The 56,757-nt window shown below is 63.2% G+C and carries 51 protein-coding genes and 1 tRNA gene (2 of these 52 running past the window's edge); 25 read left to right on the top strand and 27 right to left on the bottom strand.

From position 1 onward, the window contains the following. Both KKP04_RS09365 and KKP04_RS09360 read left to right on the top strand, forming a co-directional pair. A protein-coding gene (locus KKP04_RS09365; RefSeq protein ID WP_215029881.1) for an MtrB/PioB family outer membrane beta-barrel protein crosses the window boundary here: on the top strand, nucleotides 1-1,729 show its 3' portion. The gene continues 782 nt to the left of window position 1, outside the view; 1,729 of the gene's 2,511 nt are visible here — the last part of the coding sequence; the start codon falls outside the window, past its left edge; the stop codon is at nucleotides 1,727-1,729. A 496-nt stretch (nucleotides 1,730-2,225) separates the two neighbouring features. After that, complete coding sequence (locus KKP04_RS09360; RefSeq protein WP_215029878.1) at nucleotides 2,226-2,507, top strand: high potential iron sulfur protein; 282 nt, start codon at nucleotides 2,226-2,228, stop codon at nucleotides 2,505-2,507. Nucleotides 2,508-2,696: 189 nt separating this feature from the next. On the opposite strand, the gene KKP04_RS09355 is transcribed toward KKP04_RS09360, so the two are convergent. The 11 genes from KKP04_RS09355 to aroA all read right to left on the bottom strand — a co-directional run bounded on the left by KKP04_RS09355 (nucleotide 2,697) and on the right by aroA (nucleotide 13,857). After that, a complete protein-coding gene (locus KKP04_RS09355) occupies nucleotides 2,697-4,058 on the bottom strand; it encodes a folylpolyglutamate synthase/dihydrofolate synthase family protein (RefSeq protein ID WP_215029876.1) in 1,362 nt (453 codons plus the stop codon). Further along, nucleotides 4,055-5,083 carry an acetyl-CoA carboxylase, carboxyltransferase subunit beta gene (gene accD, locus KKP04_RS09350; protein ID WP_215029873.1) on the bottom strand — a complete coding sequence of 343 codons (1,029 nt, stop codon included), beginning with the start codon at nucleotides 5,081-5,083 and terminating at the stop codon, nucleotides 4,055-4,057. The genes KKP04_RS09355 and accD overlap by 4 nt, the downstream gene beginning before the upstream one ends. Nucleotides 5,084-5,131: 48 nt before the next feature. After that, nucleotides 5,132-5,953 carry a tryptophan synthase subunit alpha gene (trpA, locus tag KKP04_RS09345; protein ID WP_371818746.1) on the bottom strand — a complete coding sequence of 274 codons (822 nt, stop codon included), beginning with the start codon at nucleotides 5,951-5,953 and terminating at the stop codon, nucleotides 5,132-5,134. A gap of 30 nt (nucleotides 5,954-5,983) precedes the next feature. Continuing rightward, on the bottom strand, nucleotides 5,984-7,219 hold the full coding sequence (gene trpB, locus KKP04_RS09340; RefSeq protein ID WP_215029868.1) for a tryptophan synthase subunit beta: 1,236 nt from the start codon (nucleotides 7,217-7,219) through the stop codon (nucleotides 5,984-5,986). Then, nucleotides 7,203-7,895, bottom strand: coding sequence for a phosphoribosylanthranilate isomerase (locus KKP04_RS09335; protein ID WP_215029866.1), 693 nt, complete (start codon nucleotides 7,893-7,895; stop codon nucleotides 7,203-7,205). The genes trpB and KKP04_RS09335 overlap by 17 nt, the downstream gene beginning before the upstream one ends. A gap of 230 nt (nucleotides 7,896-8,125) precedes the next feature. Continuing rightward, complete coding sequence (locus KKP04_RS09330) at nucleotides 8,126-8,491, bottom strand: LapA family protein (protein WP_215029864.1); 366 nt, start codon at nucleotides 8,489-8,491, stop codon at nucleotides 8,126-8,128. A 36-nt stretch (nucleotides 8,492-8,527) separates the two neighbouring features. Beyond that, a complete protein-coding gene (ihfB, locus tag KKP04_RS09325) occupies nucleotides 8,528-8,860 on the bottom strand; it encodes an integration host factor subunit beta (RefSeq protein ID WP_215029862.1) in 333 nt (110 codons plus the stop codon). A gap of 5 nt (nucleotides 8,861-8,865) precedes the next feature. Beyond that, nucleotides 8,866-9,852 carry a signal peptide peptidase SppA gene (gene sppA / locus KKP04_RS09320; RefSeq protein WP_215029860.1) on the bottom strand — a complete coding sequence of 329 codons (987 nt, stop codon included), beginning with the start codon at nucleotides 9,850-9,852 and terminating at the stop codon, nucleotides 8,866-8,868. A gap of 79 nt (nucleotides 9,853-9,931) precedes the next feature. Then, entirely contained in the window at nucleotides 9,932-11,662 is a 1,731-nt protein-coding gene (rpsA, locus tag KKP04_RS09315; protein WP_215029858.1) for a 30S ribosomal protein S1, read from the bottom strand. A 189-nt stretch (nucleotides 11,663-11,851) separates the two neighbouring features. Continuing rightward, on the bottom strand, nucleotides 11,852-12,481 hold the full coding sequence (cmk, locus tag KKP04_RS09310) for a (d)CMP kinase (protein ID WP_215029855.1): 630 nt from the start codon (nucleotides 12,479-12,481) through the stop codon (nucleotides 11,852-11,854). Beyond that, nucleotides 12,478-13,857 (bottom strand): 3-phosphoshikimate 1-carboxyvinyltransferase, encoded by a 1,380-nt coding sequence (aroA, locus tag KKP04_RS09305; RefSeq protein WP_215029852.1) that lies wholly within the window; start codon nucleotides 13,855-13,857, stop codon nucleotides 12,478-12,480. Before aroA ends, cmk begins: the two co-directional genes overlap by 4 nt. A 209-nt stretch (nucleotides 13,858-14,066) precedes the next feature. Here aroA and KKP04_RS09300 point away from each other — a divergent pair, with 209 nt between their 5' ends. From KKP04_RS09300 to KKP04_RS09270, 7 genes are all read left to right on the top strand, one after another. Continuing rightward, nucleotides 14,067-14,459: a TIGR02300 family protein gene (locus KKP04_RS09300; protein ID WP_215029849.1), complete on the top strand. Its 393-nt coding sequence runs from the start codon at nucleotides 14,067-14,069 to the stop codon at nucleotides 14,457-14,459. 296 nt (nucleotides 14,460-14,755) lie between these two features. Further along, nucleotides 14,756-14,831: transfer RNA gene (locus KKP04_RS09295), tRNA-Ala, on the top strand. A gap of 178 nt (nucleotides 14,832-15,009) precedes the next feature. Further along, the gene (locus KKP04_RS09290) at nucleotides 15,010-15,252 is read left to right on the top strand and encodes a DUF1150 domain-containing protein (RefSeq protein ID WP_013418597.1); all 243 of its coding nucleotides are present in this window, start codon (nucleotides 15,010-15,012) and stop codon (nucleotides 15,250-15,252) included. Between the two features lie 352 nt (nucleotides 15,253-15,604). Next, complete coding sequence (gene ccmI, locus KKP04_RS09285) at nucleotides 15,605-16,702, top strand: c-type cytochrome biogenesis protein CcmI (RefSeq protein ID WP_215029846.1); 1,098 nt, start codon at nucleotides 15,605-15,607, stop codon at nucleotides 16,700-16,702. An 8-nt stretch (nucleotides 16,703-16,710) separates the two neighbouring features. Continuing rightward, on the top strand, nucleotides 16,711-17,175 hold the full coding sequence (ccmE, locus tag KKP04_RS09280) for a cytochrome c maturation protein CcmE (protein ID WP_215029833.1): 465 nt from the start codon (nucleotides 16,711-16,713) through the stop codon (nucleotides 17,173-17,175). A gap of 337 nt (nucleotides 17,176-17,512) precedes the next feature. Beyond that, complete coding sequence (locus tag KKP04_RS09275) at nucleotides 17,513-19,513, top strand: heme lyase CcmF/NrfE family subunit (RefSeq protein ID WP_215029831.1); 2,001 nt, start codon at nucleotides 17,513-17,515, stop codon at nucleotides 19,511-19,513. A gap of 5 nt (nucleotides 19,514-19,518) precedes the next feature. Beyond that, nucleotides 19,519-19,989 (top strand): cytochrome c-type biogenesis protein, encoded by a 471-nt coding sequence (locus KKP04_RS09270; protein ID WP_215029828.1) that lies wholly within the window; start codon nucleotides 19,519-19,521, stop codon nucleotides 19,987-19,989. A gap of 125 nt (nucleotides 19,990-20,114) precedes the next feature. Here KKP04_RS09270 and KKP04_RS09265 read toward each other — a convergent pair whose 3' ends face one another. Continuing rightward, nucleotides 20,115-21,218: a glycosyltransferase gene (locus KKP04_RS09265; protein WP_215029825.1), complete on the bottom strand. Its 1,104-nt coding sequence runs from the start codon at nucleotides 21,216-21,218 to the stop codon at nucleotides 20,115-20,117. Nucleotides 21,219-21,492: 274 nt separating this feature from the next. Here KKP04_RS09265 and leuB point away from each other — a divergent pair, with 274 nt between their 5' ends. The 4 genes from leuB to KKP04_RS09245 all read left to right on the top strand — a co-directional run bounded on the left by leuB (nucleotide 21,493) and on the right by KKP04_RS09245 (nucleotide 24,215). After that, complete coding sequence (gene leuB, locus KKP04_RS09260) at nucleotides 21,493-22,602, top strand: 3-isopropylmalate dehydrogenase (protein ID WP_215029822.1); 1,110 nt, start codon at nucleotides 21,493-21,495, stop codon at nucleotides 22,600-22,602. Nucleotides 22,603-22,713: 111 nt separating this feature from the next. Then, nucleotides 22,714-23,508 (top strand): hypothetical protein, encoded by a 795-nt coding sequence (locus tag KKP04_RS09255; protein ID WP_215029819.1) that lies wholly within the window; start codon nucleotides 22,714-22,716, stop codon nucleotides 23,506-23,508. An 88-nt stretch (nucleotides 23,509-23,596) separates the two neighbouring features. Beyond that, entirely contained in the window at nucleotides 23,597-23,809 is a 213-nt protein-coding gene (locus tag KKP04_RS09250; protein ID WP_215029816.1) for a type II toxin-antitoxin system VapB family antitoxin, read from the top strand. Next, nucleotides 23,799-24,215, top strand: a complete 417-nt coding sequence (locus tag KKP04_RS09245; RefSeq protein WP_215029813.1) for a PIN domain nuclease — start codon at nucleotides 23,799-23,801, stop codon at nucleotides 24,213-24,215. The genes KKP04_RS09250 and KKP04_RS09245 overlap by 11 nt, the downstream gene beginning before the upstream one ends. A 104-nt stretch (nucleotides 24,216-24,319) precedes the next feature. Here the strand turns inward: KKP04_RS09245 and ilvC are convergent, their stop codons facing one another. The 4 genes from ilvC to miaA all read right to left on the bottom strand — a co-directional run bounded on the left by ilvC (nucleotide 24,320) and on the right by miaA (nucleotide 29,031). Then, complete coding sequence (ilvC, locus tag KKP04_RS09240) at nucleotides 24,320-25,339, bottom strand: ketol-acid reductoisomerase (protein ID WP_215029809.1); 1,020 nt, start codon at nucleotides 25,337-25,339, stop codon at nucleotides 24,320-24,322. Nucleotides 25,340-25,534: 195 nt separating this feature from the next. Beyond that, the gene (ilvN, locus tag KKP04_RS09235; RefSeq protein WP_215029806.1) at nucleotides 25,535-26,083 is read right to left on the bottom strand and encodes an acetolactate synthase small subunit; all 549 of its coding nucleotides are present in this window, start codon (nucleotides 26,081-26,083) and stop codon (nucleotides 25,535-25,537) included. Between the two features lie 71 nt (nucleotides 26,084-26,154). Continuing rightward, a complete protein-coding gene (locus tag KKP04_RS09230; protein WP_215029797.1) occupies nucleotides 26,155-27,918 on the bottom strand; it encodes an acetolactate synthase 3 large subunit in 1,764 nt (587 codons plus the stop codon). 177 nt (nucleotides 27,919-28,095) lie between these two features. Continuing rightward, nucleotides 28,096-29,031: a tRNA (adenosine(37)-N6)-dimethylallyltransferase MiaA gene (gene miaA, locus KKP04_RS09225; protein WP_215029795.1), complete on the bottom strand. Its 936-nt coding sequence runs from the start codon at nucleotides 29,029-29,031 to the stop codon at nucleotides 28,096-28,098. An 86-nt stretch (nucleotides 29,032-29,117) separates the two neighbouring features. Between miaA and KKP04_RS09220 the strand changes: the two genes are divergently transcribed. Next, nucleotides 29,118-31,130 (top strand): tetratricopeptide repeat protein, encoded by a 2,013-nt coding sequence (locus KKP04_RS09220; RefSeq protein ID WP_215029793.1) that lies wholly within the window; start codon nucleotides 29,118-29,120, stop codon nucleotides 31,128-31,130. A 104-nt stretch (nucleotides 31,131-31,234) separates the two neighbouring features. Beyond that, complete coding sequence (gene serB / locus KKP04_RS09215) at nucleotides 31,235-32,143, top strand: phosphoserine phosphatase SerB (RefSeq protein WP_215029791.1); 909 nt, start codon at nucleotides 31,235-31,237, stop codon at nucleotides 32,141-32,143. A 125-nt stretch (nucleotides 32,144-32,268) separates the two neighbouring features. Here serB and KKP04_RS09210 read toward each other — a convergent pair whose 3' ends face one another. After that, the gene (locus KKP04_RS09210; protein ID WP_215029788.1) at nucleotides 32,269-32,934 is read right to left on the bottom strand and encodes a glutathione S-transferase family protein; all 666 of its coding nucleotides are present in this window, start codon (nucleotides 32,932-32,934) and stop codon (nucleotides 32,269-32,271) included. A gap of 340 nt (nucleotides 32,935-33,274) precedes the next feature. On the opposite strand from KKP04_RS09210, the gene KKP04_RS09205 reads away from it, so the two are divergent. The 3 genes from KKP04_RS09205 (at nucleotide 33,275) to KKP04_RS09195 (ending at nucleotide 39,441) form a co-directional block, all read left to right on the top strand. Further along, nucleotides 33,275-35,449, top strand: a complete 2,175-nt coding sequence (locus KKP04_RS09205) for a trehalose-6-phosphate synthase (RefSeq protein WP_371818745.1) — start codon at nucleotides 33,275-33,277, stop codon at nucleotides 35,447-35,449. A gap of 240 nt (nucleotides 35,450-35,689) precedes the next feature. Continuing rightward, nucleotides 35,690-37,063: a UDP-glucose/GDP-mannose dehydrogenase family protein gene (locus KKP04_RS09200; protein WP_215029781.1), complete on the top strand. Its 1,374-nt coding sequence runs from the start codon at nucleotides 35,690-35,692 to the stop codon at nucleotides 37,061-37,063. Nucleotides 37,064-37,317: 254 nt separating this feature from the next. Then, entirely contained in the window at nucleotides 37,318-39,441 is a 2,124-nt protein-coding gene (locus KKP04_RS09195; RefSeq protein ID WP_215029778.1) for a PBP1A family penicillin-binding protein, read from the top strand. Between the two features lie 35 nt (nucleotides 39,442-39,476). On the opposite strand, the gene KKP04_RS09190 is transcribed toward KKP04_RS09195, so the two are convergent. Genes KKP04_RS09190 through meaB form a run of 4 tightly spaced genes read right to left on the bottom strand, consistent with a single transcriptional unit; the run spans nucleotide 39,477 to nucleotide 42,924 of the window. Next, nucleotides 39,477-40,421 (bottom strand): hypothetical protein, encoded by a 945-nt coding sequence (locus KKP04_RS09190; protein WP_215029775.1) that lies wholly within the window; start codon nucleotides 40,419-40,421, stop codon nucleotides 39,477-39,479. A gap of 5 nt (nucleotides 40,422-40,426) precedes the next feature. Next, complete coding sequence (locus KKP04_RS09185; RefSeq protein WP_215029772.1) at nucleotides 40,427-41,245, bottom strand: right-handed parallel beta-helix repeat-containing protein; 819 nt, start codon at nucleotides 41,243-41,245, stop codon at nucleotides 40,427-40,429. Then, nucleotides 41,181-41,909 (bottom strand): hypothetical protein, encoded by a 729-nt coding sequence (locus KKP04_RS09180; protein ID WP_215029769.1) that lies wholly within the window; start codon nucleotides 41,907-41,909, stop codon nucleotides 41,181-41,183. Before KKP04_RS09180 ends, KKP04_RS09185 begins: the two co-directional genes overlap by 65 nt. Before the next feature lie 4 nt (nucleotides 41,910-41,913). Continuing rightward, nucleotides 41,914-42,924, bottom strand: coding sequence for a methylmalonyl Co-A mutase-associated GTPase MeaB (gene meaB / locus KKP04_RS09175; protein WP_215029766.1), 1,011 nt, complete (start codon nucleotides 42,922-42,924; stop codon nucleotides 41,914-41,916). Between the two features lie 129 nt (nucleotides 42,925-43,053). Between meaB and KKP04_RS09170 the strand changes: the two genes are divergently transcribed. Beyond that, nucleotides 43,054-43,326 carry a hypothetical protein gene (locus tag KKP04_RS09170; RefSeq protein ID WP_215029763.1) on the top strand — a complete coding sequence of 91 codons (273 nt, stop codon included), beginning with the start codon at nucleotides 43,054-43,056 and terminating at the stop codon, nucleotides 43,324-43,326. A 43-nt stretch (nucleotides 43,327-43,369) separates the two neighbouring features. Here KKP04_RS09170 and KKP04_RS09165 read toward each other — a convergent pair whose 3' ends face one another. Beyond that, nucleotides 43,370-43,966, bottom strand: coding sequence for a general stress protein (locus KKP04_RS09165; protein ID WP_215029761.1), 597 nt, complete (start codon nucleotides 43,964-43,966; stop codon nucleotides 43,370-43,372). Between the two features lie 175 nt (nucleotides 43,967-44,141). On the opposite strand from KKP04_RS09165, the gene rpoZ reads away from it, so the two are divergent. The 6 genes from rpoZ to acpS all read left to right on the top strand — a co-directional run bounded on the left by rpoZ (nucleotide 44,142) and on the right by acpS (nucleotide 49,440). After that, nucleotides 44,142-44,552: a DNA-directed RNA polymerase subunit omega gene (gene rpoZ / locus KKP04_RS09160; RefSeq protein ID WP_013419876.1), complete on the top strand. Its 411-nt coding sequence runs from the start codon at nucleotides 44,142-44,144 to the stop codon at nucleotides 44,550-44,552. 133 nt (nucleotides 44,553-44,685) lie between these two features. After that, a complete protein-coding gene (locus KKP04_RS09155) occupies nucleotides 44,686-46,926 on the top strand; it encodes a bifunctional (p)ppGpp synthetase/guanosine-3',5'-bis(diphosphate) 3'-pyrophosphohydrolase (protein ID WP_215029902.1) in 2,241 nt (746 codons plus the stop codon). Nucleotides 46,927-46,960: 34 nt separating this feature from the next. Next, nucleotides 46,961-47,554 (top strand): orotate phosphoribosyltransferase, encoded by a 594-nt coding sequence (gene pyrE / locus KKP04_RS09150; RefSeq protein WP_215029759.1) that lies wholly within the window; start codon nucleotides 46,961-46,963, stop codon nucleotides 47,552-47,554. A gap of 66 nt (nucleotides 47,555-47,620) precedes the next feature. Continuing rightward, nucleotides 47,621-48,211 (top strand): DUF2062 domain-containing protein, encoded by a 591-nt coding sequence (locus tag KKP04_RS09145; RefSeq protein ID WP_215029757.1) that lies wholly within the window; start codon nucleotides 47,621-47,623, stop codon nucleotides 48,209-48,211. 6 nt (nucleotides 48,212-48,217) lie between these two features. Further along, nucleotides 48,218-49,009 carry a pyridoxine 5'-phosphate synthase gene (locus tag KKP04_RS09140; RefSeq protein ID WP_215029755.1) on the top strand — a complete coding sequence of 264 codons (792 nt, stop codon included), beginning with the start codon at nucleotides 48,218-48,220 and terminating at the stop codon, nucleotides 49,007-49,009. A gap of 29 nt (nucleotides 49,010-49,038) precedes the next feature. Beyond that, nucleotides 49,039-49,440, top strand: coding sequence for a holo-ACP synthase (gene acpS / locus KKP04_RS09135; RefSeq protein WP_215029753.1), 402 nt, complete (start codon nucleotides 49,039-49,041; stop codon nucleotides 49,438-49,440). Nucleotides 49,441-49,461: 21 nt separating this feature from the next. On the opposite strand, the gene scpB is transcribed toward acpS, so the two are convergent. The 5 genes from scpB to KKP04_RS09110 form a co-directional block, all read right to left on the bottom strand. Beyond that, nucleotides 49,462-50,268, bottom strand: a complete 807-nt coding sequence (scpB, locus tag KKP04_RS09130) for a methylmalonyl-CoA decarboxylase (RefSeq protein ID WP_371818744.1) — start codon at nucleotides 50,266-50,268, stop codon at nucleotides 49,462-49,464. 332 nt (nucleotides 50,269-50,600) lie between these two features. Then, a complete protein-coding gene (locus KKP04_RS09125; RefSeq protein WP_215029749.1) occupies nucleotides 50,601-53,669 on the bottom strand; it encodes an AAA family ATPase in 3,069 nt (1,022 codons plus the stop codon). Continuing rightward, entirely contained in the window at nucleotides 53,666-54,835 is a 1,170-nt protein-coding gene (locus KKP04_RS09120; RefSeq protein ID WP_215029745.1) for an exonuclease SbcCD subunit D, read from the bottom strand. The genes KKP04_RS09125 and KKP04_RS09120 overlap by 4 nt, the downstream gene beginning before the upstream one ends. Before the next feature lie 185 nt (nucleotides 54,836-55,020). Further along, complete coding sequence (locus KKP04_RS09115; RefSeq protein ID WP_215029742.1) at nucleotides 55,021-56,250, bottom strand: LL-diaminopimelate aminotransferase; 1,230 nt, start codon at nucleotides 56,248-56,250, stop codon at nucleotides 55,021-55,023. 386 nt (nucleotides 56,251-56,636) lie between these two features. Further along, nucleotides 56,637-56,757: the end of a hypothetical protein gene (locus KKP04_RS09110; protein WP_215029739.1), read on the bottom strand. 164 nt of this gene lie beyond the right edge of the window; only the last 121 of its 285 coding nucleotides appear in the window; its start codon lies beyond the right edge, outside the window — the gene reads right to left on this strand; its stop codon occupies nucleotides 56,637-56,639.

Genomic DNA, 56,757 nt, shown 5'->3' with positions numbered 1-56,757 from the left:
GTCCGGCGATTGGGCATACGGCAAGTACAACGTGAAGATCACCGGCGGCATTTCGACGTTCGATAACGACTACAAGTCGTTCACCGTGGAAAACCCGTTTGTTGCGGTCGGCACGACTTGTGCAACGGCTCTTACCCAGACCGGCGGCGGCGCGAGTGCTAATGCTCCTTGCTCGCGTGTCAGTCTGATGCCCAGCAACGAGGCGTATACCGGCAACATGACAGCCGGCATCGACCTGCCGTTCCGGTCCCGCTTCATGAACACCGTGCAATACACGACCATGCGGCAGAACGATCCGTTTCAGGACCCCAGCGTCAACACTGGGCTTACGTTGAGCCAAAACGCGGCAACCCCGCCGGCTCCGGTGGGGTTGCCAACCTCGGGCGCCATATGGGGCGGGGTTACAAACGCCGCGACCAGCCTGAACGGCGAGGTCAACACGCTGCTCGTCAACAATGTGCTGACCACGCGGATTACCGACGACCTGAAGTCCACGCTGCGCTATCGCTATTACGACAACGACAACCAGACGCCGGTCTTGCGGTGGAATTGGATTACAGAGGATGGGGGCTTCGGGGCAACTCGCGAAAACTTCGGATACTCCTACACCAAGCAAAACGCGTCAGGCGATCTGACCTACCACGTCCTGAAGAACGCCTCGGTCGGCGGCTCCGTCGGGTGGGAACGGATCGACCGCGACAAGCGCGAGGTGCTTCAGACCGACGAGTTTATCGGCAAGGTCTACGGCGACGCGCGTTGGAACGACATCGGTCAGCTCCGCGCGAGCTATCAATATTCGGAACGCCGCTACGAAGACTACGACCCGGCGTCCTGGTTCCGGACGCTGTTTCCGACGGGGCAGGGCGGTGGCCTGAATAACTGGGGCGCACGCAAGTTCGACCTCGCGGATCGCGACCGCGAGAAGGCGATGGTGCTCTTCTCGTTCGACAACATTCCCCATGTGCCGAACTTGTCGCTCACGCCGAGCTTCGGCCTGCGGAATGACAACTATCTGACCGACCCGAACAAGCAGGTCACCATCAATCTTGTCGATCAAACCACCGGCCAGCCGACGGGCGCGACCAACGCGATTCCCACCTACGAACTGGGATTGCTGAAGGACAATAGCTGGAACGCGGGGATCGAAGCGTCATATAGCTTCGGGCCGGGCATGACCGTTTCTGCCGCCTATGTGCGAGAGGAATTCGACAAGGATCTCGTGGGCACCGGCCAGACGACCAACTCTGGCACGGGCGCCACCGCCACTACGACGCGCTGGTTCAGCAACATGAAGGAGGATGTCGATACCTTCATCGTTGGCACCAATTTCGTATTCAACGACCGGTTCGATATCAGCGCGAGCTATTCGATCGCGCTCGGCAAGGAGGATTGGAAGAACAAGGATTTCGCCGGAACAACAGCCTGTAACGCTCCCCTCGGGAATAACTGTCAGCCTTGGCGGACCGTCAACACCACCTTGCAGCGTATCGATGCGCAGGCGCGCTACAAGCTCGACCCAGAACTCATCACCAAGCTCGGCTTCGAGGGCGATGTCTACTGGAAGCTGAAATACAGTTGGGATCGCTCGCGCGTCGACAACTGGCAGAACGACCTGGTGACGCCGTATATGTATCTCGTCGACAACACGCCCCGCAACATCTCCATGGCGTCGTACAACCCGAACTACGACATCCATGCCGTCTCCACGTCGCTGAACATCAAATGGTAAGCGCTGCGCCTCGCCCGAATTCTCCGGCGGGGCGCAACCCGTGTTTCATCTTCCGTGCGCCGGGCCATGGCGTCCCCACAGCGGCCCGGCGCACGGCACCGTTTGCGGCGACTGGAGTGCAAGTCGGCGTCCCGGTTTCGGGCGCCGCCGACGTCTGCGGTCGCGCCGTCCGGGCCGACCGCAAAAATTTAACGGTTGCCAGCTTGGAATTATTCTCGTTCGGCTTGACGCCGAGCTTAAGCACACGATAAAGTCTATCTTCGCCAGAAGGCTCCGATTAGCGCCGATTATACTGAAGCGAAAACTATAACATGCGCCTGTTGCAAGTGCTAACAGGCAAGCGGTCTGTTATTGTCGGGATGTTTCTCCCACGTTTCAAGCGATGCGCCTAAGGTGGCTCGATCATCGCAGCCGACGCCGACACGCGGCGGCTGCCAATACAGAAGAACCGGAAGACGGCAAGACGCTAACCAACAAAGGGAAAAGGAACGCTCCCATGGAAGATACCAGCAAAAAGGCCGGAAACACGCGGCGCGAAGTTCTGAAATTCGGCGCCTACGCGCTCGGCGCGCTCGGCGCGGCCGGCCTCGTCGCGGGCAGCGCGGAAGCGCAGGTGGCGAAGAAGGCGGCGCAGTCGGCCGTCGGCTATAAGGGATCGCCGAACGGCGACAAGCAGTGCTCGAAGTGCCAGCACTTCCAGGCCCCCTCAAGCTGCCGCGTCGTGGATGGCACCATCAGCCCGAATGGCTACTGCAAGATCTTCTCCAAGAAGGGCTAAGGCTCTGGCCCAAAGGGCCGGACAACCAAGTGGTACTGGTGCAGTTCGAATTTCACGTTTGAAGAGGGCGTCACCTGAGGGCGTGAATCAAACGTCAAATTCACTGCACTGAGTCCGCCAGTCGCTAAATGGGTCGAGCCCGATCAGCCGGGCTCGCTCTTTCCGCGTTTGCTTCACAGCGCAGGCCGATCAGTCGGACGCATCCGGCGCATGGGCCGCGAGCGCAAGCCCGGCGAGGTAGAGCGAACCGGCGACGATGATGCGGACGGGGCCTTTCGCGGCGGCACGGCTTCTCGCGAACGCCTCTTCAAGGCTCCCCGCGGCTTCGGCTGCGAGCCCTTCGCGGCGCGCGATACTCGCCAACTCCTCCGCCTTGTAAGCCGACGCCTGCCCCTCGATGTCGACTGTGGCCGCGCGTTCGGTCAGGCCCTGGAAATGACGAAGATAGCCGCCCGCGTCCTTCGTCGACAGCATGCCGACGATCAGATGAAGGGGGCTCGACACGCGTTCTTCGAGGTCGGCAAGCGCGCGCGCAACCACCTCGCCCGCAGCGGGATTATGCCCGCCATCCACCCAGATTTCCGAGCCTTCCGGCGCGAGCGCGTGAAGCCGCCCGGGGCCGAGCCGTTCAAGCCGCGCGGGCCAGACCGCCGATGTGATCCCCTTCGCGATGGCGGCGTCCGACACGTGGAAGCCTTCGAGATTGCGCGCCGTCGCGATGGCTGTGCCCGCGTTCTCGAACTGGTGGCGGCCGAAAAGGCGCGGAAGCGGCAGATCAAGCAAGCTTTCGTCGTCCTGATAGACGAGATGCCCTTGCTGCTCGAACACGTCCCAGTTCGCTCCGCCCGCGATGACGGGCGCTTCGAGGGCGGCGGCGCGCATGGCGATGATGTGCATCGCCTCGTCCGACTGCCGCGAGACGATGGCAGGGCGCACGCGCTTCAGGATGCCTGCCTTTTCGCCGGCAATGGCCTCGATACTATCGCCGAGATAAGCGCAGTGATCGATCGAGATCGACGTCAGCACCGTTGCCAGCGGCTCGTCGATGACGTTGGTCGCGTCGAGCCGCCCGCCGAGCCCCGTCTCCAGAAGCACGATGTCGGCCGGGTTTTCCGCGAAGGCGAGGAACGCCGCCGCCGTGGTGATTTCGAAGAATGTGATCGGCTCGCCGCGATTGGCCGCCTCGGTGCGCGCGAGAATGTCCGCCAGGTGGCTCTCGCCGATCGGCCGCGCGCCGCCCTGCCCCGCAAGCTGGATGCGTTCATGGAAGCGCATAAGGTGCGGCGAGGTAAAAACATGCGCGCGATAGCCGGACGCTTCCAGCATCGCCTTCAGGAACGCGACGACAGAGCCTTTGCCGTTCGTGCCCGCGACGTGAACCACGGGCGGGATGCTGCGGTGCGGGTCGCCAAGCGCGCGCAGCAGCCGATCCACACGGCCAAGCGAAAGGTCGATGATTTTGGGATGCAGCGTCTGAAGGCGCGCAAGCAAACTATCTGAGGGTGGGCGCAAGGCGATATCCGGCGTATTGCGAGGCCCCGCTCCGCTCATGACGGCGTTGCGGGTGCCGGCGTCTTGGCCGGCTCGGGCGAGGCTGGCTCAACGGAAGAAGCCGCAATCTGTTCCGCTGTCGCCGGAAGCTTGGCATCGGAAGCGGCGCCGTTCAGTTTCGGGGCGTTGGCCTCGGCGGAGCTGCCGACCGTGCGCGCCTTGGCTTCCCTCGAATGGCGATCCGCCGACAGCATCGCACAGATACGGGCGAGCGTGTCGCGCAACTCGTGGCGGTGGACGACCATATCGATCATGCCGTGCTCGAGGAGATACTCCGAGCGCTGGAATCCATCCGGAAGCTTCTCGCGTATCGTCTGCTCGATCACGCGCGGCCCGGCAAAGCCGATAAGCGCGCCCGGTTCCGCGATGTGGATGTCACCCAGCATGGCATAAGAGGCCGTGACGCCGCCCGTGGTCGGGTTTGTCAGCACCACGATATACGGAAGGCCCGCGTCGCGCAGGCGCTGCACCGCAACCGTCGTGCGCGGCATCTGCATGAGCGACAAGATACCTTCCTGCATGCGCGCGCCGCCGGACGACACGAACAGGATGTAGGGCGCTTTCAGCTCCACGGCTTTCATCATGCCGAGGACGATCGCCTCTCCCGCCGCCATGCCGAGCGAGCCGCCCATGAAGGTGAAATCCTGCACGCCCGCGACAACCGTCAGGCCGTCAAGCAGACCGACGCCTGTGATCAAGGCATCCTGCATGCCGGTCTTCGTGCGCGCTTCCTTGATGCGGTCGGCATAGCGCTTCTCATCGCGGAACTTCAGCGGATCGGCGGGCACTTCGGGCGAAGGCAGCGTCTCGAACTTGCCGTCGTCGAAGAAGGATTTCAGCCGCGGCACAGCCCCGATGCGCATGTGATAGCCGGATTGCGGAAAGACGAACTGGTTCGCTTCCAGATCCTTATGGAACACCATCTGCCCGGTTTCAGGGCACTTGATCCAAAGGTTCTCCGGCATCTCCCTTTTCTGCCAGAGACCGCTGATCTTGGGGCGGACGACGTTATTGATCCAGTTCACGGCTTTTCGCTTTCATCGCCTCGCGCGGGAGGCCATCTTTGATAGTGTTCAGGCCGCCTTCAAGGGGGCGGAGAGTTTCTCGACCACAGCGAGCACTGAGCTTGCCGTTAATTCGGTCGCGCGCCCCTTGTCGTCAAGGCTCTGGGCGATGGTGTCCACGAGCGCGGAGCCGACGACGACGCCATCGGCAACGCTCGCGATGGACCTCGCCTGTTCGGGCGTGCGCACGCCGAAGCCGACCGCAACGGGAAGCGCGGTTCTCGCCTTGATACGCGCCACATTCTTCGCCACCGCTTCGAGATCGGGTGCGCGCGTGCCGGTTACGCCCGTGATCGACACGTAGTAGACGAAGCCGCTGGTATTCGTGAGCACGGCGCCAAGGCGATGGTCGTCGGTCGTCGGTGTGGTGAGGCGAATGAAGCTCAATCCGGCCTTCAGGGCCGGGACGCAAAGCTCGTCGTCGGCCTCGGGCGGCACGTCCACCACGATCAGCCCGTCGACGCCCGCCTCGGCCGCCTCGGCGATGAAGCTCTCGACCGGATAGACATAGATGGGGTTGTAGTAGCCCATGAGCACGATGGGCGTCGTCTCGTTCGTCTCGCGGAAGGCGCGCACCATGGCGAGCGTCTTGTGCATGTCCTGGCCTGCGTGAAGCGCGCGCAGCGAGGCGCGCTGGATCGCCGGGCCGTCGGCCATGGGATCGGAGAACGGCATGCCAAGCTCGATGACATCCGCGCCCGCCGCCGGTAGCCCCTTGAGGATTTCGAGGGACGTGGCGGGGTCGGGGTCGCCAGCCGTAATGAAGGTGACGAACGCCTTGCGGTCCTGAGCCGCCAGTTCTTCGAAGACTTTCGCGAGCCGATGCATGATCGCCTTGAGCCTTAAGAGCGCGCGCGTGCGCTAGATGTCCATGCCGAGATGAGCGGCTACGGCGAAGATGTCCTTATCGCCCCGCCCGCTCATGTTCATAACGAGGAGATTGTCCGGCGGCAAGGTGGGCGCAAGTTTTGTCACATAGGCCAGCGCGTGGGCGGGTTCGAGCGCGGGGATGATGCCTTCGATCCGCGTGCAGAGCTGGAACGCGTCGAGCGCCTCGCGGTCGGTCGCCGAAACATAGGTGACGCGTCCTGTATCGCGAAGCCAGCTGTGTTCCGGCCCGATCCCCGGATAATCGAGGCCCGCCGAGATCGAATGGCCTTCGAGGATCTGGCCGTCGCCGTCCTGAAGCAGATAGGTGCGGTTGCCGTGCAGCACGCCGGGCCTGCCGCCATTCAGCGAGGCGCAATGCCCGTTCGGCACATCGAGGCCCTTGCCGCCCGCCTCCACGCCGAACATCTTCACGCTCGCATCGTCGAGGAAGGGGTGGAAAATGCCCATGGCGTTCGAGCCGCCGCCGATGGCCGCGACGAGCGTGTCGGGCAGACGGCCCTCCGCCGCCAGCATCTGCTCGCGGGTTTCCTGCCCGATAACGGCCTGAAAGTCGCGCACCATCGCGGGATAGGGATGCGGACCGGCGACGGTGCCGATGATGTAGAACGTATCTTCGACGTTCGATACCCAATCGCGCAACGCCTCGTTCATGGCGTCCTTCAGCGTGCCGGTGCCCGAGATGACGGGCCGCACTTCCGCGCCGAGAAGTCGCATGCGGAACACGTTCGGCTTCTGCCGCTCGATGTCCGTCGCGCCCATGTAGATCACGCAAGGCAAGCCGAAACGCGCGGCCACCGTGGCGGTCGCGACGCCGTGCTGGCCCGCGCCCGTTTCGGCGATGATGCGTTTCTTGCCCATGCGCTTCGCCAACAGGATCTGGCCGAGGCAGTTGTTCACCTTGTGCGAGCCGGTGTGGTTCAGTTCCTCGCGCTTGAAGTAGACCTTCGCGCCGCCGAGGTGCTGCGTGAGCCGTTCCGCGAAATAAAGCGGGCTGGGCCGCCCGGCATAATGGGCGTTGAGGTCCGCGAGTTCGGCATGGAAAGAGGGATCGACCTTGGCCGCCTCATACGCCGCTTCGAGTTCGAGGATCAGCGGCATCAGCGTTTCGGCGACGAATCGCCCGCCGTACAGCCCGAAATGACCGCTGTCGTCCGGGCCGGTGCGGTAACTGTTCAGATGCAGCGGCGTTTCAGCGATGGGGTCCATGTCGATCCTCTTCCGCCGCGCGCGCGGCGACTGGTTCCAATTTGGCGGCGCGGACGAAGCGTGCGATGAGGTCCGGATCCTTGACGCCGGGCGAGCGCTCGACGCCCGACGAAACGTCGACGCTTGCCGTTCCGCTCGTGGCAATTGCGAGGCGCACATTATCAGGGTCGAGGCCGCCTGAAAGCATAAAATCGGGTCTCGGTTGCGCCTTCGCGAGCCATCTCCAGTCGAAGGAAACGCCATTGCCGCCGGGAAGGGCGTCGGGTGCGCCGGGCGGTGGCGCATCGAACAGCACGATGTCGGCGGCGGCCTCGAAGGCTCGCGACGCTTCGATGTCGGCGAGGCTGCCGACCTTGACCGCCTTGATAATTCGAGCGCCGAAGCGGCGGCGGATGTCGGCCACGCGTTCAGCGCTTTCACGGCCGTGAAGCTGGAAAAAGTCGGGCGCGACGCGGGTCTTGATCGCTTCGAGCAGCGCGTCGTCGGCATCGACGGTCAGCGCGACAATAGCGATCCGCCCGCGCGCCAGCGTCGCCAGTTCGGCCGCACGGTCGAGCGAAACATTGCGCGGGCTCTTGGGAAAAAACACGAGGCCCGCATAGTCCGCGCCCGCGCCGATCGCCGCTTCGAGCGTATCCTCGGTCGAAAGTCCGCAGATCTTGACGGAAACGGTCATGCTCTCATGCTTGTCGTGAAAAACTGCGTCGGCCCATCACGGAGACCGATCAACGGATCGCGTTGTGCCATCGGTGCCTTTGCCAACGGCTTCCCGGCCGAGTTCTTCCACGAAGCGAAGGTGCGGCCCGAAGCGTGGAAGCCGGATAGCGGCGCCTTGGATGGCGAAGGCTCTCGGGCCCAACGCGAGCCTGACCCGACGCGATCGTCCGCAAGTCTGGCGAGAACGTCCTAGCGGATGGACCGAAGCGCGCGCTGTTGGGGCTGCTGCGCCGCGCCCGGTTTCGGCAGCGCCTGCTCAAGGCCGCGCTTCAGCTTCTCGGCCTCCTGCTTCCAGATTGCCGCCTCCCTGTGCGTCTCGCGGGCAGCTTTGCGCCAATGGCCCTGACCGAGCCATGACGAGATCCAGCCGCCGATAGCGCCAAGGAAAGCCGCGCCGAACAGGAAGAAGTAGAACGGCAGATGCACCTTGTACGCGATGTCGCGGTCGATGAACGGATCGACCACAAAGGCGACGTCGTGCCGGTTCGCGACAGCGAAAGCCGCGATGACCGCGCCGATGATCAGAAGAAGTACGAAGATGAGGAAACGTTTCATGGATGCATCGACCGAAGCGGCCGCCTGTCGCCAGAGTTAGGATGCCTTCGCTGCCTTCTTGCGGCCTTTCGGCTTCTCGGCAGGAGCGTCGGGCGGATTAAGCCTGATTCTCAGCTCCTTGCCTGTCTTGAAATAGGGAACGAACTTCTCGGGCACGGAGACCTGATCTCCGGTCCTCGGGTTACGGCCGACCCTAGCGGGGCGGTGCTTGACGGAAAATGCGCCAAAGCCGCGCAGCTCGACGCGGTCGCCCCGGGTCAGCGCCCCTGTAATTTCTTCAAAAATCACGTTTACGATCTTTTCCACGTCCCGGTGCATCAGATGCGGATTGGTCGCGGCAAGTTTCTCGATCAGCTCGGACTTAATCATACATTTTATCTCACATTGCTGAGCTGAGGGTGCCAAATGGAGAATAAGCCGTCAAGCGGGCGGTCCTTCAGCAGATCGAGCCCTTCGAGCACGGCCGCGTCCACGAGCGACGTGAAACCGAGCTTGAGCGCGAGGCTCGACATGGACGCCGAAAGCAGAGAGGACATGGATTGTCCGGGCTTCCAGTCTCGCACTTTCAGGCCGGACGGCACTTTGCGGGCTTCGGTGAACCATTTGATGGCAACCTGCTCGTCCCCGATCGCGTCGACAAGGCCAGCCTGCGCGGCCTGCCTACCCGTATAAATTCGCCCGGTCTTGATGTCCTCAAGCGAGGGCACTGCGGCTTTGCGCCGCTCCGCGACGAGCCCCACGAACCAGCCCTGACTGTCCTTGACGAGCTGTTCTGTCAGTTGACGCGCCGCCTCGTCCACGGGCGAGAACGGCGACGGCTTCGCCTTGAGCGCGCCGCTCCTCACCTCGTCGACCTTGACGCCGACCTTGCCGAGAAGCTCCGAAACGTCGGCCCACTGAAAGATCACGCCGACGGAGCCGGTGATGGTGTTGCCGCGCGAGACGATATAGTCCGTGGCGATGCCGCCGAGATAGGCCGCCGATGTCGCCATGGTGCCGAACACCGCCGCGACGGGCTTTGCATTCGCGAGTTCGCGCAAATCCTCGTAGAGGGCTTCGCCGCCGGTCGTGGTGCCGCCTGGGCTGTCCACCGAGACGATCACCGCCTTGACGTTGTCGTCCTTGCGAATCTTTTCCAGCAATTCATGCCGGGATCTCGAATCGCCGATGAAGCCCGAGATCGTGACGCGGGCGATGTGGTCGCGCCCGATCCCGAAAGCGGATGCGCCGTCGCCGCTGCCCGAGCGCGCGCCCGCGAAGGCAAGCGCGGCAACGAACGCCACGATGGCAAGCACGCGCCATACGGTCAGGCGGCGCTTGAGACGGCGACGGTCGATGAGAATGTCTGAATCCAGGGTCATGCATTCACCTTCGAACGAGGCCCGCGCAATGATTTGCGCGGGCCGTGCCGCTCAAGCGCGCCTTCGCGCAAATAACGGCCTACTCCTTGTCCTTGGTCTGCGCCTTGAGCGCAGCGCCAAGGATGTCGCCGAGCGAAGCGCCGCTGTCGGTCGAACCGAACTGAGCCACGGCTTCCTTCTCTTCGGCAATTTCGAGCGCCTTGATCGACAGACCGATCTTGCGCCCGCTCTTGTCCACCTGCGTGACGACCGCGTCGACCATGTCGCCGGCGGAGAAACGCTCCGGACGCTGCTCGCTGCGATCGCGGGACAGATCGGCGCGGCGGATGAACGCCGTCATATCCGTGCCCGAAATCTTCACGTCGATGCCGGCGTCCTTCACCTCGATCACTTCGCAGGTGATGGTGCTGCCCTTCTTGAGCGTCGAAGAAGCGGACTGGAACGGATCGGTGGCCAACTGCTTGATGCCGAGGCTGATGCGTTCCTTCTCCGGGTCGGTCTCAAGCACAACGGCGCGAACGGTGTCGCCCTTGTTGTATTCCTTGATCGCTTCCTCGCCCGAACGCGACCAGTCGAGATCCGAAAGGTGCACCATGCCGTCGATGCCGCCTTCGAGACCCACGAAAAGGCCGAACTCGGTGATGTTGCGGACCTGACCTTCGACCTCGGAACCCTTCGGATGCGTATCCGCAAACGTGTTCCAGGGGTTTTCCTGCGTCTGCTTGAGGCCGAGCGAGATGCGGCGCTTGGAAGCGTCCACTTCGAGAACCTGAACTTCCACTTCCTGGCTCGTCGAGACGATCTTGCCTGGGTGGACGTTCTTCTTGACCCAGCTCATTTCGGAGACGTGGATCAGGCCCTCGACGCCGGGCTCCAGTTCCACGAACGCGCCATAGTCGGCGATGTTGGTGACGGTTCCCGTGAACTTGCCGGCGATCGGGTATTTGGCCTCGATGCCCGACCACGGGTCGGAGCCGAGCTGCTTCATGCCGAGGCTGATACGCTGCGTCTCCGGATTGATGCGGACGATCTGCACCTTCACCGTGTCGCCGACGTTCAGGATCTCGGTCGGATGGTTGACGCGCTTCCACGCCATGTCGGTGACGTGCAGCAGGCCGTCGATGCCGCCGAGGTCGATGAACGCGCCGTAATCTGTTATGTTCTTGACGACGCCGTCGACCACCTGGCCCTCTTCGAGCTTGGCGACGATTTCGCTGCGCTGTTCGGCGCGCGTCTCTTCCAGCACGGAGCGGCGCGACACGACGATATTGCCGCGGCGGCGATCCATCTTGAGGATCTGGAAGGGCTGCGTGACGTTCATGAGCGGCGTCACGTCCTTGATGGGACGGATGTCGACCTGAGAGCCGGGAAGGAAGGCCACCGCGCCGTCGAGGTCGACGGTGAAGCCGCCCTTCACGCGGTTGAAGATGACGCCTTCGACTTTTTCGCCGGCGTTGAATTTCTGTTCGAGCTTGGTCCAGCTATCTTCGCGGCGAGCCTTCTCGCGCGAAAGAACCGCTTCGCCCATCGCGTTTTCGATACGCTCGACGTAAACCTCGACCTCGTCGCCGACATGAATGGTCGGGTTGGCGACGGACGAGCCGAATTCCTTGAGCGGCACGCGGCCTTCGGTCTTCAGGCCGACGTCGATGACCGCCAAATCCTTTTCGATCGCGACGATGATACCCTTCACCACCGCGCCTTCGCTCGGCGCGGAGCCGGAAAGCGATTCATCGAGAAGAGCGGCGAAGTCGTCGACGGTCGGATTGTATTCCTTGGCCTTTGGCTCTATTGTTTGGGTTGCAGTCATTAAAACTCCGATATGGCCTTGTGGCCTGGGGTATGCGTTAGAGGTTGAAGACAGGCGGCGCCGGGGGCGCGGTTTCCCCGATGCCGTCATGAATGCGAATTCAGATTTTGCCGCCCGCCGATCGGCCCGTCGGATCGACTTCGAGACGCGAACGGATCACGCCGAACCCGTTGGCGGGTTTAGCATGATTTATCCGCGACGCGCCACTTTATCAATAAGCTGAAGAGCGGCGGCGACTGCTTTTTCTATATCCAACTCGGTCGTGTCGAGCAAGAGCGCGTCCTCCGCAGGCTTGAGCGGCGATACGGGCCGCTCGCTGTCGCGCTTGTCGCGGGCCTTGATCTCATAGAGCACAACCTCCTCGGTGATCTCCACCCCGTAGCCCACAAGTTCACGATGACGCCGGGCCGCACGGCTTTCCGCCGATGCGGTGACGAAGATCTTCGCGTCTGCCGCCGGGCAGACGACCGTGCCGATGTCGCGGCCTTCGACCACCGCGCCGCCGGGCTGATCTGCAAAAGCCCGCTGGAATTCGAGGAGCGCGACGCGCACATCCGGGATCGCTGCCACGACGCTCGCCGCCTCGCCGTTGCCCTTGAGGCGAAGGTTCGGATCGCCGAGCGTCGTCGGGTCGAGCCGCTTCGCCGCGAACGCCGCCGCGCGGGCATCTTCGAGCGAGTGCCCCGCCGCCATCACATCGCGCGCCACCGCGCGATAAAGCGACCCCGTGTCGAGATGCGGCAACCCATAGGTCTGCGCCACGCGGCGCGCGAGCGTGCTTTTTCCGGCCGCCGCCGTTCCGTCGATTGCGATGATCATTCGCGGTCTTTCCCGCGCGCCTCGTCCGAAGCCTGCGCCGGCTCGTCGAGCGTCGCTCCCACCTGTTGCATCAGAGTGCGAAATTCCGGAAAGCTCGTCGCGATCATCGACGCGTCGTCGACAATCACCGGCTCCTCGGCTGCAAGGCCCAGCACCAGGAACGACATGGCGATCCTGTGGTCCATATGGGTCTTGATGGTAGCGCCGCCCCGCACCTTGGGCAAGCCCAGCACGGTGAGCGTGTCGCCGCGCGCATGCGCCGTCGCGCCGCAGGCGACAAGCCCGTCGACCATCGCAGCGAGCCGGTCGCTTTCCTTCACACGAAGCTCGGCGAGGCCCTCCATCACGGTCTCGCCCCCGGCGAAGGCCGCGAGCGCCGCGAGCATGGGATATTCGTCGATCATCGAGGGCGCTCGCGCCGCAGGCACCGTTACGCCGCGAAGCTCGCTCGTCCGGGCGCGGATGTCGGCGACGGGTTCGCCGCTCACCTCGCGCTCGTTCTCAAAGCTGATGTCCGCCCCCATCTCGGCAAGCGTTTCGTAGAAGCCCGTTCGCGTCGGATTCACCAGCACGTTCTTCACGAGGATATCGGATGCGGGCGTTATCAGCGCCGCCGCGACGAGAAACGCCGCCGAACTCGGATCGCCCGGCACCGCAACAGGCTGCGCCTTCAGCGTGCGCCGCCCTTCGAGCGCGATGCGAAGACCGTCCTCGAACGGCTCGACCGAAATTTCCGCCCCGAAGTAACGCAGCATCTTCTCTGTATGGTCGCGCGACTTCTCGCTCTCGATGACGCTCGTCTCGCCGCTGGCGAACAGCCCGGCAAGCAGCACCGCCGACTTCACCTGCGCCGACGGCACGGGCAGGCGATAGCCGATCGGCGAGAGATCGCCCGTGCCGACGAGCGTCAGCGGCAGCGTGTTGCGGCCTTCTTCGGCGATGGCGAGGCCCATGCCTTGCAGGGGCGTAAGCACGCGGCCCATCGGGCGCTTTTGCAGGCTCGCGTCGCCGGTGAAGCGCGCTGCGATGGGGTGCCCCGCTACGACGCCCATCATCAGGCGCGCCCCGGTGCCGGAATTGCCGAAATCGAGATCGCTCGCAGGTGCGGCGAGACCGCCAAGGCCGCGACCCGTAACGGTCCATGCGCCATCGGCATCGCGCTCGACGCCCGCGCCCAGCGCTTCGAGCGCGCGGGCCGTACAAAGGATATCTTCAGCTTCGAGAAGCCCCGTGATCCGGGTGCGTCCCTCGGCCAGCGCGCCGAGGATCAGAGCGCGGTGGGAAATGGATTTGTCGCCGGGGACGACAACCGCCCCTTGCAATCGTCCAGACTTTCGCGACATTAGCGGCCTTGCGTCGGCTGCGTGATTGGACATCGGCGGCGGGCCCCTGTCTTTATTGTAGATAATGAACGCAGCCGTCATAGACCCATGTCGGCGAAAACTGTCAATCGGCTTGGGGCGAATGCCGCACAATTTCTGCGCACTTCGCGCTTTGCCTTTGACAGCCGACGGCGATGCTGACTATCCGAAACACAATGCGGCGCGGCGCGCCATGGAAGAACCCTCAAGAAAGCTCAAGACCCATGTCCCTGAAAGCTGAGCGCGGCACCAAGCGGGTTTGCCAATCCTGCGGCTCCAAATTCTACGATCTCAACCGCGATCCTATTGTTTGCCCGATCTGCCAGGCCGTCTATCAGGACGGCGGCGTGCCGTCGCGGCTTCCGGCAGGCAACAATCTCGACGCCGACGACGACGCGGTGCTGGACGCTGGCCGCGGCGGCCTCGAATTCGTCCCGCTCGACGAGGTCGCGCGCGAGGAGGAACTGCCCGAAATCGAAGGCGGCGATCTGGCCGACGTTGCCGACGACGAAGCCGATATCGACACGAGCACCGACGACGAAGCCTTCCTCGAAGCCGAAGACGAGAGTGAAGCCGACGTGCCATTCGTGAGCGGCGGCAAGGACGACGACGTCTGACGAAGCGGATCGCGCTGCTGCCTGCCGGCGACGCTGTGATCGAGCGGGGGCGGCGGCGGACGCCATCCCGTTTTTTTGTGGAAAAGCCTTCGCTTCGAACGACCGTTCAGGAGAATATTGTGACGCGGTCGCTCGTGGGGCGAAGTTAGCGCCCGCTTCGGGGAACTTCATCAAAGAACCGCTTCGGGGCGCGGTTTTTGCTTGCGGTGCAAGCGCCAACGCTTTAAGTAGCTCCGACGCAACGGCGGCGCTTCCAAAGCCGCCCGTCGCATTCCCCCAGAATGCGGCCGTCATATGGGGCCATAGCTCAGCTGGGAGAGCGCTTGAATGGCATTCAAGAGGTCGGCGGTTCGATCCCGCCTGGCTCCACCAAAATTCGATCTCGTGTGTTATTCTTCCCGATGCGGCGCCTTTTCTTGAAAGCGCGCGTGTCGAGCATATATGCCGCTAACACGTCACGTCCCACCTCGGACGGGTTCTCTATCGCCTCGCCAAGCGGGCGGAGGGCAGACAGGCCGAAGTGTGCAATTGGCACGAGGAGGTGCTTATCGTGGAAGAACCCCTGAAAGATTTCGAGCTCGAAGCCTGGGGCGAAGGCGAATTCGCTTACATCAAGCAGCTCAAGGCTAAGGAAGTGGCGGAGCTTTTCCCGCAACTCGGCGGACTTCCGGAAGGTATCGACCTTTACGCCGTGGTGTCGGCTGACGGAACGCCCATGGTTCTGACGGATAGCCGTTCGGCCGCGCTTGAGAATGTCGAAGAAAGCGATCTGGAACTGGTGACGCTTCACTGAGACGGGTGATGAGCCGCTAAAGGCTCCATGCATGTGACGGATTGCGGCCGCCCAGGGCGGCCGTTTTTGTGTGCTCCGCGCTTTGTGTGTCGCGGCCAACCGATGGGAACAGAAGGCGCGTGCGGCGAGACCGATTGCCGCGCCCGAAGGCAAATCGCCTGGCAGCCGCCTCAAGCATCGGCGCGAGATACGCCCGCCTCGACTCTTTTCCTCCGGCACCAACCTCACCTTTCGGCCGCGCGTCGCGGCGAGCTTCACCATGTGGGGAACTTTCGAACCGCTTGATTTCATCCGCGTTAACTGGTCTTTCGTGGTCTTGACACCCTTAGCTGTCGGAGTACTGTCGACCGCGATGATCTGGATCATATTTGCCTTATTAACGGCTGGCGTAATTCTGGCGGTAACGCGTTCACTCAGACGCGCGCCCGCCAACGCGCATGCGGCCGCATCCGAAGTCGAGGTTTACAAGGCACAGCTTGCCGAACTCGACCGCGAGGCCGAACGCGGAACCGTCGGCGAAGAGGAAACGCGCCAGACACGGCTCGAACTCTCCCGGCGTTTGCTGCGCGCCAGCCGCCAGGGGAACGCGCCGTTGCGCGGCGCGGGTGCCGGCCGGAACAGCGCGATTGCCGCTTCCGCCACAGCCGCTCTGCTCGCGCTCGGCACCATCGCGACCTATGTCGCCTATGGTCAGCCCGGCTTGCGGGACATGCCCCTCGAAACCCGCCTTGATGTCCCGCCCGAGATGCAGACCGCCGACGTCCTTATCGCGAAGGCGGAACGCGACCTTCGAAGGAACCCGACAGACGTTGCCGGGTGGATGCGAATCGCGCCGGTGTATTTCCGCAACGGCCGCTTCGACAAGGCCGCCGATGCCTATTCGCGCGCCATCGAATATGGCGGCATGGACGAGGAGAAGCTTTTGGGCCTCGGCGAGGCGCTGACCTTCGCCAATGACGGAAGCATCACCGATCGCGCGCGGCTCGCCTTCGAGGCCGCGGCCAAGGTCAATCCGTCGTCGCTTCGCGTGCGCCTCTGGAGCGGCCTCATCGCCGAGCAGAACGGCCGCAGGACTGAGGCCGAGAAAATCTACAAGGCGATGCTCGCGGGCGAACTTCATCCGGGGTTGAGGCAGCTTGTGAACCAGCGTCTCGCCGCGCTTTCGGCTCCCCCTCAAGCGAACGATATCGCCCAGGCGAGCCCGGAAGATCAGGGCAAGATGATCCGCGGGATGGTGGACGGTCTCGCCGCGCGCCTCAAGGAGAACAAGTCCGATCTCGAAGGCTGGATCCGGCTGATCCGATCCTATGCGGTGCTGAAGGAAAACGACAAGGCGAAGGACGCCGCCTCGACAGCGCGACAGGCGTTCGCAACCGACGCGAAGGCGCTTCAGCAGATCGAAGCCGCCGTAAAAGAAGCCGGGCTTGGCGCTAATGGGCAGGGGGGGTAACCGAGGGCATGACGAGAAAGAAACGTCGCGCGGTTTTGATCGTGATGGGCCTCGCGATGATCGGGGTGGCCTCGACGCTTGTGTTGAGCGCGCTCCAGACGCAGGTCACGTTCTTCATGAGTCCGGCTGAAGTGGCCAAGGCCACGCCCGATGCAGCGACGCGTTTCCGCCTCGGCGGCCTTGTGGCGGCGGGAAGTTTCAAGCGCGAAGCCAACGCCCTGAACGTGTTCACGGTTACCGACAACGCGGCCTCGTTGCCCGTGAACTACAAGGGCATCCTGCCCGACCTGTTCCGCGAGGGGCAGGGCGTGGTTGCGGAGGGGCGCATGGTGGATGGCGTGTTCGTTGCCGATACCGTGCTAGCCAAGCACGACGAGAATTACATGCCGCCCGAAGTTGCCGATGCGCTGAAAAAGAACGGCCACTGGCAGGAGCAGAGCGGCAAGCAACCGGCGCCGAACCCCGGCACCTGATGGCGGGGTCGCTCGGGCCGAATGGTGCCCGGCGTGGAAGCGGCGGCGATGGGACACAGCCGGAGCGCCGGAAGCTCGCGCGAGGCTGGCTCCATCGCTGCGGGCTATTAAAGCGCGCGCTCCAAGGTTCAAGAGCATGATCTTGTTGCAAAGCTCCAATCGCGCAGGTCATGCTCAGGTGACGCCGATCATTAACCGGAAAGCGGCGTCCAGGAATGCGGTGATTTACATTTGTTTCGACACTTGCTGGCGGCACCGTCATCAAATGTAAAATTCGAGACTGCCCTGGAATAAATCGTTTGTAAGTGCTCTAGGGGCGCAAGGGAGAAAGAAGACCGTGATCGTTGAACTGGGCCACTTCGCCCTCATCCTCGCTCTCTTCGTCGCCGTGGTGCAATTCGCGGCACCTCTTGCCGGTTTGCGCACGCGCGACACTCGCCTCATGGCCATGGGCGACGCCGCCGCTCCGATCGCTTTCCTGCTGATCGCGGGATCGTTCGCCGCGCTGCTGTGGGCGCATGTCAGTTCCGATTTCTCGGTCGCGAATGTCTGGGAAAACTCGCATTCGGCGAAACCGCTTCTCTACAAGATCTCGGGTGTGTGGGGGAACCACGAAGGCTCGATGCTCTTGTGGGTGCTGATCCTCGCGCTGTTCGGCGCGGCTGTCTGGCTGTTCGGGCAGAACCTGCCGCTCGACCTGCGTTCGACGGTGCTCGCGATTCAGGGGCTGATCCTCTTCGCCTTCATCCTGTTTATCGTCGCGACATCCAACCCGTTTGTCCGCATCCCGAACGCGCTGTTCGAAGGGCAGGGCCTTAACCCGATCCTGCAGGATCCCGCGCTCGCGATCCATCCGCCGTTGCTCTACGCGGGTTATGTCGGCTTCTCGATGGCCTTTTCCTTCGCCGTCGCCGCGCTGCTTCTCGGCCGCGTCGACAGCGCATGGGCGCGCTGGGTGCGGCCCTGGACGCTCGCTGCATGGATCTTCCTCACCATCGGCATCGCCATCGGCTCATGGTGGGCCTATTACACGCTTGGCTGGGGCGGCTGGTGGTTCTGGGATCCGGTCGAAAACGCCTCGCTCATGCCCTGGCTGACCGGAACGGCGCTCTTGCATTGCGCCATCGTCATGGAGAAGCGCGACAGCCTGAAAGCGTGGACGATCCTGCTCGCGATCCTCACCTTCAGCTTCAGCCTGCTCGGCACCTTCCTCGTGCGTTCGGGCGTGCTGACTTCGGTGCATTCTTTCGCGTCGGACCCGTCGCGCGGCGTCTTCATCCTCGCCATCGTGAGCCTTTTCACGGCGGGCGCGCTGCTGCTTTTCTCGTGGCGTTCGAATTCGCTCGCCGCGAGCACGGCCTTTTCCGTCGTTTCGCGCGAATCGAGTCTCGTGCTGAACAATTTGTTCCTCACAGTATCCTGCGGCGTCGTCTTCGTCGGCACGCTTTACCCGCTCGCGCTCGAAGCCGCCACCGGCGACAAGATCTCCGTCGGAGCGCCGTTCTTCAATTCGACGGTCGTCTGGATCTTCATGCCGCTGCTTCTGCTTTTACCGTTCGGCATTTTCGTCGCGTGGAAGCGCGGCGACCTTGGGGAAGCGGCGCGGCGTCTCGTTCCGGCGGCTGTGGCGGCCATCCTCGTTGGCATCGTTTCGGTCGCGGCGGGCGCGGGGTTCAAGACGGGTCTCGCTCTTACGCTCGGCGCGTGGGTGTTCGCGGGGGCGGTTTGGGAAGTTCTCTGGCGTGCGCGCTTTGCTCAGGTCTCTTTCGGCGAGACTGCGCGGCGCATCGTGAACATGCGCCGCAGCCAATGGGGCGCGACGCTCGGCCATATCGGCCTCGCCGTCAGCGTGATCGGCATCGCGGGCACGACCGCCTGGAACGCGGAGCACCTTGCCGTGATGAAGCCCGGCGAAAGCCTCGATGTCGGTAGCTACAGCATCACCTTCAACAAGGTCTATGACGAGCCGGGGCCGAACTACAGCGCGCAAGCGGCCGACTTCGAACTCAGAAGCGGCGACCGCGTGATCGGCACCATCACTTCGGCGAAGAAGACATACGACGCGCCGCCGCAGTCCGTCACAGCGGCGGGCATCGCGGTGCGCCCCTTCGCGGATGTTTATGTCGTGCTGGGCAATGAGGCCGGGGGCGGCGCCTATTCGATCCGCGCCTATTATCATCCGTTCGTTCGGTGGATCTGGGGTGGCTCGATCCTCATGTTCATAGGCGGACTCGTGTCGCTGCTCGACCGGCGCCTGCGCATCGGCGTCGGCCAGCGCGCAGCGAAGCCGCCGCTTTCGCAATCGCCCAAGGTCGGCCCAGCCCTGCCGGCGGAGTAAACGCCATGCGTTCCTTCCTCGCTCTCCTCGCCCTGATGTTCGCCGCAGCCGCCACCCCAGCGCTCGCCGTCGATCCGCAAGAGCAATTGAAAGACCCGGCGCTCGAAAGCCGCGCGCGCGACATCTCGGCGGGGCTTCGCTGCCTTGTCTGCCAGAACCAGTCGATCGACGATTCCGACGCGCCGCTTGCGAAGGATCTTCGCATCATCGTCCGCCAGCAGATCGAAAAAGGGCAGACGAACGCGGAAGTGCTGGACTATGTCGTGGCGCGTTACGGCAATTTCGTTCTGCTGAAGCCGCCTTTCACTCTCAACACGTTTTTGCTTTGGGCAGCGCCGGTGCTCCTGATCGGTGGAGGCCTCTTGCTTGCCGCGCGTCTCGTGCGGCGTAAACCTGTTGAAGCGGCGCGTGCAAAGCCGCTCACGGCGGAAGAGCAGGCCGAGTTGCAGGCGCTTCTCAACGAACGGCGCTCCTGAGGGAGTGCTAATCGTTCCCGAGGATCGCGGCGCCGCCCCTCATGGAGCGTCCGGTAATATCCGCAGATCCGCGCGGCGACGACGTCGGACACGAAGCGGCGTTCTTCGGGCTGTGCCGAAAGCGCTTAAGCGGCGACGCGCTTGCCGACGCGGCCCCGCGCGAGGAGTTCATCGAACAACGCGCGATATTGCGCCATGATAGCCGCCTCGGAATAGGTGGTCGTCCCCTCGTTTTTGCCCGCCGCAGCCAGCCGCGCGGCGAAATCGCGATCTCCGAGCAGGTCGCGAAAGGCGGCAGCAATCGCGGCGGGGTCTTCGCTCGGAACGAGAAGGCCGGTCTCGCCGTCCCGAATGAGGTGCTCCGGCCCAGGCGAGCGCACCGCCACCACCGGCAGCCGGTGCGACCAACCCTCCAGCACGACGTTGCCGAAAACCTCGAACCGCGAGGCGCACACGAAAATGTCCGCCGCCGCGAGGAAGGGATGCACGTTGTCCTGCCAGCCAAGGAAGCGAATACGGCCGTTCAGCTGAAGCTCGGTCGCGAGCGCGCGCAGCTCCGCGTCGAAGCGGCCCGCGCCGACCATCCAGAGATACGCGCCCGGCACCTCCGCCAACGCCCTGACGACGAGATCCGGCCCTTTCTCGTGCTCCACGCGCCCCGTCCACACGATGAGCGGCGCGTCGTCCGGCGTGTTGTAATCGGCACGGCGCGCCTTCTCGACGCCGAGTTCCACTTCAGGCACGAAATTCGGGATGTAGAAGATGCGGTCGTCGCTCCAGCCCCCGCTGCGGAAGTAATCGAGGCAGCCCGGCGTATTGCCGATGAGGTAGTCGCAGCGCGCGTAATCTTCCAACGCGTAATAGCCGCCGAGCCGCGCGACGTGAACCCACGGCCCCCGCGGCGTGCGCTTGGTCGCGCGTTCGAGATGCGTCAGCACGAGATTCGCGCGCGCCTCTTTCAGGATGCGGGGGTATTTGACCGGAGTGATCAGATCGAGCGCGCCGCCGAAGGGAAGGCTGTGCAACCTCACCTCGGTCTTGCGCATCTGCTCCTCTGTCCAGCCGGACCGCTTGACGATAAAGCCGTGCTGGACACCCTCGTCTTCCATCGCCTTCGCCAGCCGCATGGTGAAACGTTGAGCGCCTCCCTTATGGCGGCTGCCGATCGCCTGAACGAGACGAAGAGGCGTCTTGTCGCTGTTTCGCCAGAACTGCATCGTGCCCCGCATGCGCGCTTGGATTGCGTCTGAGGGGCAGAATCCTTTTATTGCATGCGGCGCGCAATCTAAAGTTGCAGTGTTTCGCTGTGGATGCCTGTTGATTGCAAGGCTCGCGCAAGTCAAGCTTTCGAGCTTGGCGCGGTGGGCGAAGAGGCTGCGCCGGATCACCACAAAATTGTGCAGAGCTGAGACGGAAAGCGTGATTCGCGCCACAGTGTGTGATTTAACCACCATGAGACTGGCTGGCCTCGGCTGGCGGCAATGACATAGCGTGTTCGGTACAATGACAACAAAACTGCTTCTTCTTCCCGGAGACGGCATCGGCCCCGAAGTGATGGCCGAAGTCGAGCGGGTTATCGCGTGGCTCAACGAGAGCGGCCGCGCGCGGTTCCAATATGAGACGGACCTTGTCGGCGGCTGCGCTTACGACGCGCATGGCGAGGCCATTTCCGACGCTGCGATGGAGAAGGCGCACGCGGCCGACGCCGTCATTCTCGGCGCGGTCGGCGGCCCGAAATGGGCGGACGTTCCCTATGCCAAGCGTCCGGAGGCCGGCCTGCTCCGCCTCCGCAAGGACATGAAGCTGTTCGCCAACCTCCGTCCCGCGATCTGCTATCCCGCGCTGACCGAGGCGTCGAGTCTCAAGCGCGAGGTGGTCGAGGGGCTCGACCTCATGATCGTGCGCGAGCTGACCGGCGGCGTCTATTTCGGCGAGCCGAAGGAAATCGTCACGCTTGAAAGCGGTGAGCGCCGCGCTGTCGACTCGCAGCTTTATCATGAGCACGAGATCGAGCGCATCGCGCGCGTCGCCTTCGATCTGGCGCGGGCGCGCGGCAAGCGGCTTGCCTCTGTCGAGAAGCACAACGTCATGCGCACGGGCGTGCTGTGGAAGTCGGTCGTGACGCGCGTCCATGAAGACTACAAGGACATTGAGCTGACGCACGTCCTCGCGGACAACTGCGCCATGCAGCTCGTAAAATGGCCGAAGCAGTTCGACACGATTGTTACCGACAACCTCTTCGGCGACGTGCTGTCCGACCTCGCGGCCATGTCCACGGGTTCGCTCGGGATGCTGCCGTCGGCCTCGCTCGGCGCGAAGGACGCGAGCGGCAAGCGCCCGGCGCTTTACGAGCCTGTACATGGCTCCGCGCCCGACATCGCGGGCAAGGGCATCGCCAACCCCATCGCAACCATCGGAAGCCTCGGCATGGCGCTGCGCTATTCCTTCGACCTCGGCGCTGAAGCAGACCTTGTCGACGCCGCCATCGCGGGCGTGCTGGCGAAGGGGCTTCGTACCCCGGACATCATGCAGGACGGCATGACCAAGGTCGGCACGGTAGAAATGGGCGAGGCCATCGTCGGCGAATTGAAGCGGCTTGCGGCGTCGCGTTGAGATCAGCGCGTCTCCAACTGGACGGAACAGGTCAAAAGCCGTCTCACACTGCGGAAGTTCGCGCCCTCAGGCGCGGACTGCTTCCATGGGCAGAGGGAAGGAGATGAGGTGATGGCGGATCACTTCAGTCTTATCGGTTTCAAGGCGGCTTCGGCCGAAGATCTCTCGGCGCTTGTCAGCAGCTTGCTCGAACAGGGCGGCGACAAGGAGCCTTGCCCCGTCGGCTATTATCACAGGCTGCGGTCGCCCGTGGGCCCCGAACTCTGGGTCCACATGCAGAAGTCCGCCGAGAACGATCCCGATCCGTATATCGCCGTTGGCATCACACCGTTCTTCGAGGGCGAGGGGCGCACGCCCATTCGCGTGCGCGCGCTGCGGCAGCGGCCGGACGACAATCTGTTCGAGGGCGCGGTCTATGTGGAACTCGGGCCGACCATCGCGCTGATCGACGTGGTGGATTTCGCCCGCTTCGCCGGCCGGCGCGTGCCGTTCATGGCTATCGCGCAGATCGTCGCCTTCCCGCACGATCTCGCCGTTTACGAGAACGAAGCCGCCTTCGAGGCCACGCAGACCGACAAGGAGGTGAAGTTTACGCCGCGCTCCTTCCTTGCGAGCGGGCTTTTCACGGGCGGCGGCGACAGCGAACTCGTGTTCCTCGATCCGGAGGCGGAAGATTTCCGCGCGCCCGCCCGCGCCTTCCTCACGGGCGAAGTGCAGAAGACGGAACGCCGGAAAAACCCCGTCACCGGGCAAGAATTCACCTGGGCGGTGATCGGGACGGCGGGCGGCACCTTCGACCTTGTCGCCGACGAGGCGATGTTGAGGCAGCCGCTCGAGCCCGGCATGATCGTCGAGGGCGAATTCTGGCTGTGCGGCCGCCTGATCGAGATCTTCGGCGCTGCTTGATCCGCCTCGGGAATTAGCAAACCACTTCTTTTGTGTATGTGCGGGTGTACACTACACATAGACAAAGTGATTCGCGCGGCGGGGGCTCATGCGGACGAATATCGATCTTGACGACACGCTCATCGACGAAGTGATGCGCGTTGCAAACGTGAAAACGAAAAAGGAAGCCGTGCATCTCGCGATGCGCGAGTTTTTGAAGGCGAAGAAGAAGAAAAATCTTTTCGAACTGGCCGGAAAGATCGAATTCGACGCCCATTTCGACCATGCCAGCTTCCGGCACACGCGCTACGATGCTGATTGACACCAGCACGCTCGTCGCTCTTTTCCGTGACCGCACGGGCAGGGTTGCGCGCGCGCTCCAGACTGTGCTCGAAGGCCGGGACTACTACCTGACGCGCTTCACCCAGACGGAGCTTCTCGCGGGCGCGCGCGACGAGGTGGAATGGCTCAAGCTCGCCGACTATCTCGCCGATCAGGATTATGTCGAGGCCGGCACGGAAACGTGGTCTGCGGCCGCGCGCCTCGCCTTCGACCTCAGGCGCGAGGGGCTGCCCGTTCCGGGTGCGCCCACCTGCTGCATCGCGGCCATCGCCATCGAAAACGGCATGACGCTTCTGCATAACGACGCCGACTTCGCGGCTGTCGCGAAGGTCAGCGCGCTGAAACATCTACCTTTCGAAACGCTTGGCGCGGTGCGCGTCATCTGACGCACCGCGCGCTTTTTCGGATGCCGACGGAGGCCGTCAAGGCCCCCGCCATAACCGGGAATCGACGGGCGCGACCGCATTCGACGGAATGCGGCGCTTCCAATTCAGTTCTTCGCCTTGTTCACGAGCGCGCGCTCGGCGATCCACGGCATCATGGAGCGCAGCTTCTTGCCGGTCTCTTCGATCGGATGGCTGTCGCATTTCGCGCGCTGCGCCTTGAAGCTCGTCTGGCTCACCTTGTTCTCAAGCATCCAGTCGCGAACGAATTTGCCGCTCTGGATGTCGGAGAGCACGTCCTTCATGGCTGCCTTCGAGGCGGGGGTGACGACGCGCGGGCCGGAGACATATTCGCCATATTCCGCCGTGTTCGAGATCGAGTAGTTCATGTTCGCGATGCCGCCCTCATAGATGAGGTCGACGATCAGCTTCATCTCGTGGACGCATTCGAAATACGCCATTTCCGGCGCGTAGCCCGCCTCGACCAGCGTCTCGTAGCCCGAGCGCATCAGTTCGACCACGCCGCCGCACAGTACGGCCTGCTCGCCGAACAGGTCGGTCTCGCATTCTTCCTTGAAGGACGTCTCGATGATGCCCGCGCGGCCGCCGCCGATGGCGCTCGCATAGGAAAGGCAGAGTTCGTGCCCGTTGCCGCTCGAATTCTGCGCGACCGCGATGAGACACGGCACGCCAGCGCCGCGCTGGTATTCGCCACGAACCGTATGACCGGGGCCCTTCGGCGCGACCATTCCCACGTCGAGGTCGGCGCGCGGAACGATGAGATTGAAATGGATGTTAAGGCCGTGCGCGAACAGCAGGAGCGCGCCTTCCTTCAAATTTGCGTGCAGGTGATCGCGATAGATGTCGGCCTGAAGCTCGTCCGGCGTCAGCATCATGACGACGTCGGCCCACTTCGCGGCATCGGCCACTTCCATCACGCGCAAACCCTCGCCCTCGGCCTTCTTCGCCGAAGCCGAACCCTTGCGAAGCGCCACGACGACATCCGGAACACCGGAATCGCGCAGGTTCAGCGCGTGGGCGTGGCCTTGGCTACCGTAGCCGACGATGGCGACTTTTTTGCCCTTGATGAGATTGATGTCGGCGTCGCGATCATAATAAACGCGCATGGTCTTTCCCTTTTCAGCGTTTTTTTCCGGAGTTTCAGGGCGAGGGCGTGATCGTGAGGGCGAAGGACGCGGAACGCTCTGAGTTGGGCACTGGCTTAGAAAGCCGCAGCCCAAAGGTCAATCGAACTTCCCTCAATTTGCGGCCACGATCCTCCGCAGCGCGAGGCGCGCAAGGCCAAACAGTCTGTCGAGCCGCTACATACCCTCGGGGCCGCGCGAGATGGCGGCGACCCCGGTTCGCGCGATCTCGACGAGGCCGAGCGGCTTCATAAGGCCGATGAAGGTGTCGATCTTCGACACCTTGCCCGTGATCTCGAAAACGAAATGATCGACCGTCGCATCCACGACCTTCGCGCGGAAGGCTTCGGCAAGACGCAGGCTCTCGACGCGCTTGTCGCCCTTGCCCGCCACCTTGACGAGCGCAAGCTCGCGCTCGATGGGATCGCCCTTCACGGTGAGGTCGGTCACGCCATGCACCGGCACGAGGCGGCCGAGCTGGCTCTTGATCTGGTCGATGATATCGACAGAACCCGTGGTGACGATGGTGATGCGCGATGCGCCGGCTTCGCGGCTCACCTCCGTCACGGTCAGGCTGTCGATGTTGTAGCCGCGCCCGGCGAACAGGCCGATCACACGCGCGAGAACGCCCGGCTCGTTGTCGACGAGCACCGAAATCGTATGCCGTTCAACGCGTTGCTGCGGATTATCCAAGGGCATCGCCGGACCCCATTCCATCTTGTTCATTCTATCCCACCTTGCTTTGGGCCGCGTCGGCGGGCATCGCGGCGGTGAAGCCGGAAGCCCGACGCACCGCTTCAGACGAGCGCCTTGCCCTTCGAGAAGGCGAGTTCAATGTCTTCATTGGCGAGTTCGTCGCCGAACAGCATGTTGTTGTGCGCCTCGCCCGATGGAATCATCGGAAAGCAATTGGCGAGCTTCGACACGCGGCAGTCGAACAGCACCGGCTTCGGCGAATTGATCATCTCGATGATCATGTCGTCGAGTTCGTCGGGCTTCTCGGCGCGGAAGCCGACGCAATGATACGCCTCGGCCAGCTTCACGAAGTCGGGCAGCGCCTCCGCGTAGGAATGAGAATAGCGCCCGCCGTGCAGCAGTTCCTGCCACTGGCGCACCATGCCCATATATTCGTTGTTCAGAATGAAGATCTTGATCGGCAGGCCGTACTGCGCCGCCGTCGACATCTCCTGCATCGTCATCATCACCGAAGACTCGCCCGCGATGTCGATGACGAGGCTTTCCGGGTGCGCGACCTGCACGCCGACCGCCGCAGGCAGTCCGTAGCCCATCGTGCCGAGCCCGCCGCTCGTCATCCAGTGGTTCGGCTCGTCGAAGCGATAGAACTGCGCGGCCCACATCTGATGCTGGCCGACCTCGGTCGTGATATAGGTGTCGCGGTTCTTCGTGAGTTCGTAAAGCCGCTGGATCGCGTATTGCGGCATGATCACGTCATCGCGCATCTTGTATCTCAGGCAATCGCGCGAGCGCCAGCCTTCGATCGACGTCCACCACGCCTTGATCGCCTTCTTGTCGATCTGCGGTGCGCGCGAACGCCAGACGCGCAGCATCTCTTCGAGCACGTAGCCGCAGTCGCCGATGATCGGGATGTCGGCGCGAACGGTCTTCGAGATCGACGACGGGTCGATGTCGATGTGGATCTTCTTCGAGTTCGGCGAGAATGCGTTCAGCCGCCCCGTGATGCGGTCGTCGAACCGCGCGCCGACGCAGATCATCACGTCGCAATCGTGCATCGCCATGTTGGCTTCGTAGGTGCCGTGCATGCCGAGCATACCGAGCCACTGCTTCGACGAAGCGGGATAAGCGCCGAGGCCCATCAACGTGGAGGTGATCGGGAAGCCGGTTGTGTCCACGAACTCGCGCAGGAGCTTCGAGGCCGCCGGGCCGGAGTTGATGACGCCGCCGCCCGTGTAGAAGATCGGCTTCTTCGCGCCGGCGATAAGGTCCACGGCGTCGCGGATCGCCTGCGGACTGCCCTTCACCTGCGGACGGTAGGTTTTGTGAACGACCTTGTTCGGGCCGATATAGGTGCCCTTCGCGAACTGTACGTCCTTCGGGATGTCGATCACGACCGGGCCGGGACGGCCATTCTGCGCGACGTAAAACGCCTCATGCAGGATGCGGGCGAGGTCGTTCACGTCCTTGACGAGGTAATTATGCTTCGTGCAGGGGCGCGTGATGCCGACCGTATCGCATTCCTGGAAGGCGTCGGAGCCGATGAGGGCGGTGCCGACCTGCCCCGTGATGCAGACGAGCGGAATGGAATCCATCAGTGCGTCGGCAAGCCCGGTGACGGCGTTCGTCGCGCCGGGGCCGGAGGTGACGAGCACGACGCCGACCTTGCCGGACGAACGCGCATAGCCCTCGGCCGCGTGGGTCGCGCCCTGCTCATGCCGCACGAGGAAGTGCTTGATGCCGTTCTGCTTGAAAATCTCGTCGTAAATCGGAAGTACGGCGCCGCCCGGGTAGCCGAAAATATGTTCGACGCCCTGATCGGCGAGGGCTTGCAGAACGATTTCTGCGCCCGTCATCGCGCGTGCCATAGAAAACTCCAGTCAAACGCGGCCTTTTCGACCGCCCCACCTTCAAAATCGGGAGCCGTACAGGGTGCGTTCGGACAAAAAGACCGCGCGAAAAGCCGAGTTCCCGCACGCTTCTGCCTGTCCATGCTCTTGTTAACGTGACGGCAACCACGCTTCTGTTGAGATTGCGCTAATCCTTTAGCGAAAAGCGGTCAAGCGATTTCGGATAAATAGATTGATTTCACTTTTTGTTCCTTGCGTTTCTTTCGTCAGGCAATCGCTTTGCGAAATAAAATTATTCCGGATCCACGTAAGCTGCCGCTTTGCATAATTGCGGGTCGCCGTCTTCGCGCGGTCCGCCGCTTCGTCGAGCGAAATTTCGCCGCGTGCGAAGGCGATCAGGGGCGGCAGCCCGACGGCGCGCATCGCGGGGAGCGTCGCGTCGAGGCGCAGCGCATCGATGGCCCGCGCCTCCTCGATAGCGCCTGCCTCGATCATGCGGTCGAACCTTTCGTCGCAGCGGCGGTAAAGCGCGGCGCGGTCCATCTCCACCACGACCGGCAGCACGTCCGCCGCCGACAGAAGCGGCGGCTCCTTCTGCGCATGCCAGTCCGCGAGCGGGCGGCCCGTCGCCTCCAGCACTTCGAGCGCGCGGGCGATGCGCTGCGGATCGCTCGGGCGGATGGTCGCGGCGGTGGCGGCATCGCGGCGCGCAAGCTCGGCGTGTAACGCTTCCGGCGGTTCCGTCTCGGCCCGCAGCCTGTAATGCGCGCGAATTTCGGCCGGGATCTCGGGGATGGCGGACAGCCCCTCGGTCAGCGCCTTGAAATACAGCCCCGTGCCACCGACGATCACCGGCAACAGGCCGCGCGCTTCGGCGTCCGCGATTTCGCGCGCGACATCAGCCAGCCACAGCGCCGTCGAATACGGCTCGCGCGCGGGGCGAAACCCGTAAAGCCGGTGCGGCGCGCGCGCTTCCTCTTCCGCGCTCGGCCGGTTCGTGACGATGCGAAGCTCGGCGTAAACCTGCATCGAATCGGCGTTGATGACCACGCCACCGAACCGCTCCGCAACATCGAGCGCCAGCGCCGACTTGCCGCTCGCCGTCGCGCCGACGATCAAGACTGCTTTCATCCCGTCCGATCTATCCATCAGCTTTGCCGTTGCATTGGCCTGTGCTATACGACATCCGTTCATTTAAGCATAAGGGGGCGCGTCGCATGGAGGTCTGGCAAGATATCTGGGACGGGATACCGGGCGAGAGCCTCGGCGACAAGTTGCAAGTCCTTGGCATGGCTGCGGGCGCAATAACCTTCGTCGGCGGCGGCGCCTATGCCCTCTACCGACGTCGCAAGGGAACCGACGTCGAAACCGTCGTCACCGACATCCGCGCGAAGCAGCACGAGGCGGCGGCGGAAACGGCGGCGCTCCGGGCCGAGATGAAGGCGCTGCAGGACACGCTCATCCAGGGCGCACGCGCGCAAAGCGCCGCGCTTCCCGGCGGCGGCCAGGGGGCGGCCCAGGTGGAAGCCGCCGTCGAAAAAGACATCGGCGCGGCCCTCGCCACCCTCGCCAACGCCGGAAAAACCGCCGCGCTCGCCGCTCTCGAACGAGGCGACACGGCGGCGGCCGACAAGGTGCTCGCGGACAAGATCGCGGAAATCGAGCGCGCCCGCACCGGCGCGGCTAAGGAGGAAGCGGCGCTCTACCGCCAGCGCGGCGCACTCGCCTTCGCCAACGACACCGGCGCGGCGCTCGGCCTCTACACGCGCGCCGCGCAACTCGACCCTGACGACGCCGACGCGCTCTATTTTCTCGGCCGGTTGCAGCAGCGCGCGGGCGCGCTTGCCGCCGCGAAAACGAGCTTCGAACGCCTGATCGCGCTCGGCAACAGCATCGAGGACCGGAGCCGCCTGCACTGGGCGCATTTCCTGTTGGGCGATGTGGAAGCCGCGCTCGGTGATCGCGCAACGGCTCTCGAAAGCTACGAACGCGGGCAGTCTCTCGTCAAAGCTCTCGCCGCGCGCGATCCAGACAACGCCACATGGCAGCGCGACCTCTCCGTCAGCTATGACCGTGTTGGCGACATCAAGGCGGCTCGTGGCGACCGCGACGGCGCACTCAAAGCCTATGAGGACGGTCTCACCATTGCAAAGCGCCTCGCCGCCCGCGACCCGAACAACGCCGAGTGGCAGCGCGACCTCTCCGTCAGCTATAACAAGATCGGCGACATCCGCGCGGCGCGCGGCGACCGCGACGGCGCGCTGAAGGCCTATGAGGACATGCTCGCCATTCATAAGGGTCTAACCGCGCGCGATCCGAACAACGCCGAATGGCAGCGCGACCTCTCCGTCAGCTACGGACGTGTCGGCGACATCCGCGCGGCGCGCGGCGACCGCGACGGCGCGCTCAAGGCCTATGAGGACGGCCTCGACATTGCAAAGCGCCTCGCCCAGCGCGACCCGAACAACGCCGAGTGGCAGCGCGACCTCTCCGTCAGCTATAACAAGATCGGCGACATCAGCGCGGCGCGCGGAGACCGCGACGGCGCGCTCACAGCCTATGAGGACGGCCTCGACATTGCAAAGCGCCTCGCCCAGCGCGACCCGAACAACGCCGAGTGGCAGCGCGACCTCTGCATCAGTTATGAGCGGGTCGGCGACATCAAGGTCGCCCGGGGCGACCGGGATGGCGCTCTGACCGATTACAACGCAGCTTTCGACATTTCAAAGAAGCTGACTGAGAAAGACCCCAACAACGCTCAATGGCAGCAAGACCTGTCACGGTACTATGACCGTGTCGGCGACATCCGCGCGGCGCGCGGCGACCGCGACGGCGCGCTCTACGCCTATGAGGACGGCCTCGACATTCGAAAGCGCCTCGCCCAGCGCGACCCGAACAACGCCGAGTGGCAGCGCGACCTCTCCGTGAGCTATGACCGTGTTGGCGACATCCGCGCGGCGCGCGGCGACCGCGACGGCGCGCTCAAGGCCTATGAGGACGGCCTCGACATTGCAAAGCGCCTCGCCGCGCGCGACCCGAACAACGTGCAATGGCAGACAGATCTGGTGGTGAGCTATGTCAAGCTCGCGCAGGCGGGCGCGCCGAACGGGGAGCGGTTGTTGCGCGACGCGCTTGCGATCGTGCTGCGGCTCGACGCGCAAGAAAAGCTGACGCACGATCAGAAAGAGTGGATCGGGGCGCTGCGGGAGGCGTTGGGCGAGCCGGTGTGACGACGAGCGGCAAACGTGGGCTTGCGGCGCGGGTTCCGCCTGCGATATGAAGAGCGCATTCCTTTCGCACCTGCACACAAAACCGGATCGAACCAAGTCTTCCCATGGACATTGCCATCACACTGACCGCCGCGCCCGAATCGAAGGATCTCCTTCTCGGTCTCTCCGCGCAACTGCAACGCGACCTGAATGGCGATCTCGAATTCGACTGGCTGTCGGAAGGCGAGGCGCTGGACCTGATCCTGACGCTTGCGCCGGACGAGAAGGTTTCCGCCGCCGAGCTGAAAAAGACTGTCGCCGATGCGATCGGCGACGCGCCGGTGGATTTCTGCGTGCAGCCCGCGCACGGCCGCAGGAAGCGCATGCTGATCGCGGACATGGATTCGACCATCATCGGCCAGGAATGCCTCGACGAAATGGCCGATTTCGCGGGGCTGAAGCCGCAGATCGCGGCGCTGACGGAACGGGCGATGCGCGGCGAACTCGATTTCGCGGACGCGCTGCGCGAACGCATCGCACTGCTTCTCGGCATGCCGAAGACCGAGCTTTCGCGCGTGCTCGCCGAGCGCATCACGCTCAATCGCGGCGCGCAGGCGCTGGTGGAGACGATGAACGCGCATCGCGGGCATACGGTGCTCGTCTCGGGCGGCTTCACCTATTTCACGCGCGCTGTCGGCGGCATGGCCGGCTTTGCGAAAAACCGCGCCAATCAATTCCTCTGGGAAGACGGCAGGCTCGCGGGCGTGGCGGAGCCGATCCTTGGCCGTGAGGCGAAGCTCGCCGCGCTGAACGAGGAGGCCGCCGCGAACGGCCTTTCCCCGGAGGACGTCATCGCGGTCGGCGACGGCGCGAACGATCTTTCCATGCTGAAGGCGGCGGGCCTTGGCGTTGCCTATTGCGCGAAACCCGTCGTCGCGGCGGAGGCGGATGCCCAGGTGCTCCATACGGAGCTGACGACGCTGCTGTTCTATCAGGGCTACAAGCGCGCGGAGTTCGTCACGTCGATCACGTAAGGCGTCGGCGGTGTCGCCGCCTTCAAAAGTGTCATGCCGCAAATCAGACGCGGCACGACACTTTAGGCTTCGTTGTCGATCAGCTTTTCTGCGTTAAATCGGAGTCCGATTAAACGCAGGCTGATCTAGGCTTCCCCGGCCGCGATCCCCTCGCGCGCAGCGCCCTGGCCCCAGTCGTGCATCTGAGGCAGGTTTAGCACGTCGCGCGCATAAGCTGCGGCCGTGCCGTCGTCGCCGAAGGCCGCGAGGTCGACGCCGTAGGTGCGAAACCGCGACGCGACCGGCGCATACATCGCATCCGCGACCGAGAAGGCGCCGAACAGGAACGGCCCATCCGCACCGTAAGCCTTGCGCGTATCCCGCCACACGGCGACGATGCGCGCGATATCGGCCTTCGCCGCATCAGACGGCTCGATGCCATCGACGCGAGCGTGAAAGTCCATCGAAAGCTCTTTCCTGAGCGCGTGGAAGCTCGAATGCATCTCGGCCGCGACCGAGCGGGCAACCGCGCGCGCCGCCGGATCGTCCGGCCAGAGCTTCACGTGCGTGGAGATTTCCGCGAGATATTCGCAGATGGCGAGGCTGTCCCACACGGTCAGCGCGCCGCGTTTCAGCACGGGCACGCGCGCCGACGGCGAATGCAGCGCGATCTGCGCGGCGCTGTCGGGCTGACGAAGCTGAACATGCTCCTCGCGGAATGCAATCCCGGCGACCTTCGCAGCGAGCCACGGGCGCAGGCTCCAGGACGACCACGCCTTGTTACCGATGACGAGAACGATTTCGTTATGCACCTGACGGCCCTCCGCGTTTTTGCCTATAAATCCCGAAGCGTGGGATCGAGGCAAGCGGCGAAGCGTCCCGGGTCATCGTCGATAAAGACCAGGCTTCACGTGGGCAGAAGCATCGGAAAACCGCATGCCCACAGATTTCTTGCTGGCGCTGGCTTGCGTGTTGTCAAAAAAAAGGCATTCGCCACGAAATAAGCCACATCGCGCGCAACAAGCGATCCACCCACCCGGACCTTCGAACCGAAAGATTGGCTACGATCTCTTGTCCTCAGAATCCCGGCGCAACGCGACCCAAAAATCTCCAGGAAGACCTTATGCTACGCGGCTTGCGCTAAAATATGGCGTGGCCGGCCTCGCCATAGCAACGCTTCTCGCGGTCTCAATCGCTCCGGTCGCGACCTCGCTTGTCGAGGATTGGTCCCGACGCGACGTCGAACTCAGGTCGACGCTGGTTTTCAACTCGATCCAGGACAGATTGTCAGGGCTCCTCGCTGCGGAAGACGCAGAAACCCTCGCGCATGTGATGGAGAGGGTGGCGCTCGACGAACGTATCCTTGCCGTCGGTATCTGCGGAGAGAAGGGGCCGCCCCTTTTTCCTTCGAAATTGATGCCGGTCACCCTCGCCTGCGAGAAGGTTGCGCGTTCCGAGACGAAAAGCTTCTCCACATTCCTCGTCGGTGGCCATCCGCTCCTCGTCGGCTCATTCCCTTTGCGGCAGAACAGAGGGCATTTCGTCGTTCTCAATGATTTGAGTTTTGCCGAGAAGCGAGGGCTGAAGGCTCGCATTTACATGACGGCCATCGTGGCTGCCATCGTTCTCGCAAGCATCTTGCTTACCGTTACGACCGCGATTCTTACGCTTCGCGGCTGGATATCGGGGCTTCGAGAATCGATCGCTGCCCTTGGACGGGGTACGCCGCTCGAATACGAAAACGTGCGTCACGGCCCGCTCGCAGAGGAACTGCGCGATGTATTGCGGCAAATCGACGAAAGTCGGGCCGCGATCGATGGGGAGCATACGACCTGGAGCGCCGAGAAACTGAAGGAGGTCGTTTCGATCGAACTGCCGAACGTCGAAGTGATGGTTGTGTCGAACAGGGAGCCTTATATTCACAATCGCACGGAGGCGGGCATTGAATTGCAGATCCCGGCGAGCGGTCTCGTTTCCGCGTTGGAGCCGGTGACGCGCGCCTGCGGAGGAACATGGATCGCTCATGGCAGCGGCTCCGCCGACCGGGAGACGGTCGACGCCGACGACAGGCTCCGCGTTCCGCCCGATGACCCAACCTACACCTTGCGCCGCGTCTGGCTCTCTGACGAAGAGCAGGACGGATATTACTACGGCTTCGCCAATGAGGGGCTCTGGCCCTTGTGCCACATCGCTTTTACCCGTCCCAATTTTCGCGAAAGCGATTGGGAAACCTATCGCGATGTCAACGAGCGGTTCGCCGACGCGGTTGCGCAGGAAGCTCGGGGCGACTCGCCGATCGTCCTTGTTCAGGATTATCATTTCGCGTTGTTGCCGCGCTTCCTTCGTGAGCGTTTGCCGCACGCGACGATCACGACATTCTGGCATATCCCATGGCCGAACGCAGAAACCTTCAGCATCTGTCCCTGGAAGGAAGAGATCATCGAGGGCCTGCTCGGGAGCACTGTCCTGGGCTTCCACACGCAGTTCCATTGCAACAACTTCATCGAGACGGTGGACCGTTTCGTTGAAAGCCGCATCGACCGGGAGAACGGCTCGGTGACGCTTGGAGGGCACGAGACCTTCGTCAAGCCTTACCCCATCTCGATCGAGTGGCCACCGGCGGCACTCCTGAAACAACAATCGGTCAGCCGTTGCCGGGCCGCCGTTCGGGAGCGTTTCGGATGGGGGCCGGATACGAAAGTTGCGATCGGCATCGAACGCTTCGACTACACCAAGGGCGTTCTCGACAGGATGCAGGCTGTCGACTGCTTTCTCGCCAGCCATCCCGAATGGCGGGGAAAGTTTGTGTTTGTGCAAGCCGCGGCCCCGACGCGAAGCAAGCTTGAGGCTTACAAGGGCTTGCAGGACGAGGCCATCCAGCTCGCCGCCGCCATCAACAAGCGTCACGGAACCGGAACCTATAAACCGATCGAACTCGTCATACGGCATCACGAGCAGGATGAGGTTTACGAGCTTTTGAGAGCGGCCGATGTTTGCATCGTCTCAAGCCTGCACGACGGCATGAACCTCGTGGCAAAGGAATTCATCGCGGCGCGCGACGATGAGCAGGGCGTCTTGATCCTGTCGAATTTCGCGGGCGCCTCGCGCGAATTGTCGGAGGCCATCATCGTCAATCCTTACGATGCGAGCGGGATGGGGCGTGCCATCGAAAAGGCGCTCACCATGCCGGGTGCGGAGCAGCGCGAGCGTATGCGGCTGATGCGGGATCTCGTCCGGTCGCGCAATGTATACCGCTGGGCCGGGATGATGCTGCTCGATGCAAGTCGAATTCGGAAAAAGCGCAGGCTCCTCGAACTCATAGGTTAGATGCACGCGCCCCGCTCCCGGCGGATGATTTCGCCGGCGAGGTCTGCCTTCGTTACAACCGGTGGATAGACCGGCAAACGGGGAGGTTGTGACGTGCTGGCGATTGCGGAGACCGCGGCTAGCGTCTAAAAGGTGCGAAAATTACTACACAGAAGTGGAATACTGCCAAGTGTCAGGTTTCACAAACCGCAACAGCGTGCGGATACCGCACATAGAGAGAGCCTCGCCGTGAACATTTGCATGATCGGTGCCGGATATGTCGGCCTTGTCTCCGCCGCCTGTTTTTCAGAATTCGGATGGGACGTGACCTGCGTCGAGAAGGACGCGTCGAAGCTCGACAAGCTCAACGGCGGCGAAATCCCGATCTACGAGCCGGGGCTCGATGTGCTCGTCGAGAAGAACATGCGCTCCGGCCGCCTGCGGTTCACCTCCGCGCTGGCCGAGGTGGCGCGCGAGGCCGATCTCATCTTCCTCGCTGTCGGCACGCCGATGCGGCGCGGCGACGGCTACGCAGATCTCTCCTATGTGTATCACGCGGTCGAGGAAATCGCACCGCACCTGACAGGCTTCACGGTCATCACCACGAAATCGACCGTGCCCGTGGGCACGAGCCGGGAAATCGAGCGCCGCATGCGCCGCCTTCGCCCGGATGCCGATTTCGCCGTTTGCTCGAACCCGGAATTCCTGCGCGAAGGCTCGGCGATTCAGGACTTCATGCATCCCGACCGGGTGCTGGTCGGCGTGGACGACAACCGCGCGCGCGAAGTTCTGGAGCGCCTTTACGAGCCGCTGCGCCTGCGAAGCGCGCCCGTGATGTTCGTCAGCCGCGAAAGCGCCGAGCTGGCGAAATATGCCGCCAATGCGTTCCTCGCCATGAAGATCAGCTTCATCAACGAAATCTCCGATTTGTGCGAAGAGGTCGGCGCGAACGTGCAGCAGGTTGCGAGCGCCATCGGCTCCGACCGCCGCATCGGCGACAAGTTCCTGCATCCGGGGCCGGGCTATGGCGGCTCGTGCTTCCCGAAGGACGTGTCCGCGCTGGCCCGCACCGCGCGCGAGGCGCGGTCGCCGCTGACGCTGGTCGAGCAGGTCGAGAAGGTCAACAACGAGCGCAAGATCGCCATGGCGCACCGCGTCGTGCGCGCGATGGGAGGCGATGTCGCAGGCAAGACGGTGGCCGTGCTCGGCGTCACCTTCAAGCAGAACACCGACGACATGCGCGATGCGCCGAGCCTCGTGATCGTGCCGATGCTTCAGGAGCGCGGCGCGACGGTGCGCGTCTACGATCCGCAGGGGCGCCATCAGGCGGAGCCGCTGCTGCCGGGCCTCGTCTGGTGCAAGAGCGTGCTCGAAGCGGCCGAAGGCGCCGACGCCGCCGTGGTCCTCACCGAGTGGAACGAGTTTCGCGCCGTCAGCTTGGCCGCGCTCAGGGAAAAGATGAGCGGCGACGTGCTGGTTGATCTTCGCAACATCTACCGCGCCGACCTCGCGCGGGATGCGGGCTTCGCCTATACGAGCGTCGGGCGTCCCGCGCAGCCGCGCGCGAATGGCGTCTCGACCTTCGGCAATGACGGCATCCTCATCGAGGGCGCGGACGGCACGCTGACGGCGTAAGCCGGGAGCGCTTCTGTTCGGCGCGTCGCGGCAGTCTTTTACGGCCTGCAACACATCTTCAGGCCGCTGCGCGCCGTCCCGGCTTGTCGAGTGATCGGGCCGCCCGAGCCAACCCGCATGCACGCACCGCCCGCAGCCCCTTAACGCGCCTTTAATCACACGCGCTTAACTTTCATAAAACTATCCGCGTGGGCAGCGTGGGTGGTCGCGTCGGTTCTCCGGCGCGCGTTATGTGCGTGTTGTGAGGGCGTTGCGTGGCCGAGTGGCGTGTAGGCCAGGGCGAAGAGCGTGCTGCTGCTTTCGGGGCGGCGGGCTTTCTGGCGCGTGTCTTCGCGAAGGGCTTTCGCGCCGTCCTCTCCGCGATCTGGAAAATCGTTGGCGCTTCCTTTCTCTGGCTCGTCACGAAATCGCCGCTGGCCGAACCGCGCCGCAGCGCTCACCGCCCGCTTCTTCAGCTTATCCCTTGGTTGATCGTCGCCGTTGGATGGGGCGCGATCACGCTCGCGGCTATTGTCACCTACTACGCCACGGTGCTTCCCGATCCGCGCAAGGCCATGGTGCTTCGCCTGCCGCCAAACCTCACCATCCTGGCGCGCGGCGGCGAGTTCATCGCCGAGCGCGGCATGCGGCGCAATTACGTGCCCTATGCCGAGATCCCGCCAAGCATTGTCAAGGCCGTGCTCGCGACCGAAGACCGGCGCTTCTTCTATCATTTCGGGCTCGACCCCATCGGGCTGGCACGCGCGGCGAGCAAGAACTGGAATTCCGGCGAAGTGGTACAGGGCGGCTCCACCATCACGCAGCAACTCGTGAAGAACCTGTTCCTTCAGCCGAAGCGTACATGGACGCGCAAGGCCGAGGAATTCATCCTCGCAATCTGGCTCGAAAGCCGCTTCTCCAAACAGCAGATCCTCGAATTCTATCTGAACCGCGTCTATTTCGGAGGCGGCAATTTCGGCATCGGCGCGGCCGCGCATTCGTATTTCGGCAAGGAGCCGCGAGACGTCACGTTCAGCGAAGCGGCGCTGCTCGCGGGGTTGATCAAGGCGCCCTCCTATTATTCGCCGACGTCGAACATCGACCGCGCCCGCGACCGCGCGAAGGAAATCCTGCGGATCCTCGCCGAGACGGATCAGATCGACATCAACCAGTATGCCGAGGCGCTGGCGCATCCGGCGGAACTGAAGGTGCCGCCGTCGAAGCCGGGCTTCGGCTTTGTCGCGGACTGGGTGACGGAAGTGGCACCCATGCTGACCGGCGAGACGGATCGCAACCTCGTGGTGGAGACGACCATCGACATAGGCCTCCAGCTCGCGGCGCGGACCGCTGTCGAGGACATCATCCGCAACAAGGGCCGAACCGCGCGCGCAACCGAGGCCGGCGTGCTGTTGATGACGCCGGACGGCGCGATCCGCGCCATGATCGGCGGGCGCAACCACGCGGCAAGCCAGTTCAACCGCGCCGTGCGAGCGATGCGGCAGCCCGGCTCCGCGTTCAAGCCGTTCATCTATCTTGCTGCCGTCGAGGCGGGATGGACGCCGGACACGAAGATCGAGGACAGCCCCATCAATGTCGACGGCTGGAAGCCCTCGAATTTCGGCGACACCTATCGCGGTGAGATCACGCTGCGTCAGGCGCTCACGCATTCGAGCAACATGGCCGCCGTGCGCCTGGCGAAGGCTGTCGGCACCGACCGCGTGGTGGAGGTCGCGAACCGCCTCGGCGTTCTGTCCGCCAAAAACGTGGGGCTGACCATGGCGCTCGGCACATCGGAAACCACGCTGCTCGAAATGACTTCCGGTTTTGCGGTGTTTGCCAATGGCGGTTTCTCCGTCGTGCCGGAGATCGTGGAGCGCATCCGCGACGATCAGGGCCGTGTGCTGTTCGAGCGCTCCAAGGCGCCGCCGCCGCGCATCGTGTCGCCGCGCGCCATCTCCGCCATGAACGACATGATGAATTCCGTTGTCGCGGGCGGCACGGCGATGGCGGCCTCGCTCGACCTCTACCCGGCGGCGGGCAAGACCGGGACATCGCAGAAATACAAGGATGCATGGTTCGTCGGCTTCACGGCGCAATGGGTCGGCGGCGTGTGGATGGGCAACGATAACGCAAGCCCCATGCGCGGCGTCACGGGCGGCTCGCTTCCGGCCGAAATCTGGAAGCGGGTCATGCTGAAGGCGCATGAAGGGTTGATGGCGAAGCCGTTGCCGGGAACGGGGCTGCCGCCCGAGTTTATCCAGCACACCGCCGACGCCATTGGCCTTTCGAACGTGCCGACGCGGAATCCCTTCCGCCGCCGCGAGGTGTCCGAAGCCGCGTCGACACCGACCGCGCCACCGCCCTTGGCTCCGGTTCGCGCGCGCCGCGCGCCGCTTTGATGGGGTATCCTAACAGTTCGGGGTTCGCATGCATCTCAACTGAAGAGTTCTTCGTTTATGCCGTCCAGCCACGTCTGCCGTTCAGCCTCGCAGGCTCGCCATTCTTTGTGGAGCGCCGGAAGAGCATCTGCTGCAATATAAGGTCGATCCAAATTTTCGGCGAAACCGAATGCCAGTATCGGAGCAACACTACCTCGGAATGAGCTATTCAATATTTCCGAAGATATACAATGCTCGACCCTTACAAACATTCGATGTATCTTCTCTATCTGTTCAAATGTAAATCCGAATTGTGAAATTGATACATATTTCCTTGATTTTTCGTCAGCTGCGTGTATGAGGTATTTATTTCCGGCCTCTACAATTTCCTTTGCGCCGCTTTCTGACATCCAACTATCAAGTTTTTGGAAAATAGAGTCGCTAATGGTATCCTTCCGGCTCCTTTCATCAGGCTTCACTCCTGAAATTCTATCAAATTTGAAATGGAGCATTTCCGATTTGTCATGCGGTTGCTGTGGGTAGATAGCGCCTGGGACATAGTTACGTCTAAATTTTCTGGAAAGCGTTTCGTAGTCGTATGGCAGGCCATCTCCCGAGACATAGTTCTCTCGTGTTATTAAATTACTATTCGCCTTTATGTCAGTTAACAAGCGACGAAGCGATACAACGCCTTTAGTGTGATCCACTGAATTTTTCTCGTTTAATTTTCTAATGGCTAATATCTGATCTTGAACGTAAGATCTTGTTATAAACATATGAATAATAGGATTAGTAGCACATGTTGCTTCCAGAATTAGTGTTGAATCTCTCGCCTTATTGAGGATTCGATACAACATGTCATTCGTAATGAGGTCCGTTATCTGCCGTCTTACTGAATGGTGTTCATCTTCCTCCAAAAGGTGTAGCCACTCACCCCGCTTTTGCAGGTATTCCCCAAGCGTTTTTTGGTCTCGAACATCAGTTTGTTTATTATCAGTCATTGGCCCTACATCGACACATTCGCGGCGATGGCGAGGTTGCGGAACGCTTCCGAGCCGCCGCGCGTGAGATCCTTGCCGATCAGCGTGTCGCCGTCGAGCGCGCGGATGCCGCCTTCCTTCGCGCCGGAGATCATATTCATGGCGATCATGGCGTAGCCCTGCTCCGCGCTCGAAACGCCGATGCCGACCGCTGGGCCGTCGATGGAGTTCGCGAGCACGGTCACGGTGCCGAGCCGCCATGCGCTGCCGATGCGAAGGCCGAAGCGCCCTTTGCCGCTGATCAGGTTGTTGGTGACGAGACCGTCGCCCTCGACCCAGATGCCCGCCTTTGCGCAGGACGCCGCGCGGTTTCCCGTCACGAGAAGGCCCGAGCCGCCGCAATACAGGCCGTCGCCGTCGCTCGAAAGAACCTCGCAATCGGCAACGGTCAGATCGCGGCATTCGCGCGCGACAAGGCCCTGATTGACGAAGGACAGGCCGCGCAGGCTCACACCCTGCTTGCCGACGCATTCGAAAGCCGGGCGGCCGGGCGGCGCGGCGATTACGGTAAGCCGCCCCGTGCCGACGAGCGTCGCCCTGGATGGAAGCTTGAGACCGGACATGCGATAGCGCCCCGCCGGGATGAGGACCGGCTGCCCCGCCTCGGCGAGCGCGTCGACGGCCTTCTGCATGGCGACGGTCTGATCGGACTCGCTGTTCGCAATCACTCCGAAATCGGAGAGCGCCCTGCCGGACATTTCGGCGACGGAAACCGCCGCTTCAGCCGCACTCGCGCCGAACAGCGCCGCCGCTCCGCCCATTCCGATGAAATGTCTGCGATCCATTGCCGTTTCGACTCCTGCTGTGGCGTGCCGTTTGCCTCTTCGCCCGTAGCACAGCTTCCGCGGCGGCCTGAACGAGAATTCGGGCGGCATCCACGGCTTCCGTCATCGTAATCCGGGACCGCGTGGAGAGATCCTCCATTATCGGCATATGAATGAACGCCGCGAGCGGGCCGCCGTCGCCTTCGCGCGCCAGACTCCGGTAAAAAAGTGCGTTGCACAGATAGCGGCCCGCGTTTCGCGACAGTTGCACGGGGACGTTGGCACGCCGCAACGCGCGTATAAGGTGAAGCGGGGCCAGCGTCGGCGTAAGGAGGGGGGCACCCGCACGCACGAGCGGCGCAAGCGGCGATATCCGGCCGTGCGCGTCGGGGCGCTGGCCGCAGATATTGACCGCGCGGGATTCAATCTCAAAGACGGCGGCGCGCCTCGAAACGCCGAAATGAAGCACGGCGTCCGGAGCAAAGGCAGCGACGGCGGCGGTTTCGGCTTCATGGGCGGTCGCCCAGCACACCGGAAGCACGGCGGTCGATAATGCGATCCCCTCGGTGCAAGGCTCGGCGCGCAATGCGAGGTTGTGAACAAGCGTTTCGGAGGCGTTGCGCGGTACGCCGGGAAATGGCCCGAAGCCCGTCACGAGGACGCGGACAGGGTTCGCGTTTGTCATTGGCTTACGCGCGCCCGAAAACGAGGCTGGTCACTTCGTCCGCCGCGACGGAGGGCGGCTTGGCGCCGCTGCGCACTTCGCTTTCGAGCTTCGCGATTTTCGCGGTGGCCGCTTCGTTCGCGAGGAAAGCCTGCCGGATCTGATCCTCGATCATCGCGTGCATCCACCGAACATCCTGATCGCGGCGTTTTGCGCCGAACTCGCCCGTCGCTTCGAGCGCCGCGCGATGGGCGAGCACATTCGCCCACAAATCGTCGAGGCCGATGCCGTCGCGCGAGGAAATCGTGATGACCGGCGGTTTCCACGTTGCGCTCGCAGGCGTGAGAATGTGCAACCCGGCGCGATAATCCCCGGCGGCGCGGCGCGCGGCCTGCTCATTGCCGCTGTCGGCCTTGGTGATCGCGATCATGTCTGCGAGTTCCATCACGCCTTTCTTGATGCCCTGCAACTCGTCGCCGCCGCCCGCGATCATCAGCAGGAGGAAGAAATCCACCATGCCCGCCACAGTGACCTCGGATTGCCCGACGCCGACGGTCTCCACGAGGATAACATCGAAGCCCGCCGCCTCGCAAAGAAGGATCGTTTCGCGCGTAGTGCGCGCCACGCCGCCGAGCGTTCCCGAGGATGGCGAAGGGCGAATGAACGCGTTCTCTTCGGCGGCGAGCATCGCCATGCGGGTCTTGTCGCCGAGGATCGCGCCGCCCGACCGTGTCGACGACGGATCGACCGCAAGCACGGCCACGCGATGGCCCTTTCGGACGAGAAGCGTCCCCAACGCGTCGATCATGGTCGACTTGCCCGCACCCGGCACGCCGGTGATACCGACCCGAAGCGCGCGACCGGCGGCATCGTTCAGCGTGGTCAGCAGAAGCCGCGCCTTGACACGGTGCGCGGGCTTTCGGCTCTCGATCAGGGTGATGGCGCGCGCGACTGACACGCGATTGCCGGAGCGAACGCCACGCGCAAGCTCATCGACGTCTTTGTGATCCGGATGCGGAAGCGATTCAGCGCTCATGCGAATGGCTTAGAAGAACCGCAGGCGAGAGACAAGATGGTACTCGGCTCAAAAAGCGTAAACGGGCGGTCTCAATTGCGAAACAGTTTCCCACTTTGTATGATGGCGCGAACCGAGGTGCGAGAGACGATGATCGACGACACCGATATTGCGACGCTGAACCGCCGCCTGACGCTGCTGGAGGAAGACGCGAAAGGCGAAAAAGCCGTGTCGCGCCACATCCTGCGCAAGGTGACGGACAACGAGAACGCACTCCTTGAGGTGAAGGCCGAACTCGGCGACATCCGGAAGGAAGTCTCGGCGCTGCGAAGCGAAATTGTCGCGCTTCGCTCGGATCTGCCGGGCATCGTGGCGACCTGCGTGACGGCGATCATCCGCGAGGAGCTTTCGCGCGGGCGATGACAGGCTCGAAGGGAAGGAGCGCGCGAGGCGCACTCCGTCCTTGCTACATCGCGCGCGGCTGCTGTCGACCGGTGCCGCTTTCCTTCTGCGGAAACGCGGGCGCTTCCGGATCGTAACCCGTCCAGCCATCGCTCCGGTATTCGCCTGCACGCACTTCCATATCGACGGGGTTGTGGCTGCGCATGATCCGTTCGCCTTCGTCCGCCCGGTCTTCAGCGGCGCGGAGCGACACGAGCGTGCCGCCGCGCTTCAGCGATTCGGCGTAAACTTCGGCTTCGTCTTCCGAAATGCCGTAAGCCACGAGCCCGCCCAGAAGGCCGCCAGCAACCGCGCCCGTGGCCGCGCCCGCCAGCGTCGTCGCCAGAACGCCGGCCGCGACCAGCGGGCCGATGCCCGGGATGGCAACCACTCCCAGCGACGCGAGGATGCCTGCGCCCGCACCGGCTACGCCGCCAAGCGTCGCGCCGGTGGCGGCGGCGTCGCCCTCCTCCTTCTCTTCAATCGCGCGAAAATCTTCGGCCTTTGGATCGGTGCCGATGATGCTGATTTCGTCGCGATGAAAACCGACTCCTTCAAGCTCGCGTATGACGCTTTCGGCGCTTTGGTGAGAATCGTAGACGTGGTTGATGGTGACAGTCATGACCTTCTTCCGCGTTGGGGATGCATCAAATCTTCTTGTCAGGGAAAGGCATGTGGGGGGGCAGGTGTTCCGGCCGACTCAAGGAAAGCTTCAGGCAAGCGTCATGTGCCAACTTGAGCTTGCAAATGCTGGCAGGCGGTCCTATTTTAGCGACCTCCCAACATTTGAGGTTTTCATGGCACGCGTCACCGTAGAAGATTGCGTTGATAAGGTATCGAATCGCTTCGAACTTGTGCTTCTCGCCGCGCACAGGGCACGGGCGGTTTCTGCCGGCGCGCCCATCACGATCGACCGCGACAACGACAAGAATCCGGTGGTAGCGCTTCGCGAAATCGCCGATCAGACGGTTTCGCCGGAAGATCTGAAGGAAGACCTGATCCACTCGCTGCAATCTCACGTCGAGGTCGACGAGCCCGAAGCCGAGGCCGCTCCTTCGCTGCCGAGTTCGCGTCAGGCCAACGTGCTAGGCCCGGACGATCAGTTTGCCGATCAGCAAATCGACCGCATCACCGAAGAAGAGCTTCTTCAGGGGCTCGCGCGCAGCATTCCGGCGGAGGCCGCAAGCGGCGGGCGCTCCAAAGGGTAAATTTCGCTGTTCACGGCGCTGCGTCACGCTTGGTTAAGTTCGGGATTTCACTTATTCTCGTGGCGTAAATAAAGAGCAACAGACAGTCGAGGCCGTGCAGCTTGAAACTCGAACGAGACCGCAGCCGCCCGCAATCATGCGGCAGTACGATCTCGTGGAAAAGGTGCTGAGTTACAATCCCAGGGCGAACGAAGCTCTGCTCAATCGTGCCTATGTCTACGCCATGCAGGCGCACGGCCAGCAGAAGCGCGCCTCGGGCGATCCGTATTTCTCCCATCCTCTGGCGGTCGCCGCGATCCTGACCGGGCTCAAGCTCGACGACGAGACGATCGCGACCGCGCTTCTTCACGATACGATCGAAGATACGCAGGCCACGAAGGACGAGATCGAAAAGCTCTTCGGCCCGAACATCGCCGCGCTCGTCGATGGCCTCACCAAGATCGAAAAGCTGAACCTCGTCTCCAAGAAGACGCAGCAGGCCGAAAATTTCCGCAAGCTCCTGATCGCCATTTCGAGCGATGTGCGCGTGCTGCTCGTCAAGCTCGCCGACCGGCTGCACAACATGCGCACGCTCGAGCACATGAAGCCCGAGAAGCGCCGCCTCATCGCCCAGGAGACGATGGACATCTATGCACCGCTCGCGGGCCGCATGGGCATCCAGGAAATCCGCGACGAGCTGGAGGAGCTGTCCTTCCGCTGGCTGCATCCGGCGGCTTACGAAACGCTCATGTCGCGGCTCAACGTCCTGCGCGAACAGAACCGAGGGCTGACCGAGGAAATCGCGAGCGAACTCAGGACCAAGCTCGAAGCGCAGGCCATCAAGACAGACGTCACGAGCCGCGAGAAGAAGCCATATTCGATCTGGCTCAAGATGCAGAACAAGCAGATCGGGCTTGAGCAGCTGTCCGACGTGTACGGCTTCCGCGTCATCGTGCCCGAGGTGCAGGATTGCTACACAGCGCTCGGTGTCGTGCATCGCACGTGGCGCGTGGTGCCGGGCCGCTTCAAGGACTACATCTCGACGCCGAAGCATAATGACTACAAGTCGATCCACACGACGATTGTCGGACCGCGTCACCAGCGCGTGGAATTGCAGATCCGCACGGCCGAAATGCACCAGATCGCGGAATATGGCGTCGCCGCGCATTCGGGCTACAAGCTCGCCGCGCTGGCGAGGCTTCAAGGCGACGAGCACGGCGCGCAAGGCCCGCAGCCGAGCGAGAGCATGGCCTATCAGTGGCTGCGCAAGCTCGTCGATAACCTCCTAGAAGGCGACAATCCGGAAGAGTTCCTCGAACACACGAAGCTCGAACTCTTCCTCGACCAGGTGTTCTGCTTCACGCCGAAGGGCCGCCTCATCGCCCTGCCACGCGGCGCCAACGGCATCGACTTCGCCTATGCGGTTCACACGCATATCGGCAATCACTGCGTCGGCGTGAAGATCAACGGGCGGCATATGCCGCTCCTCACCGAGTTGAAGAACGGCGACGAGGTCGAGATCATCTTGTCCGACGCCCAGACGCCGCCCGCCGCGTGGGAAAACGCCGTCATGACCGGCAAGGCGCGCTCGGCCATCCGCCGCGCCACGCGGGAAGCCGTGCGCAAGCAGTATCTCGCGCTCGGCCGCGACATCATGAAGGCCGCGCTGGAGCGCGCCGACAAGGCGCCCGACACCGAATTGTCGCCCATCCTGCCGCGCTTCTCGATGAAGACGGCGGACGATCTGCTGGCGGCGGTCGGGCAGGGCGAAATCGCGGCGGACGAGGTGCTCGGCGCGCTCGATCCGAACTTCAGGAGCGATATCCCGCCGAAGCGCCGCACGATCACCCGCGACGAGGCGGGCTGGTTCAACCTGGGCCGCGTCGCGGGTTTCAAATTCCGCTGGGCCGGGCTTCTCACCGGTTCGGACAGGGAGTTGCGCAGCAAGGGCGTCCCGCTGAAAAACGCGGACGGCTCGCCTATCGTCAAGCTGGCGGAGGGCGGCGCGGTGCCGGGTGAACGCATCGTCGGCATTCTCGACCCCGGCAAGGGCATCACGATCTACCCGATCCACTCGCCGAAGCTGCGCGCCTTCGAGGATCAGCTCGACCTCTGGATCGATGTGACGTGGGACATTCAGGAGGGCACGACCGAGCTTTACCCCGCGCGCATTCAGGTGACGGCGCTCAACGAGCCTGGAAGCCTCGCGCGCATCGCAAGCGTGATCGGCGCGGCGCGCGGCAACATCGACAAGCTGCAAATGGTCACCCGCGCGCGGGACTATACCGAGATGCTGATCGATATCGAGGTTCTTGACCTCAAGCATCTGACGGATATCGTCAACGGCGTCAAAAACCTTCCCGTGGTCAGTTCCGCGAGCCGCGTGATCGACTGACCGCCACTTCGTTCTCAAGCCGAAAGATCCTTCCATGCTCACCGACGAAGCCGTGCTCACCGAATTCCGCGACGCCGGCGCGCTGCTCGAAGGCCACTTCATCCTGTCGTCGGGCAATCACTCCACCGCCTATCTCCAATGCGCGCGGGTTTTGATGGACGCGAAGCGCGGCGAACGGCTCTGCGCCGCGCTCGCCGGGAAAATCCGGGCGGCGGGCCTCGCCGATGGCGTCGACCTCGTCGTGTCGCCTGCCATGGGCGGCGTCGTCGTCGGCTACGAGATGGGCCGCCAGCTCGGCCTGCCCGCGATCTTCTTCGAGCGCGTGGACGGTGCGTTCGAACTCAGGCGCGGCTTCCGTATCGAGAAAGGCCAGCGCTGCATCATGGTGGAGGACGTTGTCACCACGGGTCTTTCCTCGCGCGAATGCATCAAAGCCGTCGAAGCGGCGGGCGGGATCGTTGTCGGAGCCGCGTCGCTCGTCGACCGCTCCGGCGGCCGCGCAAAGCTGCCGGTAACTTTCGTCCCCCTCATTCGGCTTGACATTCCCATCTTCCCGCCCGATCAAATCCCAGCCTCCGTCAAAGGTATTACACCGGTGAAGCCGGGTAGCCGGGGCTTGAAGGTTTGATCGGCGATACCGATTCTGTCAGGGCGCGGAAGAGGTTTGCATTGGCGAAGGGCAGGCTGGGATTCGATGCTTTTCAAACGCAAGGAACCGCTTTCGATCGCCCGCAGGGTGCGTAACGCGCTCTGGCCGACGCGCAGCTTCGACCGTTCCTTGCGATACATGTTTTATCGCCTCGCCCGCATCAAGTCGACGCCGCACAGCATCGCGCTCGGCTGCGCCGCGGGCGTGTTCGCTATCTTCACGCCGTTCTTCGGCTTTCAGATGCTGCTGGCGGCGGTGCTGGCTTTCGCGCTGCGCGGGAACGTCTTCGCCTCGCAAGTGGGCACCTTCGCGGGCAACCCGATCACCTACCCGCTGATCTGGGTTTCCACCTTCACGCTCGGGAGCATCTTCCTCGGCAACCCCGCGAACGCGGACCTCAGTCACTTCCAGCTTGGCGCGCGGGCGCTCGGCGAGAGCCTGAAAAGCGGCTCGCCCGACAGCATCGTCATCGCCGTGCAAGGGCTATGGCCCGTATTGAAGCCGATGGCGCTCGGCGCCTTGTTCCTCGGCGGAGCGGTTTCGGCTGTCATCTATTTCTTCATCCGCCGTCTGCTCGAATTGCAGAAGAGCGCGCAGCGCTCCGCTCCGGCAAAGACGGCTGCTATCCTTCGGTAAGTGATCATGCCCGAAAAACCTCCCGTACGCCTCGGCCTCAACATCGATCATGTCGCAACGCTCCGGAACGCGCGTGGCGGGGCGCGGCCGGACCCCATCGAAGCAGCGCGCATCGCGGTGAAAGCGGGCGCGGATGGTATCACCGCGCATCTGCGCGAGGATCGCCGTCATATCCGCGACGAGGACATTCGCCGCATCAAGGCGGAGATCGCCGCGCCGCTGAATCTCGAAATGGCCGCCACGGAGGAGATGACAGCCATCGCGCTCGCAACGAAGCCGCATGCGTGCTGCCTCGTGCCCGAGCGCCGTCAGGAACTGACGACCGAAGGCGGGCTCGACGCTGTCGGCGGCGAAGCTCACCTGCTCCCTATCGTGAAGCGGCTGGGCGACGGCGGCATCCGCGTGTCGCTGTTCATCGATCCCGAGCCGCGCCAGATCGAAGCCGCTGTCCGCATGGGCGCGCCGGTGGTCGAACTGCACACCGGCCAATATTGCGATGCGTGGATCGCGGGCGAGGAGGCGACGGCGCAAGCCGAACTCGACCGGTTGGCGTGGGCCGCCACGCTCGCCGCCTCGGCGGGCCTCGAAGTGCATGCGGGCCATGGCCTCGACTTTGAGACCGCCACGCATCTCGCCGCCTTGCCGGATATACGCGAGTTGAACATCGGCCACGTGATCATCGGCGAAGCGGTTCTCATCGGGCTGCCGGAGGCGATCCGGCGCATGCGGGCGGCCATAGCCGACGGCGTCGAAAAGCGGCTCGGCGCGCACGCGGCGACCCAGCAACAGCAGCAATAGCGCCGCATGTCGGAATCGGACCACTTGTCATGATCATCGGCATCGGCAGCGACCTCACCGACATCCGCCGCATCGAGAAAACCATCGCGCGCTATGGCGACCGCTTCCTCGACCGCGTTTTCACCGCTGCGGAGCGCGCGAAATCCGACGCGCGGGCGGCGCGCGAGGCATCCTATGCCAAGCGATTCGCGGCGAAGGAGGCGTGCGCGAAAGCGCTTGGCACCGGCCTTTCAGAGGGTGTGTTCTGGCGCGACATGGGCGTGACAAACCTGCCGTCCGGCGCGCCGACGATGCGGCTTACGGGCGGCGCGCGCGCGCGGCTTGCGGCGCTGCTGCCTGACGGGCACGAGGCGCGGATTCACCTCACGATCACCGACGATTACCCGCTGGCACAGGCTTTCGTGATCATCGAGGCGCTACCGAAGGCATGAGGCCGCCGCGAGCCTTTTTATTTACTTGCCCCGGAATTCCGGCTTCCGCTTTGCGAGGAAGGCGTCGATGCCCTCCTGATAATCGGCGCTTTCATAAACTTCGCGCCGCATGTTCTGGATGCGCTCGAAGACCTGCGCTGCCACCGGCTGGAAATCGGTCAGCACTCGAAGCTGCTCTTTCACCACGGCGACGGCGAGCGGCGCCTTCGTGGCGATGTGCTCCGCCAGATTTTGAGTGAACGCCTCAATCTCGGTCGATGGGACGACGTGGTTGATGATGCCCCAGTGCTTGGCGACATCGGCATTTACCGGGCTTGCGGTGAAGAACATTTCCTTGATGAAATTCACGGGAAGCCGGTTGAGGCAGTGCAGCAGGCCGGTGGTGTTGTAGGGCAGGCCCAGATTGACCGGCGTGATGGCGAAGGTCGAGGTCTCGTCCGCGATGATCATGTCGCAGGACAGGGCCAGATCGAACGCGCCGCCCCAAACCGAACCCTGTACCATGGCGATAACCGGCCCCGGATAAGAGCGGATCGCCCGCAATGCCTGTTCCAGCGGATCGGCATAGCCGAGCGGATCCTGATGGCCGCGGCGCAGCTCCCTGACGTCATGCCCGGCGGACCAGACCTTGACGCCTTTGTGCGCGCGCACGATGACCACCCGCACCGACTGCGCCTTGAAGTCTCCGAGCGCAGCCGTGAGCGAGTCGAGCAGCGCGGAACTAAGCGCGTTGCGCTTGGCCATGTTGTTGAGGGTGACGGTCCCGATGTGACCCTTCACCTCGGTGATGATGATCGGTTGCGGAGCCGTTTCGTCAGCCGTATTCACGGAAGCTTCGTTCGTTTCATCTTCCGGAGTCGGGTCGACCGCCTCGGCGACAGCCGCGCGGCGATCATCCAACTCAAGTGCGGAAGCAGGGGTAGGGAACATTTCAGCCACAGTCTAATCCTTCGCCGGGAGCGTCGGGCGTTATGGAACGCATCGCGCCGCTCGGTTATCGATTTGCGATTGTTTTAGAACGCTTTCGAGCGAATGTAACGTGAAGATAAGGCGTCAATCCAACCCCCCGAGACGCTTCGGGATTTACCGCCTTGCGGCTTGTCTCTCGGCCGCACTCGATCCCAAGGAACATTCCACCGGGGTTCCGACACCAAACATAATCAAAACCGTGCCTCGATCATGCTGCCATTGGCGGCGGGGACGATTTCGAAACCGTTGGGAATGTGCTGGCGAACCAGCGGCACGTGGGAGATCACCCCCACCGCGCGCGTCTGGCCGGCGAGGTTGTGCAGCGCGGTCAGAACGCGATCGAGGGTGCCCGAGTCGTTGTCGGCGTCGAGACTGCCGAAACCTTCGTCGATGAAGATGGTATCGAGGCGGATGGCGCCGTTGGTGCTTTCCACCACGTCTGAAAGCCCGAGCGCGAGGGCGAGAGCCGCGATGAATGTCTCGCCGCCCGAGAGGGTGGAGGTCGGGCGGGTGCGCCCGGTGTAAATGTCGTCCACGCACAGCCCAAGCCCCTTGCGGCCCGCGCCCTTGGTCTCGGCCTCGCGCACAAGCGTGTAGCGGTTCGCGGTCATGGGCCGCATTCTGGCGTTCGCGGCTTCGAGCACGCGGTCGAACATGGCGCCGATGGCGAAGGTTTCGAGATCGACCTTGGCGCCGTCCTTTCCGCTCATGTAGCGGGCGAGTTCGCGAACCGGCGCTGTTTCGGCTTCCACCTTGTCGACGTGGCAAAGGCGCGCCGTGACGTCCTTTTGCAATTTCTCGCGTGTCTCCAGCACATGGCGCGCATCATGGCAGGCTTCATCGGCGCGTTTCTGCGCCTGCTCCGCGTCGTCATGCGCCTTCTTCAGGGCGTCGATGTCGGGTCGGTCGAGATCCATCGTCGCTTCCTCAGCCTTGCGGACATCCTCTGAAGCGATGTCCACGGCGGTCGCATATCGCCAGATGTCTTGCTCAAGCGCTTCGATGCTCGCAATGAATGGCTTCGACGCCTGATAGGCTTCCGGTGAAAGACCGGCCGCCGCGCACGCCTTGTCAAAGGTGCCCTGCGCTGCCGAGAGCTTTCTTCTGGCTTCGGCCAGATTGCTCTCGGCGTTGGTCGCATCGCGATCGGCGGCGATAAAAGCCTCTTTGGCCTTGTCTTTCGCTTCTTCTGCGGTCTTCAGCGCAGCGTCATACTGTTGGATGGCCCGTCTCGCCTCATCGATTGCGCGGCCGAGCGCAGCGCTATCGCGCAAATCTGCCGGTATCGAAGCCAAAGCCTGCTCAAGCCGCTGGTTCGCAAGAGCCTTGCATGTGTCGGCCGCGTCACGCGCCCGACGCGCCGCCTCGACATCGGCGTCGGTCTTGGCGACAGCCGCTTGAGCCGTGCCAACCGCCGCTTCCAGACCCAGGAGGTCGCGATCAACACCGAGCTTTTTGAGGTTCGCCTCGGCGGCTTGCAGGGTATCGCGCACCTGCGTGGAAGCTTGAGCGGGCGCTTTCAGCTCGGCAAGATCGCGCGCGATTTGCGCATGGTGAGCTTCGGCGGTTGCGCGGGCAACGCTGGCGCGGTCGTAATGGTCTCGCCCGACCCGAAGTTTTTCCCGAGCGCCCTCATAATCCGCCGCGACGCGCTCGCTTTCACCGCCTCCCTCGGCGGGCAATGGATGATGCAGGGAACCGCAAACAAGACAGGGCTCGCCATCGGTCAGCCGCCCCGCCAGCAACGCCGCGTGATTGCGAAACAGCGCGGCCTCGGCCTCTGTCATCGCCGCCTTTGCCGCTTCGAGCGATTGCGCAACTAAATTGAAAGTGCCGGTTCTCTTTGCAAGTTCGGCTTGAGTAAGCGCAATTTCGCGAGACTTCTTCTCAAAGGTCAGCGCAGCCGTCAGGTCGGCGTTGAGGCTGGCAATCGAAGCCCGAAGACCGGCGCGCTGAACCTGATTTCCGCGTTCCGCGTCGAGGGCGGTTTGGCACTTCTGAGCCTCATCGCGTGCGCGCGTGGCGGCGCGAGTCCGAGCTTCCAGCGTGGCGTTGGCCGCATCGAACGCAGCAATGGCGCCTGTCAGTTCGCCTCGATGGGCCGTGGTGCCAAGAAGTGTTTCACGATGTTTGAGAAGATCGCGTTCGCGGGCGCGCTTCTGCTCGAATTCATCCTTGCGTTCCGCGAGAAGCGCGTGCGCCTTCTCCCGGTCGGCGTGATTTTTTTCCGCCGCGGAACGGAGGGCGCGGGCTTTCGCGAGCGCTTGGGCTAGGTCGGCGACGCCTTTCCGTTCGAGCCGCACCTGATCGTCGAACGCGACGAGCGTTTGCGCTTTCCGCGCGTCGCTGACCCTCTCGCGCTTGACTGCGAACTCGTCGGCTTTCTGCTGTAGCCCGTTCAAGGCCGTGATGGCTGCTGCGTATTGCTGAAAGCTCTTATCCTGCTGGACGGCGGTTTGAAGCGCGGCGAATGCGGCCGCCCCTTGCGCCTTGCATGCGGTCAGTTCTTCCTGTTTCAGCTCGACGGTCTTGCGCGCTTCCTCGATGCCGGTGGCGAGAGCATCCATCCCGGCAAAGCCTCCACTTTGGAGAAGACCCTCGCATATGTCCCGCTCTCTTCGGACCTCCTTTTCAGCATTGTCCGCCCGCTCCTTCATGCGGTCGGTGATGCTGCGATAAAGGGAGACATCGAAAAGCTCTCTCAAAATCCCCATCCGCTGGCTCGTATCGGCGGTGAGGAAGGTTTCGAACCGGCCTTGCGGCAACAGCACGATCTGACGGAATTGCTCCGCCTTGTAGCCGAGAAGATCTTGAATCGCGGAGTTGACCTCCCCGAGCTTTCTTTCCGCTATTTTCGAGCCGGGATTCTGATCGTCGAGATCTGCCGGATCCTTGCCGGTGACATCGAACAGCCAAGCCCTGTGAGGTTCACTCGTCATGCCGCTCCCGCTTTTTTTGGGCCGCTCCTGCTCCGGCGAGCGGACGACGCGATATTGACGGTCGCCCATCGCGAACACGAACTCCACCAGCGTCGGGACATCCGGCGCGGCGTGGTGGGATCGCAGCGTGGCGTTATCGACCTTTTCCTTCACCGCCTCGCCAAACAACGCGAACGTCATCGCGTTGAAGATGCTGGACTTTCCCGACCCGGTCGAGCCGTAGATGCCGAACAACCCGCAGTCGAGCGCGTGCCGGAAGTCCACCACATGGCGCCCCGCGAAAGGGCCGAATGCCTGAATGACGAGGTAGAGCGGCTTCATGCGATCTCCAGTTCCGGCGAGGAGTTCTCGATGGCGGAACCATGCAGCGCTTGTGCGATAAGGGCCTGCTCCGCGTCGGTGGGCGGGCTGTTGCGCGTGAATTGCAGGAACTCGGCGATAACCTCCGCCGGATCGGTCAGTTTGGTCGCGCGGGCGACACCGGGTTGGCGGGCTTCGAGAGCGATATCCTTTTCGTATTCGAGGAGGCAGGCGTTCGGATAGAACTCGCGGATGCGCTTCATCGGATCGATTGCCTTGGCGTCGTCGGTCAGGACGACGCGAAGGAAGTCCTCGCTGGGGTTCAGCGCACCCTCTGTCAGGATGGCTTCCATCGTGCCGCTGATGGTCCGTGCGCGCCGCTTCAGTTGAAACGGGATGAACCGCTTGGCGATACTGCCGTCCTTTGCCAGATCGACAAGCAGCATCCCCTTGTCGTGATCGTCCTCGCCGAAGGCAAACGGAAGCAGCGACCCGGAATAGCAGATGTGTTCCCCGCCAGCCGTCTGCTCCCGGTGGAGGTGTCCGAGCGCCACGTAATGCGCGCCCTCGAAAACATCGGCGCTGACGGTTTCGATGCCGCCGACGGCGCGACTAAGCGAGCGCTCGCTTTCACCCACCACGGCGCCGGAAACAAAGGCATGAGCGGCAATGACCCAGCGCGCACCGGCGGGAACATGCTCCTTCGCCGCCGCGACCTGCGCCCGCAGGACATCGACCGGCGCGGCGATAGAGGTGTTCTGAAAACATTCGCGCGCGGCGTATTCATAGGCGAAGGGCAGGCCCGAGATGGCGACAGGGCCGAAACCGTCTTCAAGGATGAGAGGCACCTCAGCGGCGGTGAGCGGACCGCGAACGAGCGCGCGGTTGCGGCTTGCGAGAAGGCCCATCGCACCGATGCGGTCGGCGGAGTCGTGGTTTCCGGCGATGACGATAATCGCGGTTTCGGTATCGCTCACGACGCGCTGCACGAAGTCGTTGAAAAGCCGGACGGCAGCTTCCGAGGGAGCCGCGCGGTCGAACACATCTCCGGCGATGATGAGCGCATGCGGGTGCTCAGAGACGATGGCCGCATACACTTGTGCGAGCACATGCGCGTGGTCGTCGTCCAGCGCGCGGCCATCGAACTGACGCCCAAGATGCCAGTCGGCGGTGTGCAGCAATCGCATCGTCTTTCCCCTGCAAAATCCCCCCAAATATGTCTGGTGCAGGCGCGCGCCAAGCTTGCGCCTCAATGCGACATGGCGCTCGGGCGAACCGGAAGGACAGCGGGCTGCCTCTCGCCGTGATCAATCAGCCAGCGTCAAATCGTGTCCAATTGACGCTGGCTGCTAACGGAATGCAGTCGAAATCTTCAGCGCGCGCCGGAGGCTTCCGCGAACGGGATGACGTTGTGCAACGTCTGCTCGCCCGACGACAGGAACTTCTTGACCGCGCGCGCGGCCTGCCGGATGCGGTGCTCGTTCTCGACAAGCGCGATGCGGACGAAGCCTTCGCCATATTCGCCGAAGCCGAGGCCCGGCGAGACGGCGACGCCCGCCTTTTCAAGCAGCAGCTTCGAGAATTCGAGCGAGCCGACTTTCTCCCAGCCGGGAGGTAGCGGCGCCCAGGCGAACATCGTGCCGCCCGGTGCCGGGATGGGCCAGCCGGAACGCTCGAACGTTTCCACGAGGCAGTCGCGGCGGCGCTTGTAGGTCTGGCGCATCTCCTCGACGCAGTCTTGCGGGCCATTCAGTGCGGCGGTCGCAGCAACCTGGATCGGAGTGAACGCGCCGTAATCCAGATAGGACTTCACGCGCGCAAGCGCCGCGCAAAGCCGCTCGTTGCCGACGCAGAAGCCCATGCGCCAGCCGGGCATCGAGTAGGTCTTCGACAGCGACGTGAACTCCACCGCGACATCGAACGCGCCCGGCACTTGAAGGATGGACGGCGGCGGGTTGTTGTCGAAGTAGATTTCGGCATAGGCGACGTCCGACAGCACGATGAGGTCGTGCTTCTTCGCGTAGTCGATGACTTCCTTGTAGAAATCGAGGCTCGCCATCAACGCCGTGGGGTTGGACGGATAGGAGATGATGAGCGCAAGCGGCTTCGGCACGCTGTGCCTCACCGCCTTGTCGACAGCGCTCAGGAACGTGTCGTCCACGCTCGCGGGCACGTGGCGAATGGTGCCGCCCGAGATGATGAAGCCGAATTCGTGGATCGGATAGGTGGGGCTCGGCACGAGAACCAGATCGCCCGGAGCGGTGATCGCTTGCGCCATGTTGGCGAAGCCTTCCTTCGAGCCGAGCGTCGCGACAACCTGCGTGTCGGGGTTCAGCTTCACGCCGAAGCGGCGGTCGTAATACGCCGCCTGCGCGCGCCGCAGCCCCGGAATGCCCCGCGACGCGGAATAGCGGTTCGTGCGCGGCTTGCCGACCGTCTCAATCAGCTTTTCGGTGATGTGGTCCGGCGTCGGCAGGTCGGGATTGCCCATCCCCAGATCGATGATGTCTTCCCCACGCGCTCGTGCTGCTGCCTTGAGCTTGTTCACTTGCTCGAACACATAAGGCGGCAGTCGTTTGATGCGGTGGAATTCTTCGGTCATGGTTGGATGGTTCCTGAATAGCAAAGCGCGGGGTGCTTGCCCGGCGCTGCATTACCTATAAGACCGGAGCGCCGCCCCTGTCCATGGAGCTTTGCGCCAATAAGGGTCCGCAAGATATTGCAGGGTCCGAGTGCGCCGAAGCCCGGCGTGAGACGGCGCGAGCGAAACGGTCGCCCATCATGAAAGGCCGCAGCGTCCTCAATAAGGAACGGGGAACGACTCGCGTCGCTCCCCGTTCCGGTCCCCCATCAGGACATCTTCTGAGGCGTTTCCGCTTCGCTCGAACGCTTCAAATCAGACTTCATTCAGTAGGCGTGCTAATGGTCCTTTGAGGCCGACCTATGTCATCCGGGTACCTTGCCGGACGACATACACGACTCGCGACCCTAATCGCTGTTCGTGGTGGCGTCGGCTACTTCGGTACGCCCGGAAGCCGCATGGTTCTGCTGTTTTTGCAGTTCTTCCACCGCTTTCTGACGCTCCTCCCTTGAGAGCACCGTACCGACA

This window comes from Rhodomicrobium sp. Az07 (assembly GCF_018619475.1).
Taxonomy (GTDB): Bacteria; Pseudomonadota; Alphaproteobacteria; order Rhizobiales; family Rhodomicrobiaceae; genus Rhodomicrobium.
The sequence above is the reverse complement of the archived record's forward strand: the minus strand, read 5'-3'. Positions and strand labels throughout refer to the sequence as shown.

Excerpts from the sequence above, each read along its gene's own strand:
- KKP04_RS09360 (WP_215029878.1), top strand. The coding sequence starts at position 2,226 with ATGGAAGATACCAGCAAAAAGGCCGGAAACACGCGGCGCGAAGTTCTG.
- KKP04_RS09355 (WP_215029876.1), bottom strand. The coding sequence starts at position 4,058 with ATGAGCGGAGCGGGGCCTCGCAATACGCCGGATATCGCCTTGCGCCCA.
- trpB (WP_215029868.1), bottom strand. The coding sequence starts at position 7,219 with ATGGACCCCATCGCTGAAACGCCGCTGCATCTGAACAGTTACCGCACC.
- KKP04_RS09335 (WP_215029866.1), bottom strand. The coding sequence starts at position 7,895 with ATGACCGTTTCCGTCAAGATCTGCGGACTTTCGACCGAGGATACGCTC.
- KKP04_RS09330 (WP_215029864.1), bottom strand. The coding sequence starts at position 8,491 with ATGAAACGTTTCCTCATCTTCGTACTTCTTCTGATCATCGGCGCGGTC.
- ihfB (WP_215029862.1), bottom strand. The coding sequence starts at position 8,860 with ATGATTAAGTCCGAGCTGATCGAGAAACTTGCCGCGACCAATCCGCAT.
- sppA (WP_215029860.1), bottom strand. The coding sequence starts at position 9,852 with ATGACCCTGGATTCAGACATTCTCATCGACCGTCGCCGTCTCAAGCGC.
- rpsA (WP_215029858.1), bottom strand. The coding sequence starts at position 11,662 with ATGACTGCAACCCAAACAATAGAGCCAAAGGCCAAGGAATACAATCCG.
- cmk (WP_215029855.1), bottom strand. The coding sequence starts at position 12,481 with ATGATCATCGCAATCGACGGAACGGCGGCGGCCGGAAAAAGCACGCTC.
- aroA (WP_215029852.1), bottom strand. The coding sequence starts at position 13,857 with ATGTCCAATCACGCAGCCGACGCAAGGCCGCTAATGTCGCGAAAGTCT.
- KKP04_RS09300 (WP_215029849.1), top strand. The coding sequence starts at position 14,067 with ATGTCCCTGAAAGCTGAGCGCGGCACCAAGCGGGTTTGCCAATCCTGC.
- ccmI (WP_215029846.1), top strand. The coding sequence starts at position 15,605 with ATGATCTGGATCATATTTGCCTTATTAACGGCTGGCGTAATTCTGGCG.
- ccmE (WP_215029833.1), top strand. The coding sequence starts at position 16,711 with ATGACGAGAAAGAAACGTCGCGCGGTTTTGATCGTGATGGGCCTCGCG.
- KKP04_RS09270 (WP_215029828.1), top strand. The coding sequence starts at position 19,519 with ATGCGTTCCTTCCTCGCTCTCCTCGCCCTGATGTTCGCCGCAGCCGCC.
- KKP04_RS09265 (WP_215029825.1), bottom strand. The coding sequence starts at position 21,218 with ATGCGGGGCACGATGCAGTTCTGGCGAAACAGCGACAAGACGCCTCTT.
- leuB (WP_215029822.1), top strand. The coding sequence starts at position 21,493 with ATGACAACAAAACTGCTTCTTCTTCCCGGAGACGGCATCGGCCCCGAA.
- KKP04_RS09255 (WP_215029819.1), top strand. The coding sequence starts at position 22,714 with ATGGCGGATCACTTCAGTCTTATCGGTTTCAAGGCGGCTTCGGCCGAA.
- KKP04_RS09250 (WP_215029816.1), top strand. The coding sequence starts at position 23,597 with ATGCGGACGAATATCGATCTTGACGACACGCTCATCGACGAAGTGATG.
- KKP04_RS09245 (WP_215029813.1), top strand. The coding sequence starts at position 23,799 with ATGCTGATTGACACCAGCACGCTCGTCGCTCTTTTCCGTGACCGCACG.
- ilvC (WP_215029809.1), bottom strand. The coding sequence starts at position 25,339 with ATGCGCGTTTATTATGATCGCGACGCCGACATCAATCTCATCAAGGGC.
- ilvN (WP_215029806.1), bottom strand. The coding sequence starts at position 26,083 with ATGAACAAGATGGAATGGGGTCCGGCGATGCCCTTGGATAATCCGCAG.
- KKP04_RS09230 (WP_215029797.1), bottom strand. The coding sequence starts at position 27,918 with ATGGCACGCGCGATGACGGGCGCAGAAATCGTTCTGCAAGCCCTCGCC.
- miaA (WP_215029795.1), bottom strand. The coding sequence starts at position 29,031 with ATGAAAGCAGTCTTGATCGTCGGCGCGACGGCGAGCGGCAAGTCGGCG.
- KKP04_RS09220 (WP_215029793.1), top strand. The coding sequence starts at position 29,118 with ATGGAGGTCTGGCAAGATATCTGGGACGGGATACCGGGCGAGAGCCTC.
- serB (WP_215029791.1), top strand. The coding sequence starts at position 31,235 with ATGGACATTGCCATCACACTGACCGCCGCGCCCGAATCGAAGGATCTC.
- KKP04_RS09200 (WP_215029781.1), top strand. The coding sequence starts at position 35,690 with ATGATCGGTGCCGGATATGTCGGCCTTGTCTCCGCCGCCTGTTTTTCA.
- KKP04_RS09190 (WP_215029775.1), bottom strand. The coding sequence starts at position 40,421 with ATGACTGATAATAAACAAACTGATGTTCGAGACCAAAAAACGCTTGGG.
- KKP04_RS09185 (WP_215029772.1), bottom strand. The coding sequence starts at position 41,245 with ATGGATCGCAGACATTTCATCGGAATGGGCGGAGCGGCGGCGCTGTTC.
- KKP04_RS09180 (WP_215029769.1), bottom strand. The coding sequence starts at position 41,909 with ATGACAAACGCGAACCCTGTCCGCGTCCTCGTGACGGGCTTCGGGCCA.
- meaB (WP_215029766.1), bottom strand. The coding sequence starts at position 42,924 with ATGAGCGCTGAATCGCTTCCGCATCCGGATCACAAAGACGTCGATGAG.
- KKP04_RS09170 (WP_215029763.1), top strand. The coding sequence starts at position 43,054 with ATGATCGACGACACCGATATTGCGACGCTGAACCGCCGCCTGACGCTG.
- KKP04_RS09165 (WP_215029761.1), bottom strand. The coding sequence starts at position 43,966 with ATGACTGTCACCATCAACCACGTCTACGATTCTCACCAAAGCGCCGAA.
- rpoZ (WP_013419876.1), top strand. The coding sequence starts at position 44,142 with ATGGCACGCGTCACCGTAGAAGATTGCGTTGATAAGGTATCGAATCGC.
- pyrE (WP_215029759.1), top strand. The coding sequence starts at position 46,961 with ATGCTCACCGACGAAGCCGTGCTCACCGAATTCCGCGACGCCGGCGCG.
- KKP04_RS09145 (WP_215029757.1), top strand. The coding sequence starts at position 47,621 with ATGCTTTTCAAACGCAAGGAACCGCTTTCGATCGCCCGCAGGGTGCGT.
- KKP04_RS09140 (WP_215029755.1), top strand. The coding sequence starts at position 48,218 with ATGCCCGAAAAACCTCCCGTACGCCTCGGCCTCAACATCGATCATGTC.
- acpS (WP_215029753.1), top strand. The coding sequence starts at position 49,039 with ATGATCATCGGCATCGGCAGCGACCTCACCGACATCCGCCGCATCGAG.
- KKP04_RS09125 (WP_215029749.1), bottom strand. The coding sequence starts at position 53,669 with ATGAAGCCGCTCTACCTCGTCATTCAGGCATTCGGCCCTTTCGCGGGG.
- KKP04_RS09120 (WP_215029745.1), bottom strand. The coding sequence starts at position 54,835 with ATGCGATTGCTGCACACCGCCGACTGGCATCTTGGGCGTCAGTTCGAT.
- KKP04_RS09115 (WP_215029742.1), bottom strand. The coding sequence starts at position 56,250 with ATGACCGAAGAATTCCACCGCATCAAACGACTGCCGCCTTATGTGTTC.